General features: G+C 53.5%; 52 protein-coding genes and 1 tRNA gene (1 of these 53 only partly in view). 21 read left to right on the top strand and 32 right to left on the bottom strand.

The features are described from left to right. Together COHPA_RS0100340 and COHPA_RS0100335 are read right to left on the bottom strand one after the other, a co-directional pair. On the bottom strand, positions 1-710 hold the 5' portion of the coding sequence (locus tag COHPA_RS0100340) for a hypothetical protein (protein WP_027084195.1). Its footprint begins 16 nt before the window's first position; only the first 710 of its 726 coding nucleotides appear in the window; its start codon is at positions 708-710; the stop codon falls past the left edge of the window. A gap of 184 nt (positions 711-894) precedes the next feature. Beyond that, complete coding sequence (locus COHPA_RS0100335) at positions 895-2,871, bottom strand: sensor domain-containing diguanylate cyclase (protein ID WP_027084194.1); 1,977 nt, start codon at positions 2,869-2,871, stop codon at positions 895-897. Between the two features lie 335 nt (positions 2,872-3,206). Between COHPA_RS0100335 and rpsD the strand changes: the two genes are divergently transcribed. Together rpsD and COHPA_RS0100325 are read left to right on the top strand one after the other, a co-directional pair. Then, on the top strand, positions 3,207-3,806 hold the full coding sequence (gene rpsD, locus COHPA_RS0100330) for a 30S ribosomal protein S4 (RefSeq protein WP_027084193.1): 600 nt from the start codon (positions 3,207-3,209) through the stop codon (positions 3,804-3,806). A 215-nt stretch (positions 3,807-4,021) separates the two neighbouring features. Then, a complete protein-coding gene (locus tag COHPA_RS0100325) occupies positions 4,022-7,138 on the top strand; it encodes a transglycosylase domain-containing protein (protein ID WP_027084192.1) in 3,117 nt (1,038 codons plus the stop codon). Positions 7,139-7,302: 164 nt separating this feature from the next. On the opposite strand, the gene acsA is transcribed toward COHPA_RS0100325, so the two are convergent. Further along, positions 7,303-9,027, bottom strand: a complete 1,725-nt coding sequence (gene acsA, locus COHPA_RS0100320; protein ID WP_027084191.1) for an acetate--CoA ligase — start codon at positions 9,025-9,027, stop codon at positions 7,303-7,305. A gap of 203 nt (positions 9,028-9,230) precedes the next feature. Between acsA and COHPA_RS0100315 the strand changes: the two genes are divergently transcribed. Together COHPA_RS0100315 and COHPA_RS0100310 are read left to right on the top strand one after the other, a co-directional pair. Next, a complete protein-coding gene (locus COHPA_RS0100315) occupies positions 9,231-9,863 on the top strand; it encodes a GNAT family N-acetyltransferase (RefSeq protein ID WP_027084190.1) in 633 nt (210 codons plus the stop codon). A 20-nt stretch (positions 9,864-9,883) separates the two neighbouring features. Next, positions 9,884-11,071 carry an acetoin utilization protein AcuC gene (locus COHPA_RS0100310; protein WP_027084189.1) on the top strand — a complete coding sequence of 396 codons (1,188 nt, stop codon included), beginning with the start codon at positions 9,884-9,886 and terminating at the stop codon, positions 11,069-11,071. Between the two features lie 145 nt (positions 11,072-11,216). Here the strand turns inward: COHPA_RS0100310 and COHPA_RS0100305 are convergent, their stop codons facing one another. The 5 genes from COHPA_RS0100305 to COHPA_RS0100285 form a co-directional block, all read right to left on the bottom strand. Then, positions 11,217-11,921 carry a 5'-methylthioadenosine/adenosylhomocysteine nucleosidase gene (locus tag COHPA_RS0100305; protein WP_027084188.1) on the bottom strand — a complete coding sequence of 235 codons (705 nt, stop codon included), beginning with the start codon at positions 11,919-11,921 and terminating at the stop codon, positions 11,217-11,219. A gap of 109 nt (positions 11,922-12,030) precedes the next feature. Beyond that, positions 12,031-13,044 carry a catabolite control protein A gene (ccpA, locus tag COHPA_RS0100300; protein WP_027084187.1) on the bottom strand — a complete coding sequence of 338 codons (1,014 nt, stop codon included), beginning with the start codon at positions 13,042-13,044 and terminating at the stop codon, positions 12,031-12,033. A gap of 126 nt (positions 13,045-13,170) precedes the next feature. Then, a complete protein-coding gene (gene ytxJ, locus COHPA_RS0100295; RefSeq protein WP_027084186.1) occupies positions 13,171-13,527 on the bottom strand; it encodes a bacillithiol system redox-active protein YtxJ in 357 nt (118 codons plus the stop codon). Between the two features lie 105 nt (positions 13,528-13,632). Beyond that, positions 13,633-14,013: a hypothetical protein gene (locus tag COHPA_RS0100290; RefSeq protein ID WP_035119790.1), complete on the bottom strand. Its 381-nt coding sequence runs from the start codon at positions 14,011-14,013 to the stop codon at positions 13,633-13,635. A gap of 103 nt (positions 14,014-14,116) precedes the next feature. Further along, positions 14,117-14,542 carry a VanZ family protein gene (locus COHPA_RS0100285; protein ID WP_027084184.1) on the bottom strand — a complete coding sequence of 142 codons (426 nt, stop codon included), beginning with the start codon at positions 14,540-14,542 and terminating at the stop codon, positions 14,117-14,119. An 87-nt stretch (positions 14,543-14,629) separates the two neighbouring features. Here COHPA_RS0100285 and COHPA_RS0100280 point away from each other — a divergent pair, with 87 nt between their 5' ends. Beyond that, positions 14,630-15,154 carry a type 1 glutamine amidotransferase domain-containing protein gene (locus tag COHPA_RS0100280; RefSeq protein ID WP_035119787.1) on the top strand — a complete coding sequence of 175 codons (525 nt, stop codon included), beginning with the start codon at positions 14,630-14,632 and terminating at the stop codon, positions 15,152-15,154. A 51-nt stretch (positions 15,155-15,205) separates the two neighbouring features. On the opposite strand, the gene ptsP is transcribed toward COHPA_RS0100280, so the two are convergent. The 6 genes from ptsP to COHPA_RS0100250 form a co-directional block, all read right to left on the bottom strand. Continuing rightward, positions 15,206-16,960 (bottom strand): phosphoenolpyruvate--protein phosphotransferase, encoded by a 1,755-nt coding sequence (gene ptsP, locus COHPA_RS0100275; protein ID WP_027084182.1) that lies wholly within the window; start codon positions 16,958-16,960, stop codon positions 15,206-15,208. Continuing rightward, positions 16,957-18,846: a glucose PTS transporter subunit IIA gene (locus tag COHPA_RS0100270; protein ID WP_027084181.1), complete on the bottom strand. Its 1,890-nt coding sequence runs from the start codon at positions 18,844-18,846 to the stop codon at positions 16,957-16,959. Before COHPA_RS0100270 ends, ptsP begins: the two co-directional genes overlap by 4 nt. Before the next feature lie 129 nt (positions 18,847-18,975). Then, entirely contained in the window at positions 18,976-19,404 is a 429-nt protein-coding gene (locus COHPA_RS0100265) for a CoA-binding protein (RefSeq protein ID WP_027084180.1), read from the bottom strand. A gap of 28 nt (positions 19,405-19,432) precedes the next feature. After that, the gene (aroA, locus tag COHPA_RS0100260) at positions 19,433-20,725 is read right to left on the bottom strand and encodes a 3-phosphoshikimate 1-carboxyvinyltransferase (protein WP_027084179.1); all 1,293 of its coding nucleotides are present in this window, start codon (positions 20,723-20,725) and stop codon (positions 19,433-19,435) included. A gap of 22 nt (positions 20,726-20,747) precedes the next feature. Next, a complete protein-coding gene (locus COHPA_RS0100255; protein ID WP_027084178.1) occupies positions 20,748-21,140 on the bottom strand; it encodes a fluoride efflux transporter FluC in 393 nt (130 codons plus the stop codon). Beyond that, complete coding sequence (locus COHPA_RS0100250) at positions 21,137-21,517, bottom strand: fluoride efflux transporter FluC (protein WP_027084177.1); 381 nt, start codon at positions 21,515-21,517, stop codon at positions 21,137-21,139. Before COHPA_RS0100250 ends, COHPA_RS0100255 begins: the two co-directional genes overlap by 4 nt. A 96-nt stretch (positions 21,518-21,613) precedes the next feature. Here COHPA_RS0100250 and COHPA_RS0100245 point away from each other — a divergent pair, with 96 nt between their 5' ends. Continuing rightward, a complete protein-coding gene (locus COHPA_RS0100245) occupies positions 21,614-21,919 on the top strand; it encodes a rhodanese-like domain-containing protein (RefSeq protein WP_027084176.1) in 306 nt (101 codons plus the stop codon). 13 nt (positions 21,920-21,932) lie between these two features. Here the strand turns inward: COHPA_RS0100245 and COHPA_RS0100240 are convergent, their stop codons facing one another. Then, a complete protein-coding gene (locus tag COHPA_RS0100240; protein WP_027084175.1) occupies positions 21,933-22,457 on the bottom strand; it encodes a shikimate kinase in 525 nt (174 codons plus the stop codon). A gap of 127 nt (positions 22,458-22,584) precedes the next feature. On the opposite strand from COHPA_RS0100240, the gene COHPA_RS0100235 reads away from it, so the two are divergent. Continuing rightward, positions 22,585-22,878 (top strand): hypothetical protein, encoded by a 294-nt coding sequence (locus COHPA_RS0100235; protein WP_027084174.1) that lies wholly within the window; start codon positions 22,585-22,587, stop codon positions 22,876-22,878. Between the two features lie 9 nt (positions 22,879-22,887). On the opposite strand, the gene gndA is transcribed toward COHPA_RS0100235, so the two are convergent. After that, positions 22,888-24,303, bottom strand: coding sequence for an NADP-dependent phosphogluconate dehydrogenase (gndA, locus tag COHPA_RS0100230; protein ID WP_027084173.1), 1,416 nt, complete (start codon positions 24,301-24,303; stop codon positions 22,888-22,890). Between the two features lie 173 nt (positions 24,304-24,476). Here gndA and COHPA_RS0100225 point away from each other — a divergent pair, with 173 nt between their 5' ends. Then, positions 24,477-25,007, top strand: coding sequence for a YceI family protein (locus COHPA_RS0100225; RefSeq protein ID WP_027084172.1), 531 nt, complete (start codon positions 24,477-24,479; stop codon positions 25,005-25,007). A gap of 956 nt (positions 25,008-25,963) precedes the next feature. After that, positions 25,964-26,371 carry a hypothetical protein gene (locus tag COHPA_RS26005; RefSeq protein WP_169733232.1) on the top strand — a complete coding sequence of 136 codons (408 nt, stop codon included), beginning with the start codon at positions 25,964-25,966 and terminating at the stop codon, positions 26,369-26,371. 440 nt (positions 26,372-26,811) lie between these two features. Here COHPA_RS26005 and COHPA_RS0100215 read toward each other — a convergent pair whose 3' ends face one another. Next, positions 26,812-27,411: a hypothetical protein gene (locus COHPA_RS0100215; RefSeq protein WP_035119776.1), complete on the bottom strand. Its 600-nt coding sequence runs from the start codon at positions 27,409-27,411 to the stop codon at positions 26,812-26,814. A 258-nt stretch (positions 27,412-27,669) separates the two neighbouring features. Here COHPA_RS0100215 and COHPA_RS0100210 point away from each other — a divergent pair, with 258 nt between their 5' ends. Next, entirely contained in the window at positions 27,670-28,320 is a 651-nt protein-coding gene (locus COHPA_RS0100210) for a YktB family protein (protein ID WP_027084169.1), read from the top strand. A gap of 116 nt (positions 28,321-28,436) precedes the next feature. Here COHPA_RS0100210 and COHPA_RS0100205 read toward each other — a convergent pair whose 3' ends face one another. Beyond that, positions 28,437-31,448, bottom strand: a complete 3,012-nt coding sequence (locus COHPA_RS0100205; RefSeq protein ID WP_035119772.1) for an efflux RND transporter permease subunit — start codon at positions 31,446-31,448, stop codon at positions 28,437-28,439. A gap of 328 nt (positions 31,449-31,776) precedes the next feature. Between COHPA_RS0100205 and COHPA_RS0100200 the strand changes: the two genes are divergently transcribed. From COHPA_RS0100200 to COHPA_RS0100190, 3 genes are read left to right on the top strand one after another with little or no spacing between them, the layout of a single operon-like run. Next, positions 31,777-32,532 carry an ABC transporter ATP-binding protein gene (locus COHPA_RS0100200; RefSeq protein ID WP_027084167.1) on the top strand — a complete coding sequence of 252 codons (756 nt, stop codon included), beginning with the start codon at positions 31,777-31,779 and terminating at the stop codon, positions 32,530-32,532. Next, complete coding sequence (locus COHPA_RS0100195) at positions 32,529-33,551, top strand: ABC transporter permease (RefSeq protein ID WP_027084166.1); 1,023 nt, start codon at positions 32,529-32,531, stop codon at positions 33,549-33,551. The genes COHPA_RS0100200 and COHPA_RS0100195 overlap by 4 nt, the downstream gene beginning before the upstream one ends. A gap of 25 nt (positions 33,552-33,576) precedes the next feature. Next, entirely contained in the window at positions 33,577-34,248 is a 672-nt protein-coding gene (locus COHPA_RS0100190) for a TetR/AcrR family transcriptional regulator (protein ID WP_027084165.1), read from the top strand. A gap of 422 nt (positions 34,249-34,670) precedes the next feature. Here the strand turns inward: COHPA_RS0100190 and COHPA_RS0100185 are convergent, their stop codons facing one another. Then, positions 34,671-35,849, bottom strand: coding sequence for a tetracycline resistance MFS efflux pump (locus tag COHPA_RS0100185; RefSeq protein ID WP_027084164.1), 1,179 nt, complete (start codon positions 35,847-35,849; stop codon positions 34,671-34,673). Positions 35,850-36,080: 231 nt separating this feature from the next. Here COHPA_RS0100185 and COHPA_RS0100180 point away from each other — a divergent pair, with 231 nt between their 5' ends. Beyond that, positions 36,081-37,553, top strand: a complete 1,473-nt coding sequence (locus COHPA_RS0100180; protein WP_027084163.1) for an aminotransferase class I/II-fold pyridoxal phosphate-dependent enzyme — start codon at positions 36,081-36,083, stop codon at positions 37,551-37,553. 69 nt (positions 37,554-37,622) lie between these two features. Here COHPA_RS0100180 and COHPA_RS0100175 read toward each other — a convergent pair whose 3' ends face one another. Then, positions 37,623-37,913, bottom strand: a complete 291-nt coding sequence (locus COHPA_RS0100175; RefSeq protein ID WP_027084162.1) for a DUF3055 domain-containing protein — start codon at positions 37,911-37,913, stop codon at positions 37,623-37,625. A gap of 129 nt (positions 37,914-38,042) precedes the next feature. Here COHPA_RS0100175 and COHPA_RS0100170 point away from each other — a divergent pair, with 129 nt between their 5' ends. After that, positions 38,043-38,462 carry a DUF1885 family protein gene (locus COHPA_RS0100170; protein WP_027084161.1) on the top strand — a complete coding sequence of 140 codons (420 nt, stop codon included), beginning with the start codon at positions 38,043-38,045 and terminating at the stop codon, positions 38,460-38,462. A gap of 84 nt (positions 38,463-38,546) precedes the next feature. Here the strand turns inward: COHPA_RS0100170 and COHPA_RS0100165 are convergent, their stop codons facing one another. From COHPA_RS0100165 to COHPA_RS24905, 3 genes are all read right to left on the bottom strand, one after another. After that, entirely contained in the window at positions 38,547-38,843 is a 297-nt protein-coding gene (locus COHPA_RS0100165) for a DUF1292 domain-containing protein (protein ID WP_027084160.1), read from the bottom strand. 117 nt (positions 38,844-38,960) lie between these two features. Further along, positions 38,961-39,548, bottom strand: coding sequence for a hypothetical protein (locus COHPA_RS0100160; RefSeq protein WP_027084159.1), 588 nt, complete (start codon positions 39,546-39,548; stop codon positions 38,961-38,963). A gap of 220 nt (positions 39,549-39,768) precedes the next feature. Further along, positions 39,769-39,963 (bottom strand): hypothetical protein, encoded by a 195-nt coding sequence (locus tag COHPA_RS24905; RefSeq protein ID WP_084760191.1) that lies wholly within the window; start codon positions 39,961-39,963, stop codon positions 39,769-39,771. Positions 39,964-40,149: 186 nt separating this feature from the next. Between COHPA_RS24905 and COHPA_RS0100150 the strand changes: the two genes are divergently transcribed. Both COHPA_RS0100150 and COHPA_RS0100140 read left to right on the top strand, forming a co-directional pair. Then, positions 40,150-40,908 (top strand): MBL fold metallo-hydrolase, encoded by a 759-nt coding sequence (locus tag COHPA_RS0100150; protein ID WP_027084157.1) that lies wholly within the window; start codon positions 40,150-40,152, stop codon positions 40,906-40,908. Between the two features lie 232 nt (positions 40,909-41,140). Further along, positions 41,141-41,216 (top strand) — tRNA-Val (locus tag COHPA_RS0100140). 67 nt (positions 41,217-41,283) lie between these two features. On the opposite strand, the gene COHPA_RS24105 is transcribed toward COHPA_RS0100140, so the two are convergent. Next, positions 41,284-42,306, bottom strand: coding sequence for a YbjQ family protein (locus tag COHPA_RS24105; protein ID WP_027084156.1), 1,023 nt, complete (start codon positions 42,304-42,306; stop codon positions 41,284-41,286). A 154-nt stretch (positions 42,307-42,460) separates the two neighbouring features. On the opposite strand from COHPA_RS24105, the gene COHPA_RS0100130 reads away from it, so the two are divergent. Further along, complete coding sequence (locus COHPA_RS0100130) at positions 42,461-42,697, top strand: PLD nuclease N-terminal domain-containing protein (RefSeq protein WP_027084155.1); 237 nt, start codon at positions 42,461-42,463, stop codon at positions 42,695-42,697. A gap of 139 nt (positions 42,698-42,836) precedes the next feature. Then, positions 42,837-43,709: an S-layer homology domain-containing protein gene (locus COHPA_RS0100125; RefSeq protein ID WP_156926571.1), complete on the top strand. Its 873-nt coding sequence runs from the start codon at positions 42,837-42,839 to the stop codon at positions 43,707-43,709. Here the strand turns inward: COHPA_RS0100125 and COHPA_RS0100120 are convergent, their stop codons facing one another. Together COHPA_RS0100120 and COHPA_RS0100115 are read right to left on the bottom strand one after the other, a co-directional pair. Then, positions 43,710-44,522: an SPL family radical SAM protein gene (locus COHPA_RS0100120; RefSeq protein ID WP_027084153.1), complete on the bottom strand. Its 813-nt coding sequence runs from the start codon at positions 44,520-44,522 to the stop codon at positions 43,710-43,712. Beyond that, a complete protein-coding gene (locus COHPA_RS0100115) occupies positions 44,519-45,235 on the bottom strand; it encodes a uracil-DNA glycosylase (protein WP_027084152.1) in 717 nt (238 codons plus the stop codon). Before COHPA_RS0100115 ends, COHPA_RS0100120 begins: the two co-directional genes overlap by 4 nt. Before the next feature lie 192 nt (positions 45,236-45,427). Here COHPA_RS0100115 and COHPA_RS26375 point away from each other — a divergent pair, with 192 nt between their 5' ends. Further along, complete coding sequence (locus COHPA_RS26375) at positions 45,428-45,514, top strand: putative holin-like toxin (RefSeq protein WP_425393698.1); 87 nt, start codon at positions 45,428-45,430, stop codon at positions 45,512-45,514. Between the two features lie 147 nt (positions 45,515-45,661). On the opposite strand, the gene COHPA_RS0100105 is transcribed toward COHPA_RS26375, so the two are convergent. From COHPA_RS0100105 to COHPA_RS24095, 6 genes are all read right to left on the bottom strand, one after another. After that, positions 45,662-45,862 carry a hypothetical protein gene (locus COHPA_RS0100105; protein WP_027084151.1) on the bottom strand — a complete coding sequence of 67 codons (201 nt, stop codon included), beginning with the start codon at positions 45,860-45,862 and terminating at the stop codon, positions 45,662-45,664. A gap of 742 nt (positions 45,863-46,604) precedes the next feature. Continuing rightward, complete coding sequence (locus COHPA_RS0100100; RefSeq protein WP_035119760.1) at positions 46,605-46,868, bottom strand: hypothetical protein; 264 nt, start codon at positions 46,866-46,868, stop codon at positions 46,605-46,607. Between the two features lie 4 nt (positions 46,869-46,872). After that, a complete protein-coding gene (locus COHPA_RS0100095) occupies positions 46,873-48,222 on the bottom strand; it encodes a pre-toxin TG domain-containing protein (protein WP_027084149.1) in 1,350 nt (449 codons plus the stop codon). Positions 48,223-48,286: 64 nt separating this feature from the next. Further along, positions 48,287-49,393: an S-layer homology domain-containing protein gene (locus COHPA_RS0100090; RefSeq protein WP_027084148.1), complete on the bottom strand. Its 1,107-nt coding sequence runs from the start codon at positions 49,391-49,393 to the stop codon at positions 48,287-48,289. Between the two features lie 51 nt (positions 49,394-49,444). Then, positions 49,445-54,196, bottom strand: coding sequence for a glycine-rich protein (locus COHPA_RS24100; protein ID WP_027084147.1), 4,752 nt, complete (start codon positions 54,194-54,196; stop codon positions 49,445-49,447). A 1,197-nt stretch (positions 54,197-55,393) separates the two neighbouring features. Continuing rightward, positions 55,394-56,542: a stalk domain-containing protein gene (locus tag COHPA_RS24095; RefSeq protein WP_027084146.1), complete on the bottom strand. Its 1,149-nt coding sequence runs from the start codon at positions 56,540-56,542 to the stop codon at positions 55,394-55,396. A gap of 332 nt (positions 56,543-56,874) precedes the next feature. Between COHPA_RS24095 and COHPA_RS0100075 the strand changes: the two genes are divergently transcribed. Further along, positions 56,875-57,291, top strand: coding sequence for a VOC family protein (locus COHPA_RS0100075; RefSeq protein WP_027084145.1), 417 nt, complete (start codon positions 56,875-56,877; stop codon positions 57,289-57,291). Positions 57,292-57,671: the final 380 nt, after the last annotated feature.

Here is a 57,671-nt window from a genome sequence, read left to right as displayed (position 1 = left end):
CTTCGGGATGCCGCGCGAAAATTCGTGACGGATACGCGCTTCTCCCGATACGCCTTGCCTTTCCATTCATATTGAAGCACCGTTTCCTCCTGCAGTTTCTTCGGGAACCATGTCCGTTTATTCGCGTACCACTCGCAGTTGGTCGTCACCTTCAAGCCGCTCAGCACGTCTTCTAAGGTCGTCTTCGCGTTGCTGATCACTTTCGCGGATTGCCGGGGATTGCGCTCAAGCAGAACTTTATCTTGCTCCAGCGCGCTTAGCTCCTTGCGCAATTGATCGGCGATCCGGCGTTTGGCGACCGCGTCGTCAAGCTTGATCGTGAATCGGACTTGATCGGGGACGGTCCCTCCGGCATATTTAATCACCGCGGTTTTGTCCTGAATCGACTTCAGCAGATCGAGCGGCTCGTAATTCGATTCGACGGGGCGCTCGGCCGCAGCTTTCGCGCTCAAGCTCGTCCACTGGACGTTAAGATTGCCGTGGCCGGTCACTTCGCCCTCGTAAGCCAGCTTGTTCGCGACGAACCCGCCGCTGTCGATCACCGATACTTCGCCCGATAGGCCGTAACTTTCGCTTCCGGACAATGCCGAAGCCGACAACGCGAATGCATCTTCCGCGGACAGGTTGCTCGTGCCTGCGTTCATGCATCCTTGCAAGCAAGTCATCGCGAACCCGGCGCAAGCGAGCCTGGACCATGTAGTAAAGCGCATGAGGCGCTCACCTCCTGTCCGTATCGTGTCCTCGCGCGTAACGGTTATTCGGAGGTTTGTTGATGAGTATCGATTGTAGGTAATGTCAAGGGTATATGTCCTTACGGTGTCTGTTCTCGTCTTGAAATCCGAATGGTTTTATTTCCATCGATACAAAAAACCGAACTGCGTTGGCAGCTCGGTTCTACATGCTTATGACGATTCGATTGCGGCCGAGGCGCTTGGCGTCGTACAAAGCCATGTCCGCTTTGTAGAATAGCGACTCGACGCTGACTTTTTCATCCGTGGAGCGCCATTCGGCGATGCCGCAAGAGACGGTGACCTGCGGATCCGTCTCGCTCTCGACGCGATGCCGTATTCGTTCGGCCACGCGTTCGGTCTGCTCTAAGCTAAGCAGCGGCAAATAGATAGCGAGCTCCTCGCCGCCCCAGCGGGCCGCGATATCCGTGTCGCGTATAGAGGAGCGTATGATGTCGCTGACCTGCGTTAGAATATCGTCTCCGACTTGATGGCCGTACGTATCGTTCACGCGCTTAAAGTGATCGATGTCGACGACGATTAGCGATCCGGAATGGTCGCGAAGCTGCTTGCGTCCGATTCGCTCGTTCAAATAATGGCGGGCGAACAACCCGGTCAAATTATCGGTAATCACCATTCTTCGCACTTCGGCATGCAGCGACGCATTGGACATCGCCAGGCCAAGATGAGCGGATAACACTTGAAGAAGTTTGTAATTATCGTATGAGAAATGGTTCGGTTCGCGCTTCGTAATCATGACCGCGCCGATGACGTCGCCGTTAAGCACGAGCGGGGACGCCAGCAACGAGCGTGAATCGGTGATGTCCATCAGCCGGGAACTGACCGGGGTCGCCGAGCGATAATCGGACAGAATAATCGGCTCCTTCGTAGACCACAGCACGCTGCAGAAACCGTATTCCGTCGAGTATTGTTCGCCGATCAGCTCCGGCACGTTGGCCGACATTACGATGAATCGGTTGCTCGAAGCGTCGTATTGCAAAATGCAACAGAAGTCCGATTGGAAAATATGGAGCAGCTCCGTAGAAGCGAACTGCATCGTATCCGTTAGCCTCAAGCTGCGGTTAAGTCGCTGCGTAAGCTCGTTGATGAGCCTAAGCTCTCCCACGAGCACGTTCGCTTGCTCATGAAGCTTGGCTTTCTCGAAAGCCGCGCCGGCCGCGGCCGCGAGCATGGATAGAAACCGGATGTCCGCATCGTCGAATTCATTCACCGGCAAATCCAAACGAAGCACGCCGTAGACGCCTTGCTTGCCCGACAATGGAATCGCAAGCTGCTGGCGACCGTCCGCTCTCGTCTCGCAAATTTTGCCTTCAAGGAACGCCTTCTTGCACAAATCCATGTTCGAAAGATGAAAAGCTAGCGGTTTCACTTTCTCGTTCTGGCTATTGTAGTCTTGGGAGAGGAACAGGTCCGCCCTGCAGATCGGATAAAGCTCCTCCAAGCTGTCGAGCACTTCCGTCAGCACGCTCTCGACTTCGATATGGTCGTTCAGACGGCGCATGACGTCGAACAGGATGTCGCGTCTGCGCTCTTCCTTCTGCGAAAGCTTCTGTTCGCGCAGCATTCCGCCGACGAATATATTCTCGAATCTGCGATATAGACAATTCCGGTAATGCAGCGCCGCCGCTTGCAGCAGCTTCAGATCGCTCGCGTGAGCTTCTCCTGCGGGCAGCAGGCAAGCCAGCAATGCGCAAGGGATGCCGGTGGAACGGGTAAATACCGGGACGGCGATCGAATCGTACGACCTGAGAGCGTTAGCACCATGCTCATCGCCTCTCATCAGTGTCGGTCTGCACGTCTCCAGCGCGATGGCAGCCGCAGTCGTTCCCAGCCTGTCTACGCGATGAGCCCAAGGATGTGCGCTGCCTTCTCCTTCGCCGTTAATAGACAACGTCGTGCCGTCGGGATGAATCAAGGCAATCCGGCCGCCTAGCCAAGGAAAGCCGTCCGACTCGTCGATCCAGTCCGCGAAGCTGCCGGCGAGCAAACTATGCGCATACGGCAAGTCCGCTTCCGTTAAGTCTTGTTTTTGCAACCAGCTCGGTAGCTGCTGCCGGGTGCGGGAAGGACTTTCGTCTTGTTCAGGCTCCGAAAGTTGTGCTGATTTGCGATTGATGGCCATTCCCGACACCTCCACCCGATCTTTTGATATTATCACTATACAATGAAAACGTGATTTTTGCACTAAATAGATCGTAAGTCCAACGCCAAAAGGCTTATTTTTCCTGTTCATTTATTCAAATGATTTCTCTTGACTTCAGCCTACAATTTCTTATAATATTACTTGTTGATTATTGCGGGTCTTGACTTTGTGGCACCCTCTCGAATTTCCCACCTGCGGGCTGCGGCTGAACATCCCTGCCAGGAACCGGATGCGATCCGGTTACGGAGAACTTCGCGCAACGGAACCCCATTTTCAAAAAACAAATTCCCTTTTGAAAAAGGAGCTTTCTAAACATGTCAAGATATACAGGTCCTAAGTTTAAACTGAGCCGCCGCCTTGGTATTTCCCTAAGCGGATCCGGCAAAGAGCTGAAGCGCGCGTTCCCTCCGGGACAACACGGCGCTAACCAACGTCGCAAAATCAGCGGCTACGGCATGCAGCTTCAAGAAAAACAAAAACTTCGCCACATGTACGGCTTGAACGAGAAGCAATTCCGCAACCTGTTCGACCGCGCTTCCAAACTCGAAGGCAAAGCGGGCGAAAACTTCATGTTCTTGCTCGAAAGCCGCTTGGACAACCTCGTGTTCCGTCTTGGCTGGGCTAACTCCCGCGCGGGTTCCCGCCAGCTCGTATCCCACGGCCACGTTACGGTCAACGGCAAGAAAGTCGACATCGCTTCCTACACGGTTCAAATCGGCGACAAAATCGGTCTCCGCGAGCGTAGCCGCTCCCTGAAGACGATTAAAGAAGCTCAAGAAGGCCGTCATCACCTGCCAGGCTACCTGAACTACGACGCTAACGCTTCTGAAGGCACATACACTCGCCTGCCAGACCGCGGCGAGCTGTCCCAAGACATCAACGAGAACCAAATCGTCGAATTCTACAGCCGTTAATCCTATGCTAACGCAAACCATCCCGATTCGTCGGGGTGGTTTTTTTCATGATTTCGGGCCTTGCGAAGGTCGTTTCCGGTATGACTCGCGGAGCCCTTGCCGCAATCGGCGACAAGCGCCGCAACCAATCTCCGAGCAGTCTCTACCCTACTCGACAATTCACACCATGGGTAAATGTGCTATAATAATTCTGTTTGTTGAAGGAGGCTGCTTGAATGGCAAATACGAAACAAAACGCTCCACCCGAGAAACGAACTTATCATGGCTTTGCGACAGCAGGCAAAATCGCCGGCCTTACCGTAGCGTGGCTTATCTTCTTCGGCTTGCTGGGCGGTCTCGTCGCCGCCGGCGCGGTTACCGGATATATCGCGTCGCTCGTCAAGGACGATCCCGTTCGGCCTCGGAATTTGATCGAACAGAAAATCGCGGAGAACGCGATTACCGGTTACGTGTTCTTCAACGACGGAACGATGGTCGGCCAATTGCGCACCGAGGAAGACCGCACGCCGATTACTTACGACGAAATCCCGAATAAGATCATCGACGCCGTCATCGCGATCGAGGATAAGAACTTCTTCAACCATCCCGGCATCGATTCCAACGGCCTTATTCGCGCCGTTAAGCAACAGTTGCTCAACGAAAGCGTTCAAACCGGCGGGAGCACGATCACCCAGCAGGTCGCGCGGCGCGTGTTCCTAAGCCTGGATCAGACGTCCAGCCGGAAAGCGAAAGAAATTTTCCTATCGATGCGACTTGAAAGATTCCTAAGCAAAGAAGAAATCCTTACGGCCTACTTAAATAAAATCCCTTACGGCAACGGCTCGTCCGGCTATCAATTATATGGCATTAAAGCGGCGGCCAAAGGCATCTTCGGCGTCGATAAGCTAGAGCAACTGAACATCGCGCAAGCGGCTTATCTAGCCGGCGTCCCGCAGCTCCCTTCCGTGTACTCCGCGTTCACGGGCAAGGGCGAATTTAACGAGAGAAACTTCAAGCGCGCCGTCGAACGCCAGAAGCTCGTGCTTAGACGGATGCTGGAAGAGAACAAAATCACCCAAGCGGAATACGAGCAGGCGCTGAGCTTCGATCTGTACAGTTCGCTCGCCAAACCGACGGAGAAAGCCTATAACACGTATCCTTACTTGATGCTCGAGGCGGAGAGACAAGCCGCGGAACAGCTCGTTCTGTTGCAGAACCCCGAGCTCTCCAAAGAGGATTTGACGAAGAAAGAAAACGCGGTACTCATCGAAGACGCGCGCGGTCAACTGCTTCGCGGCGGTTATAAAGTGACGACGACGATCGATAAGACGATTTACGATCTGATGCACGATATCGCGGAAGATCCGGAGAACTTCGCCCCGGATCATAAGACTAAAGGAGTCGAGCAAGTCGCAAGCGTCATGATCGACCAGAAGACGGGCGCGATTCTCGGCATGATCGAAGGCCGCGACTTCCACATCGAGCAGATGAACTATGCGACGCAGATGACGCGCCAACCCGGCTCAGCCATGAAGCCGATCGCGGCCTATTGGCCGGCGCTCGACAGAGGACTTATTCAACCGGCCAGCGTCATCGACGATTCGCCGATCATTCTCGCGAACGGCACGGGCAGCTTCCATATCCCGAAAAACTTCGACGACAAGTATCACGGACTCGTCACCGCAAGGGAGGCGCTTAACGACTCGTACAACATCCCTGCGCTGAAAGTATTCTTGAATAAAATGACGATCAAAGAGTCGTGGGAATTCGTTCGCTCGCTCGGCATTACGACGCTCGACAAATCCGACGACGTTGCGCAAACCGGCGTTATCGGCGGCTTGAAGTACGGCGTTACGGTTGAAGAATTGACGAACGCGTATGCCGCGATCGCCAACCAAGGCGTATACAACGACTCGTACTTGATCGAGGAGATTCGCGATTCGAACGACCAAGTCGTCTTCAAGCACGAGTTGAGCCCGAAGCGGGTTACGTCGGAGCAGGCCGCCTACCAGATGACGGATATGATGCGTACCGTCGTCACGAACGGCTCGGGCAGCTCGCTGAAGTCGACGTTCAAAAAGTACGGCAAAATTCCGATCGTCGGCAAAACCGGTACGACGCAAATCGCGGGCGACGTGTGGTTCGAGGGTTATACGCCGGACGTTACGCTCGGCGTCTGGATCGGTTACGAGAAGGCGGCCAACGCCCTCTCGAAGGAGAGCCGAAGCCGCGCGAGACTCATTTGGGGTAAAGTCATGAACGCCGTCACCGAAGCAAAGCCGGAGATGTTCCAGACGAAGGCGTTCCCTAAACCGGACGGTCTCGTTAACATGACGGTGTCAAGCGTGAGCGGCAAGCTTCCGACCGAACTGACCAAAGAAGCCGGCAAGCTCGTTTCCGACATTTTCAACCGTAAGTTCATTCCGACCGAAGAAGACGACGCTCTCGTCAAGTTGAAGTACATCTCTTACAACGGCGTCAACTACGTGCCGCTTCCGACCACGCCGGAAGATCTGCTCAGAGAAGCGGTTATGGTGAAACGCGAGGTGCCTCTCGACGCATTGATGGAGGAGCTGCAAGTCAAACTCTTGAAGACGGATAAGAAGTCGCGCAGGTCGTTGTCCTACTACTTGCCGAAAGACGCCGCGCAGAGCGCGCCATCGAAGACGGATCCGCGAGTCGAGGACGGCAACGCGCCGAGTCCGGTGCCGCAAATCGAAGTCGATACGGTAGATGCCAGCACGGTGAACATTACCTTCGCGCCTGGCGCCGAGAAGGACGTCGCCGGCTACCGCCTATACCGTTCGGTGAACGGCGGGCCGTTCGAGAAAGTCGAAGCTTCCATTCCGACAGGCGAAGATCCGAAGTTCGTCACCCTGATCACTCCGGGACTATCCTACAGCTATTATGTAACGGCCGTAGACGTCGGAGGCAACGAGTCCGCGCCGAGCGAAAGATTAACCGCGGACGGTACGATCTCGGACGTCGATCCGAACCTGCCGCCTCCTATTGTCGATCCGGGGCTTCCGGGCGGCAACGACGGAGGAACGACGAATCCGGATCCGACCGTCGCAGCGCCAAGCGCGCCGACCGGATTATCTGCGAGCGGCAATGAACTATCCGTTACGCTGTCCTGGAGCGCGAACGCGGCAGGCGATAACGTCGTGCAATACCAAGTGTGGAACAGCCCGACCGCGGACGGCAAATACAAGCTGCTCGGGACGACGGATCAGACGAGCCTCGAGTTCGTATCGCCAATGGCGAATGGCTGGTATTACGTGACGGCGGTTAATGGGAACGGGGCCAGTTCGGTGCCTTCGAAGGCTGTGCAGGCAACAGCTTCTGGGCAGTAATGTCGATCGATGGAAGATTGGTCGTATCATATATCTCCTTACGGTGGCTGTTCCCTTCGTGAAATTTCCTCCAGGAGATATATGACACTCTCTTTCACTCATCGATTCGAGCATAGAAAAAGGATGTGCAGTTGACTGCACATCCTTTTATATTTGTTGTAAAATTAGTCCTCGATTGTCGAGAGGTCGCCGGTTGGGAGGTTAAGCTCCCATGCTTTGAGGACGCGGCGCATGATCTTGCCGCTGCGGGTCTTCGGAAGCTTGTCTTTGAACTCGATCTCGCGAGGAGACGCGTGCGCGGATAAGCCTTCCTTGACGAATTTGGCGATGTCCGCCTTCAGTTCGTCCGAAGGAACGTAGCCTTCGCGCAGCGAGATGAACGCTTTAATGATTTCGCCGCGGAGCGGATCCGGCTTGCCGATGACGCCCGCTTCGGCAACCGCCGGATGCTCGACGAGCTTGCTCTCGACTTCGAACGGCCCGACGCGCTCGCCGGACGTGTTGATGACGTCGTCGATGCGGCCTTGGAACCAGAAGTAGCCGTCTTCGTCCATATAGGCCGAATCCCCGGATACGTACCAGCCAGGAATACGGAAGTACTCTTCGTATTTAGCCGGGTTGTTCCAAATTTTGCGCATCATCGACGGCCATGGCGTACGAATCGCCAGATTGCCCATACGCAATGGCGGCAGCACGTTGCCTTGATCGTCGATGATCGCCGCTTGCGTGCCAGGGATCGGCTTGCCCATCGACCCCGGCTTAATGACCATGCTCGGGTAGTTGCAGATGAGCTGGCCGCCGGTCTCGGTCATCCACCAAGTGTCGTGAATGCGGTGGCCGTATACTTTGTACCCCCAACGGACGACTTCGGGATTAAGCGGCTCCCCTACGCTAAGGACGTGGCGCAAGCTCGACAGATCGAACGACTTCACGACGTCGTCTCCGGCGCCCATCAACATGCGGAACGCGGTAGGCGCGCTGTACCATACCGTTACTTTGTATTTCTGAAGCGTAGCGTACCAGTCCTGCGGGCTGAAGCGTCCGCCGCGAACGACGTTCGTTACGCCGTTCAGCCATGGCGCGAAAATCCCGTAGGACGTTCCCGTTACCCAGCCCGGGTCGGCCGTACACCAGTAGACGTCGTCCTCGCGCAGGTCGAGCACGATGCGTCCCGTGTGATAATGCTGGACCATCGCGTTCTGAACGTGGAATACGCCTTTAGGCTTGCCTGTCGATCCGGATGTATAGTGCAGGATGAGTCCGTCTTCGCGATCAAGGAACGTGAGCTCCGCTTCCTCGGAAGCGCCCGCCATCTCTCGGCGGTAGTTCACGATGCCTTCTCCTGCGGGAACGTCTTCTCCGTATACGATGACATTCTTCAATTCCGGCAACTCCGCGCGCGGAACACGGGATAAGAGCGACGGCGTCGTCACGATCGCCACGGCGCCGCTGTCTTGCAGCCGGTCGCGCACCGCTGTCTCCATGAACGCTTCGAACAGCGGGCCGACGACGGCGCCGACTTTAAGCGCTCCGAGCAAGCTGAAGTACAGCTCAGGCGTGCGCGGCATAAAGATGAACACCCGATCGCCTTTCGTTACGCCCAGCTTGCGCAGCACGTTCGCGAATTTGTTCGATTGCTTCGCCATATCCGCATACGTGTAGCTCTCGTCTCTCTGGTTGTCGCTGTAATAGAGCGCGACTTTGTCCCCCTTGCCGTTAGCCACATGCCGATCGATTGCCTCGTACGCCATATTCACTCGGCCGGTAGTCGCCCAGGAGAATTGCGCTTCGATGTCTGCCCAAGAAAATGTCTTGACTGCTTCCTCATAAGATTCCATGTTGGATCCTGTTGCCGTCACGGGCAACTTTTCGTCGTGTTGCAGTGTCACCGTCCATCACCTTCCCGTTGGGATACAGACATTCGCTAGCGAATGCGCTTTCATTTTTGAGAGATTCATCATCCCTTTGCCACAGCCATTATATCATAGAGTATCAATCATGGGCATCCCGGCAAGTTGACATTATCTACGAATCCGGGGGTAATATGCTACAATAAGGAAGCACGCAAGGGCAAGTTGGAAAGGAGATCGGCATGGAGCATATCAAACGATACGTACGACATCCGATCGAACGCGGCGATCGAACGCTTGTCGTGGAAGGGCCCGTCCCTCCGGAGACGATCGCCGGCTGGAGGATGCATCCCGACTTGGACGCTTTCCGGCGTCCGCAAGAGCAGCAAGAAGCTCTCGTCGAGATCGCGGGTTTACCAGAGGGCAGGATCATCGTCGCGAGAGAAGACGATCTGATCGTCGGATACGTCACTTTCCATTATCCGGACGAGATGGAGCTTTGGTCGCAAGGCGGCATGGAAGACCTCGTCGAGTTAGGCGCGATCGAAGTCGCGGACGAATACCGGGACCTTGGCCTTGGCAAAAAGATGATTATCGCCGCGTTCGAGCACGGGCAGCTCGATAATATGATCGTGTTCACGACCGAATATTATTGGCACTGGGACTTAGAAGGCAGCGGATTGAACGTATGGCAATACCGCGAAATGATGGAGAACCTGATGAAGTGCGTAGGCATGGTCTGGTTCGCGACGGACGACCCCGAAATATGCGCGCATCCCGCGAATTGCCTCATGGTGAGAATCGGCAAAGACGTACCTCTCTCATCGGCGGAGAAATTCGACCGCGTCCGATTCCGGCAGCGCTTCATGTATTAACCGAAAGGCAGGCGACCCGCTTGAATTCCCGAGCACTATGGATCGATAATTCAGCATCCAAGCAGTACCTTTTCAACGAGCAGCACCCGTTTCATCCGATCAGGCTGGCGCTCACGGAAGAGCTGCTGCGCCGGTGCGACGCTCTCGACGACAAAGCCGAAATCCCCCCTGCCTCATTGGACGAGGCTCGCGAAGAAGTCGCCCTTATCCATCGTCCCGATTACATAACTGCCGTATCGGCATTAAGCGAACCATCCCCTGCGTTGACGGCTATCGACAATGCGCCCCAGTACGGGCTTGACCAAGGCGGCGACACGCCTTACTTTCCGGGCATGGAGACGGCTTCGCTTGCCGTCGTGGCCGGCTCGCTCGCGGCTGCGGAAGCCGTCATGTCCGGCCGAGCAGATCGCGCGCTGCATCTGGCAGGAGGGCTGCACCATGCATTCCCGGATCGAGCCTCCGGCTTTTGCGTCTATAACGATGCGGCAGCGGCGATTTCCAGTATTCGTCGCAAATACGGAGCCCGCGTCTTGTATATCGATACCGACGTTCACCACGGGGACGGGGTTCAATGGTTTTTTTACGATGATCCGGAAGTCTTCACGCTCTCGATTCACGAGACGGGCAAATTTCTGTTCCCCGGAACCGGCTTCCATCACGAACGGGGCCACTCTTCCGGCTACGGCTCCTGCTTGAACTTACCGATGGAACCGTACACCGAAGACGACTCGTGGCTCGACGTGTTCAAGCTAGGCATAGTACGGGCGGTCGAAGCCTTCAAGCCGGACGTGATCGTCAGCCAGCACGGCTGCGACGCGCACGCCTTCGATCCGCTGGCGCATATCCATTGCAGCATGCGCATCTATCGGGAGATGCCCCGCCTCATCCACGAGCTGGCGGACCAGTATACGAACGGCCGTTGGATCGCTCTTGGAGGAGGCGGCTATGACCATTGGCGAGTCGTCCCTCGCGCTTGGGGCCTGCTATGGTTAGAGATGTCCGCCCATCCCCTTCTGGACAGCATAGACCGATTGTCGCATGGAGGGATGCTTCCGGAGGGATGGCCGACGCTGCAAAGCCCGCACCGCCCCGATCAGCTCCCTTCTACTTGGCTCGACGATACGTCGACATGGACGCCGATGCCCCGGAGACAAGAGATCACGGACAAGAACAAGGCGATGATTGAAATCGCTCTCCAGCATTTATAATCTTGGAATACGCGAAGATGGCTGCCCTTAGGCAGCCATCTTTGCGTTGCAGCGGTCTCGCGGACCGTTACAGCGACGGTTTTGCGATTGTTCGTGCTGCAGCGGTCTCGCGGACCGTTACAGAGGAGGATTCGCTCGCATACGATTACAACTCTTGCACCATACCGCTTACGATCGCGAACGAGCGGTCTGCCGCTTCCACCGTGAACTCGGCGAAATTCACGTGCGCGGAGCCGTCCGCTTTGTCGGACATCGAGCGGATAATAACGTGCGGAACTCCGTTCATATGGCACACTTGCGCGACCGCGGCTCCTTCCATCTCCGTGCATGCGCCTCCCAGCTCTTCATGCAGCATTCTGACCACCGCGCGATCGGCGATGAATTGGTCGCCCGACAACACTCGTCCCGTACGGCAGCGTCCAGGGAATACGTTCTCCCCCGCGGCTTGCGCAAGCTTGACGAGCGCTTCATCGGAAGGGTACTCGGACACCGCTTGGTACGGAACCTCGCCTCGTTTAAAGCCGAGCGCCGTTACGTCCACGTCGTGCTGCAGACTGCTGGTCGAGATGACGATATCGCCGATGTTCAGCGCCGGATCTACGGCGCCGGCAACGCCGGTGAACAGCACCGCGTCCGCGCTGAACCGGTCGATCAGCACTTGCGTGCATACGGCCGCGTTCACTTTGCCTACCCCGGATTGCGTCACCACGACTTTGCGTCCATGGAGCGTTCCCCGATGGTAAGTAAGCCCCGCGTGCTGCTCCGCCTGCGGATTGTCCATATGTTCTAACAACAGCTTGATTTCCTCTTCCATGGCACCGATAATGCCGATCGTCCCGTAACTAGCCATTCTTGGGTTCATCCTTCCTCTAACTATACTCTCGTTCTAAGGACGGCCTAGCCGCCCATACAAAAGCCCTGCGTCGGCAACATTCCCGGCGCAGGGCATCTTTATACGTTTACTTGCCTTTCGGGCCAGCGACGGAGCGGCGCACGATCAGCTCGTGCGGCAGCGTGACCTTGGCGGTCTCGACCGTCTCTTTCTTCATCAGCTTCGTCAAGAGACGCATCGATACGGCGCCGATATCGTACATCGGTTGGGCGACCGTCGTAAGCAACGGACGCACCATGGAAGAGATGCGGCTATTGTCAACGCTGATAACGGATACATCATTGGGCACGCTTAACCCCGAATCCTGAATGCAGTGGATGGCGCCGATGGCCATTTCGTCCGTTGCGGCGAAGATCGCCGTAGGGCAATCGGACAAGCCGAGGAAGTACGTCGTCGCATCGATGCCGGATTCGTACCGATAATTGCCGACGCGCACGTAGTCTTCGCGATAGGCGATGCCCGCTTGTTCCAGCGCTCGCTTGTATCCCTGGAATCTCGCGTAACCGTTCGCAGGATCCTGCAGCGTGCCGCTGATCATGGCGATCGAACGATGTCCGTCCGCGATCAGGCGGTTAACCGCATCGAATGCAGCCGCCTCATGGTCGATATCGACGGAAGGGATGACGCCCTTCTCGTCCGTCGTCGCGCAAAGCACGATCGGCACGTTCGACGTCTGGAACGCCTGAACGTGATCGTCCGTGACCGCCCCGCCCATGAACAGCAGGCCGTCTACTTGCTTCTCCAGCAGCGTGTTGATGACGCGGATCTCTTTGTCTTTACGCTTGTCCGAGTTGCAAAGAATAATATTGTAGTGATACATGTTCGCGATATCTTCAATCCCGCGTGCGACTTCGGCGAACAATGCGTTCGCGATGTCGGGAATGACGACGCCGACGGTCGTCGTCTTCTTGCTGGCCAATCCCCGCGCTACGGCGTTCGGACGATAGCCGAGACGTTCGATGGCCTCGTATACTTTCTTGCGGGTTTGAGGCTTGACATTCGGATTGTTGTTGACGACCCGAGATACCGTCGCCATCGATACGCCGGCTTCGCGCGCTACGTCATAAATGGTTACCGTCACAATGATTCGCTCCAATGTTAGAGATCGGAGGATTTACGTGTCCGATCGTGGATTATTAAGGTAATCATACGACAAAACCTCATGTTTAGCAATCTGACACGAGGTTTGATAGGATGATTCGATAGATTAGCTTTGCGCGGGATTGCCAAGCTTCTCGGCCAGAAACGCATACGTAATGTGCCAGTGCGAAGTGTCCCACACCGTTTGGCCGTCCTTCACGAGTATCGCTTGCGGGGAAGCGTGCTTGACGTCGAGCTGCTCCGCGATCGCGTTGCTGATCGGTCGCTCCTCGATTACCCGGACAAGCATGTAATCGACCGGCAAGCCGGTATCGTCCTGGATAAAATGCAGTAGCTCTTCGTGAGCGCCTGCGCTGATCGGACACGAAGTGCTATGCTTGAACACCAGCAGAGGTTTGTTCGACGTTCCTTGCAACGCCTGCTCCCACTGCTCCATACTCGTCAATTGCTGCAGTTTTGCCATCGTTATGCCCTCCTCGGGATCGAATCCGTAGCTTTATCGTAGCAGATTAACCATCCCGAAGCAAAAAAGAAAAGGACGGCAAAGCCGTCCCGGGCGTATCCGATCCTATCGTATGTACTGCGCGCTTAGCTGAGCAAGACGAGCTTGAATCTCTTTCTTCCATTCTTCGTCTCCGAGCGCCGTTGCAAGATTAAGAAGATCCAGCAATTGGTTCGTTCGCTCCTCGGTCGCTTTAGCGACGTCCGAAGGCTGCAGCGTTCTCATCTGCGTTCGCATATCCGACAGCAAGCCGGCCCATTCGTGCATTTGATCGAACGGGATGCTGCGGGAATCGGACACGGTTCCTAGCTGACTGATCAACCGTCCGACGTCGTCTTTGACGCCGTGGAACACGTCGTTGCGTCCGCATATGGCGCAGCTATATACGGGAACGTTCGTGATATTTACTTTTTTGGCGAAAATAACGGTACGTAACGATAATTCCATCTGTTGGCCGCATGTGCACGATTTAAGCAACGGGGTCTCTCTCCTTACACAAAAAGAGCTTGCCCTACTCCATTCGTCCTTTATGGCCTCGATTCCTGCTTCGTTAAGACGTGTAATTTTTGGCACGCCTAATTCTGTAACCGTTACCGACCAAATAGACGAGCACGGCTGCTGCCGCGGCCCCGATGAAATCGTGCAGCAGATCGCTTGCGTCCGGCGAACGCATCGGCACGTAGGATTGATGCCATTCGTCCGTAATGCCGTATATGACGCATATCGCGACGTTGATTATGCAGCCTGACATCGTTAAGGCAGCCTTCCCTTGCCCGAAGGCGATCGTCAGCGCCAGGCCGAAATAAGCGACGTAATGCATCGGGTTAAAGTCCGTCAAGAAAGGCACCCACCGCTGCGCCCACGGCAGCCAGGTGTTCATCTCGTCGCCGGTGCGGGAAGAAAGCACGAAGATCGCGATCATGACCGCGGCGGCTGGCGCGTACCGCAAATAGCGGGCTGAATTCGTAAACCTCAATATGCCACAATCCTTTCGTGTTCGCATAACGTGAAGGATAGTCCAACATTTGCTACAATGTACGGGAACCCATAGATGGAGGAGAGAATCCGCATGACGACTAAACGCGTCATCTGCTTGGTTGACGACGAATTCGAAGATTTAGAGTTATGGTATCCCGTCTATCGCGCTCGCGAAGAAGGCGCCGAGGTGATCTACGCCGGTCCCGAAAAGGGACGCAAGCATATCGGCAAATACGGCGTCCCCGCCGTCGCCGACATCGGGTACGAAGAGCTGGACGCGGACCGTTGCGACGGCGTTCTCGTTCCCGGCGGTTGGGCGCCGGATAAGATCCGCCGCGACGCGCGCGTGCTCGACTTCATCCGCAAGATGAACGATCAAGGCAAGCCGATCGGCCAAATTTGCCATGCTGGCTGGGTATTGATCTCCGCTAAAATCCTGCAGGACAGAACCGTGACATCGACGCCCGGCATTCGGGACGACATGGAGAACGCGGGAGCGAAGTGGCTCGACGAAGCGGTCGTCGTCGACCGCAACATCGTCTCGGCCCGCAGGCCGCCGGATTTGCCGCCTTACGCGAAGGCGTTCTGCGATTTGCTCTTCGGACGCTGATGGACCGCCTGCATGAAGGATACTCCCGTAATCGGGCGTATCCTTCTTCGTTTATGGCGCAATTCGGTCTGTCGCGGAGGTCAGCAGCTTCTCGGCGTAAAACCGTTCCGCGCTTGAGCGGATATCTCCCGCCGTCCGATACTTGAACAGCTCGCCCAGAAGGCTGCGACTATCCGCCGCTTTCGTCCGGAGCATGCACTCTTTAACCGGCAGGATCGCTTGCGCCGACAAGCTTAGCTCGTCGATGCCAAGCCCCAGCCAGATCGGCAACGCGCGAACGTCGCCCGCGAGCTCGCCGCAGACGTTGACCGGAATGCCGTGTTGGCGGGCGGCGTTAACGACGGCCCGCAGCATCCGCAACACCGCCGGATGGAACGGCTCATACAGATGGTTGATATGTTCGTTCATCCGATCGACCGCCAGCGTGAACTGAATAAGATCGTTCGTGCCGATGCTGAAGAACGCGACTTCCTCCGCGAGCAAGTCCGCGATGGCCACCGCGGCCGGAACCTCGATCATGATGCCGACTTTAATCTTGCGGCCGAACTCGTGGCCTTCCGCTTCAAGCTCCCGCCTTGCGGCATCGAGCACTTCGTTCGCTTCCCGGAACTCTTCCACGGAAGTGATCAACGGATACATGATATGGACGTCTCCGTAGATCGAAGCGCGAAGGATCGCTCTCAACTGGATTTTGAACAGATCCTTGCGATCGAGACTGAATCGAATGGCTCTGTAGCCGAGGAACGGGTTTTCTTCCATTGGAAGTTCGTAGTAATCCAATTGCTTATCCCCGCCGATATCGAGCGTTCGAATAATAAGCGAATGGCCCCCCAGCTTCTCCGCGACCGCCTTGTAAACCGAGAACTGTTCTTCTTCCGTAGGGAAACGGTCGCGATCCATGTACAGAAACTCGGTACGGAACAACCCTACGCCCTTCGCGCCGTTGTTCAGAGCGGCTTGCAGCTCTTTGAACGAACTGATGTTGGCGGCAAGGGTCAAAGTGACCCCGTCCGGCGTAATCGCGGGCACTTCGGCAAGCGTGAGCAGCCGTTCCTTCTCTTCCATCTGGCGCTTGCGCATTTCCGTATACCGCGACACCGTCTCCGGCTTCGGATCGACGTGCAGCACTCCGGTTCCGCCGTCGACGATGACGAGTTCTCCCGTCGAGATCGGAGCCGCAAGCTTGCCTTCGACGCCCATCACCATCGGAATGCCGAAAGCGCGCGCCATAATAGCCGCATGGGACGTCGGACTTCCGATCATCGTCACGACGCCGAGCACGAGCTCCGGCTTGAGATGAACGAGCTGCGAAGGGGAAAGCTCCCTTACGACGAGAATGAAAGGCTGGGAGTCCTCCGGCAGCTCGATCTCCGGCGCTCCGAGCAAATGTTTAAGCAGCCTGTTGCCCACGTCCTTGATGTCGAGCGCCCGTTCCTTCATGTACTCGTCGTCCAGCAAATCGAACATCGTCACGAAATGGTCGATCGCTTCTTTAACCGCCACTTCGGCCACCTTGTATTGCCGCTGGATGATCCCTTGAATTTCGTTCATGAACACCGGATCTTCCAGAATCGCCAGATGGGCGTCGAAGATGCTGGATTCTTGCGAGCCTACCGCTTCGTCCAGCTCGGTCTTCATCTGGTTGATTTCCGTTTTGGAGCGGCGAATGCCCTCGTAAAGCCTATCGAATTCTTTGGCTAAATCGCCTACGTCCAGCCTTTGTTCGGGAAGCTCCCACTCCCAATGCGGCAGAACGAACGCTTTGCCGATCGCGATGCCATCCGATGCTCCCAAAGCTTGAATCATTTCCCCGCCCCCTTCTTTTCTCTCTCGTTCACGACGACCGACATGACGGCCGCCTGCCCTTTTTTCACCGTCTTGAACGGCGCGAAGCGCCACGACTTGACGATCTCGGAATTCGTAATGACCATTGGCGTCGCAAGCGATTTGGCATGCTGCTTCAGCGTTGGAAGATGGAACCTGAGCAACGGCTGTCCCGGCAACACTTCGTCTCCGATGTTCACGAGCGCGGCGAAGCCTTTGCCTCCCAACTGGGAAGTGTTTATGCCGACGTGCAGCAGCACTTCCAGTCCGTCCGCCGTCTGTAGGCCGATCGCGTGCAAGGAAGGATGGATGTGAATGACCTGGCCTTTAACCGGCGCTACGAGCTCGCCTTTATCCGGGATGAAAGCGACGCCCCGCCCGACAAGCCGCCCGGCGAATATCGGATCTTCGACTTCATCCAGCGGAATCATGCGTCCTTGAACCGGCGCGTGGAATTGTACCTGCCGAACGTCCTGCTGAAGCAGCTTCTCGATTTCTTCGCGAATAAGCTCCGAGTATGTACCGAATACGACTTGCACGTGCCCGCTGCCGAGTCTGATGACGCCGGCCGCGCCGAGATGCCTGAGCGCTTGAACGTCCACTTTGCGATCGTCGTCCTCGAGCGTAAGCCGGAGTCTGGTAATGCAGGCTTCAAGCCGAACGATGTTCTCTTTGCCGCCGAGCGATTGCAGAATGAGCGGAGCCCGATAAGGAATATCGCCTGCCCAATCGTCCAGCCTCGTCGCATCCTCGCGACCCGGCGTCGTGAGCTGGAAGCGCCTGATGCTCCATCTGAACACGACATAGTAGATGACGCCTACTGCCGCGCCGACCGGCAACAGCAGCCAGCCTTTGGTCGCGAGCGGCATATTAACGACGTATTCGAATACTCCGGCGGAGAACGTGAATCCGTGCCGAATGCCCAGCTCGTAGACGACCCACATAATGCCGCCCGAGATGACGGCATGAATAAGGAATAAATAAGGAGCGACGAACAGAAACGCGAACTCGATCGGCTCCGTTATGCCGGTCAGAAAAGAACTTAATGCCGCCACCCGGAATTGCTTGCGGGTCTTGGGCTTCAAATCCTCGCGCGCCTCGTGAATAATGGCGAAAGCGATCGCGGGAAGCGCGAACATCATGGTCGGATAGAGGCCCGCCATGAAATAGCCCGCCGTCTCATCCCCCGCGAAAAACCTCGGCAAATCCCCGAAGTATACCGTCCCGCCTTCGTCTTGATATTGTCCGATCTGAAACCAGAACAGGTGATTAAGCAGATGATGAAGTCCGAACGCGACAAGAATGCGATGCAGAAATCCGTATAAGAAAATGCCGAATCCGCCGGCGGAAACGACGATCGTCCCCGACGACTCCGCGAAGCTTCTGATGGATTCGCCCGCGTAAATCATCATGATCGCGAATAACAGGGAGAAGAAGCTCATGAATAGCGGCACGAACCGCGACCCGCCGAAAAATTGCAGAAACTCCGGCAGTTGGAACGTTTTGAACCGATCGTGCGCCCAGCTTGACGCGATCCCGATGACCGCTCCCGCGAACATCGACGACTGCACGCCGTTCGGATCGTATGCCTGCGTCACCGCCTGGAATACGAACATGCCCGTCAGCGCCGCCATGCCGGCGGATGCATTCTGCCCGGACATGGCAAGCGCGATTCCGATCGCGAACACGAACGGAACGAGCTGGAAAATCTCGATGCCCGCCGCGTATAGCAAATCCTCCGCTTTCGCCCATCCGAGCGCATCCCAAGGCAATCTCGATAATAGCATGAATATCGCGGCCGCGGGCAGCACCGTCATCGGCAGCATCATAGCCCGTCCAAGCCGTTGGAGATAGCCCATACCGAACATACGTCCGTTACCCCTCCTCTCTCTCGATGGTAAGCCCGGAAGCTTTGTTTTGCAAGCGTAGCCGACCCGTCTTAAAAACGTTATGCCGCCTTCGAGGAAGACGGCACAACGTAATGGCAGTTCATAAAGCTATTGCTTCCCGTCCGGCAGAAGAATAGAGTCTTCGACCTTGATGCATCGGTCCATGATGACCGTTAAGCCGCCTTCCTCGGCGATCGCGGCCGCCTCGTCGCTTACGATGCCCAGTTGCAGCCAGAGCACCTTCGCGCCGGCGGCGACGGCGTCCTTGGCGACCTGCGGCGTATGCTCGGGACGACGGAACACGTTCACGATATCGATCGGATCGGGTACGTCCGCGAGCGTAGGATAGCATTTCTCGCCCAATATCGTCGTTGCGTTCGGATTGACCGGTATGATCCGATAGCCTTTGCGCTGCATCGCTTCGGATACCATATGCGACGTCTTGGACGGATCGTCGGACAAACCGACGACCGCGATATGGTTCGCTTCTTGCAGAATCTGCTTGATCTGCTCTCGCGAAGGATTGTCGAATGCCATTCAGGTCACTCTCCTAGGTTCGGATCTTTTAGCTTACCCACTCGACCTGCGCGCCAAGCGCCTTCAAGTGATCGAAGTAATGCGGATACGATTTCGCCACATGGTGAGCGTCTTTAATCCGAATCGGCCGCTTCGCCCGCAGGCCGACGATCGTGAGCGCCATAATCACCCGGTGATCGAAATGCGCGTCGATCTCGACTCCGCCTTCGACTCCCTCGGGACGGCCGTGCACGATGATCTCGTCGCGCTTCTCCTCCACTCTCGCGCCGGCCTTGCGAAGCTCAGCCAAGTAGTCGGTGATCCGGTCGCACTCCTTGAAACGCAAGTTCTCCACGTTGTAGAAACGCGAAGTGCCTTCCGCGAAGACGCTGGCGGCGACCATGGCCAGAACGCCGTCGGTGAACTCGTCTCCGTCGAACTCTCCCGCGACCAGCTTGCCGTTGCCTTTCACGTGAACGATGCCGTTCTCATGAGTAAGCGGCACTTGCATCGCCTTGAGCACGTCGACGACGGCGCGTTCGCCTTGTTTGCTCGTCTCGAGGAGACGGTGGACGATAACGTCCGATTGCGTAACCGATGCAGCAGCGAGAATCGCGGCCGAGCCCGGATAATCTCCTTGCACGGAATACGTCTGCGCTTTATAGCGCTGCTTGCCCGGAATTCTGTAGTGCATCAAGTCCTCGGAAGCTTCGATGACGATGCCTGCTTGCGCGAGCACTTCGAGCGTCTGGCCGACGACGACCTTCGATTTCAGATCGTGCAGCACTTCGATTTCGCTGTCCTCGTCCAGCAGCGGCGTCAGGAACAGCAGAGAGCTCAAGAACTGGGAGCTTACGCTGCCGGACACTTGAATCTTGCCGCCGCGCGGTTGCCCTCCGCGAATCGTCAGCGGGAGCTTGCCTTCCCGATGCTCGATCTTCACGCCCATGCTCTCGAGAGCGGTGATCAGATCGTCGTGCGGTCGTTTGCCCAGCGATTGCGGGTACGAATTGACGAAATGAACTTCCGGCAGCAGCGCCGCGATCGACATGACGAATCGGAGAACGGCGCCCGCATTGCCTACGTCCAATTCCTTCGAGGGACGAGGATTGCGGCCGAAGCCCGTAATGACGATCTTCTCGTCGTCTTCTTCGACGATTGCGCCGAGGTCGCGAATGCATCTGCGCATCGCTTCTCCGTCCTCGCTGTGCGCCGGATGCAAGATTGTGCTGGTGCCTTCCGCGAGCGCGGCGACGAGCAAGTAGCGCGTCGTGTAGTTTTTGGAAGACAGGGCTTGGATTTCGCCTTGAAGCCGCCCCGTCGGCGTAACGATCATATCCATCTGTTAAGCACGCTCCTAGAATCTATGTAGTAATCAAATAACCGATAACGAAATGACTGACCATGGCGCCTGCCGCGGTAAGCAAAGCACCTCCTGCGTACGTCGCGAGCAAGTACAACCCCAGCGTCTTGCGGGAAGACGTTCGCCGCATCGTCGCTTTCTGCACGTTCAGCGTGGAGTACGTCGTCAGCCCTCCGAGAACGCCTGTGGCCGCGAAAGCGTATAACGCCTCGTGCTTGTCCTGCCAACCGAGTCCGAGTAGCAATCCGATGAAGAAACACCCGGATAAGTTAACGGTGAGCGTAGCGAGATAGGAGGGTTTGTTCTTCCGGGTTGCAAGCCATCCCACTCCGTATCGAATAAGCGTTCCGATCGCCCCGCCGAGGCCGACTAGCCCGATCGTTAACAGACTCATGCGCTTCGCTCCTTACCGCCCCATGCTAAGCCTGCCGCGGCTAACGCCCATCCGACGGCGCCGCTGGCCAGCGCATAGGCTAACGCAAAGCCGTAGGCATGATTTTCCCACAATAACCACAACTGTCCGTTAAAGGCGCTGAACGTCGTGAATGCGCCCAGAAATCCCGTTCCGGCAGCTTCCTTGAACCATTGGGGCAGCTTGCCGCGAGAGGCAAGCCCGAATAATAAGCCCAGCAGCAGGCTTCCCGCTAAATTAATGAACAAGGTAGCCCAAGGGAACCCCGCTCCTCCGTTATCCGGAAAAGCAAGACCGATGCCATAGCGGGACACCGCCCCTGCGAATCCCGCGATCGCGACTGCGACGGCGATGACCATATGCTCCTCCTTGCGCCTGATAACCGTTCATTTGACAGCGGCGTATGCAGTTTCTTATGATGAACCTATCATGATCCATGGAAGGAAGTTACGACGATGAGCGCATTCGCGACCATTACGCCAGAACAATTACGAGAACGGCTGGACGCCGGACAATCCATACGCATGATCGATGTCCGCGAGCATGAAGAAGTCGCGCACGGCATGATCCAGGGCGCCGTTCATATCCCGCTCGGCCAAATTCCGCAACGCCTGGACGAAATCCCTCGCGACGAGGAAGTCGTCATCATCTGCCGCAGCGGTTACCGCAGCGACCAAGCATGCCAATACCTTGAGCAACTCGGTTACAAAGGCGCGACCAACCTCGTCGGCGGCATGCTCGCTTGGGTTAACCAGCCTTAACCGCCCGGCTGCCTCATCGCATCCAATTCAGCATCATATTCGCGACGTCCGCAGGCGATAATCGGCTCGTGTCGATCGTCGCCTGAGCGAAGTCGTACGCCCGTTGTCTCGACTCCAGCAGCGCCGTAACGCGTGCCTCCGCGTCGCCGGCGAGCAAGGGCCTCGATCCTGCCGCGGCAGAGCTCGATACGCGCTTGATCAGACTATCCTTGTCCGCCGTAAGCGCGACGACCCATCCTCCCGCAAGCATGACGCGGCGATTGCTCTCCCTTAAGACGGCTCCTCCTCCGGTGGCGACCACCTTGCCGCTTCCCGAAAGCACGTCCTCCAGCACTCGACTTTCCCAATTCCGGAAGCTTTGTTCGCCCTCTTCCGCGAACAGCTGCGGAATCGTCTTGCCCGCGCGTCGTTCGATCTCTTCGTCCGTATCGATCCGTTCCCATCCGAGACGCTCCGACAGGATCCGGCTCACCGTCGACTTCCCCGTCCCCATGAACCCGACGAGCACGATATTGCGGCACTTGCCCAGTCCGTCCACTCCTATTTCCCACTCCTTGGCAATACGCTGGTTCTACTATATCACAAAAGCCCCGAAGGTATAAATCGACGCGATTTACCGTAAGTTTGATAGTGTATGCCATATCAGATCAAAGGTGATGGTCTCCGTGAATCCCGAAACAGTCGCAGCACAAGCCGACGATCCGCTTAGAAGACTGCTCGATCCCGCCTACCCGCTCTGTCGCGACGACGTAAAAGCCGCGCTCGGCTTCATCAAGACAAAAGTGGCCGAAGGAGCGCCCGAATGGTCGGGGCTCGATCGGCCGCAGCTGCTTGCGCATTTCGTATGTTTCGCGGAGATGGCCTTGCTGCTTGTCCATCGGCGGAACCCGAGCGATAAGGAGACCGCTTGCTTCCGTCTAATGCTCAGCGAGCTTATGCCGAAGAAGCCGCTCCGATAAAAAATCTAATTAACCATTAAGCCAGTTGTGGTGGAACGTGCCTTCTTTGTCCACGCGTTTGAACGTGTGAGCGCCGAAGTAGTCGCGTTGCGCTTGCAGCAGGTTCGCCGGCAGACGTGCCGAACGGTAGCTGTCGTAGTAGGCGATCGCGCTGGCGAACGACGGTACCGGAATGCCGTACGCGACGGCCGCCGATACGACTTCGCGCCATGCGTCTTGATACGATTCCACGACGCCTTTGAAGTATTCGTCCAGCAGCAGGTTGCGAAGCTGCGGGTCGCGGTCATAGGCGTCTTTGATGTTCTGAAGGAAGCGGGCGCGGATAATGCAGCCGCCGCGGAAGATCATGGCGATATCGCCGTAACGCAAGTTCCAGCCGTACTCTTCGGAAGCTGCGCGCATTTGCGCGAAGCCTTGCGCGTAAGAGCAAATTTTGCTCGCGAACAGCGCTTTGCGCACGCTCTCGATGAACGCTTTCTTGTCGCCTTGGAAAGGCTTCGTCTTAGGACCGCTCAGCAGCTTGCTGGCCGCTACGCGCTCTTCTTTCATCGCGGACAGGAAGCGAGCGAACACGGATTCCGTAATGATGGATAACGGAACGCCCAGGTCGAGCGCGCTTTGGCTCGTCCATTTGCCCGTGCCCTTCTGTCCGGCAGCGTCGAGAATGACGTCGACCATCGGTTTGCCGGTCTCCGGATCCTTCTCCGCGAAAATATCGGTCGTGATCTCAATCAGGTAGCTGTCGAGCTCGCCTTTGTTCCATTCTTTGAAAATTTCATGAAGCTCGTCCGTGGACACGCCAAGAACGTCCTTCAGCAATTGGTAGGCTTCACAGATCAGTTGCATATCGCCGTACTCGATGCCGTTGTGGACCATCTTCACGTAGTGGCCTGCGCCGTCCGGTCCGATGTACGTGCAGCATGGGTCGCCGCCGACTTTCGCGGAGATGCCCGTCAAAATCGGCTCGACGAGACGATAAGCCTCTTCAGGTCCGCCCGGCATGATGGACGGGCCTTTCAGCGCGCCTTCTTCGCCGCCGGATACGCCGGTGCCGATGAAGTTAAAGCCTTTGGCCGTCAGTTCGCGGCTGCGGCGTTGCGTGTCAGGGAAATACGCGTTGCCGCCGTCGATGATGATGTCGCCTTTGTCGAGATAAGGCAAGAGCGACTCGATCGTCGCGTCCGTGCCTGCGCCGGCTTGTACCATGATCAGGATTTTGCGCGGCTTCTCCAAGGAATTGACGAACTCTTCTACGGAGTACGTGCCGACCAAGTTTTTGCCTTTGCCGTCCGTATTCAGCAAGTCGTGCGTTTTGTCCGCGGAACGGTTGTAGACCGCTACAGCGTAACCGCGGCTTTCAATGTTAAGTGCGAGGTTGCGTCCCATTACGGCCATACCGACGACGCCGATGTTTGCAGTGGTCATGGTTTCTCTTCATCCTTTTAACACGTTTTTTTTACACAATAACCCTATTGTACTCTTTTTAAGCCGATATGAAAACCATCTTTTACTTTATAATGTTGCAACTTAGTGCTTGCATTTTTAATTAACTTACTGTTTAATAGTAACTATAAAACGTATAGGGAGATGGATGACAGATGGCAGCAAATAATTGGAACTTGGATAAATCGCACAGCGGCATTACGTTCAGCGTTAGACACATGATGATTACGAACGTACGTGGAAGCTTCACCGAATTCGACGCGAGCGTAACGGCGGACGCAGCCGACCTGGCAAGCTTGGACGCGACGCTGACGATCGACGTAAACAGCATCGACACGAAGGACGCCGGACGCGACGGACACCTGAAATCCCCCGATTTCTTCAACGCCGAGCAGTTCCCGCAAATCACGTTCAAGAAAACTTCCCTTGTCTCCAAGGGCGGCGACGATTACGCGTTGACCGGCGATCTGACGATTCTTGGCGTAACGAAGTCCGTGACGCTGAACACGGAAATTTCCGGACCGGCGAAGGATCCATGGGGCAACGTGAAATTCGGCGTCGTCGCGGACGGCGTCATTAACCGCTCCGAGTTCGGCCTGACTTGGAACGCGGCGCTTGAGACCGGCGGTTTCCTCGTCGGCGACGCGATCAAAGTTCACATCGAGCTCGAATTCGCGCAGGCTTAATCGTAAGGTTCTTCAAGCAAAAACGGCCCTCGACCTCCCTAACCGGGAGACATCGGGGGCCGTTTTTGTCGTTCGGCCGAAAGATTCCGCTCTTGCCCTTTTCCACGATAAATAGATGTTCATCTACTAGACTGCTAGGTATAGGTACATCCTCCTTACCCTAGCCCGGCGTAATATATAGTCAATCTATAGGGAGGTGTCTATGCTTGATCGATCAACGGGCCATGAAGAAGTTAGGCAGCGTCGCTAAACGGAAATCGACAGTCTTCTTTGCGAACAAAAAGACGCTATTCATCGCGAAACCGACGATTCACGCGACGAATCAAACGACGGTAGTAAAGACGATCTGTGTGACGCCTTCGGTTCAACCGCGTAAACCTCGGCCGATTCATTGCGTCAAGAAAGGCATCACCGTCTGCAAGAAAAAACGGAAAACCCGCCGCGCGGCGGCTGTATGCCCTAAAATGCCCATCGTAAGAAAAAGAAGAACAAAAGTCGTGAGACGGGTAAAATCGAGGATCATCCAAACGACAGGCACTCCCGGACAGGCGGGACCCTCCGGATCGCAAGGAGCTCGCGGGCCGAGAGGATTCCAAGGACCCGAAGGACCTCAAGGACCTCAAGGACCTCAAGGACCTCAAGGACCTCAAGGACCTCAAGGACCTCAAGGACCTCAAGGACCTCAAGGACCTCAAGGGCCTCAAGGGCCTCAAGGACCCCAAGGACATCAAGGACCTCAAGGGGCCCAAGGGCCTCAAGGACCTCGGGGGCCTGAAGGAAAGAGAGGCAAGCGCGGACCTAAAGGCAAAGATTGCAAACGCGATATCGCTTTCTTCTGCAGCACGAACCATCAATGCATTAAAGGCGCCACGAAACCCGGACATCCCGGCGGAGCCGTTGCTTTCACGCATGAGCTCGTACATGGCAAAGCGGTGGAGTTAGAATCGCCGTCATGCATGAAAATCAACAAGAAAGGCACGTACGAGATCAGCTGGGAGGTGTTCCCGGACAAAGACAAAACCGCGTTCGGATTGTTCTTCACGCCCCGTAAGGACCACGAGCATGCCGATCATAAGCATCAAGACCGTCACGAAGATCACTGCCGCCACGGCAAGCACCATTCCCGCTGCCCTCAATGCGCCCGCGAGAAACACGAGCCGTGCGGCACGATGTTCATTCTATGCAGCAATTACGGCTCGGAAGAAGGCAAAGCGCCTTACCAAGGACAGGTCGTTACCGATCTTGAAGAAGGAATCCTATCGCTGAATCGCATCGACGACAACAAGGACGCCGAGTTGAAAAACGAAGTCGACGGATGCACGCCCGTCGTCAGCGCTTCGATCGTTATCAAGCGAATTTGTTAACTTAAAAGAAAATCGATCATTTTATAAAAATGGTGGCTACAGGGGGACTATCCCTGTGCCACCATTTCGCAGATTTCCGCCTCAACTGCACGGAGTACAGTTCGTTATCATAAAATCGACCTTTTTCTACTGAATAACTGCATCGAATGCATCTCATTATCTCCGAAACCGTCAGAACTCTCATCTTCTACAAAATAACTACACTTCGTACCGTTCACAGGTCAAGGAGTATCCCAGCGATTGGAATACCTGCCATTCATACAGTTAGTGTCGGGCGATGATGCCGCGTTGGCGCCTAGTTGATATCGATCAGTCATCGCGCTATTTCGTGCATCGCCGCCACTTGCGTTCCAGTAACTCGATCTCACCGATAAAAACGAAAGAGGCGTCCCTCGGTCGGATCGACCATTGGGACAACCTCTTTGATATCGGCAAACTCGTCACAGCTCCAACAATAGCATCTCGACGCGCATCGCTCTCAGCTTTTCCTTGGATGTCTCCGCATCTTCCGCGCGCCCTTCCGCTAACGCTTCATGAAGCACGGCCAGCTCATAGTCGATTTCTAAACGTAAGACGCCCGCACGATGCTCGGCCCGCTTCGATCTGAACGCCTGGACCATGTCTTCGATCGTGATTTGAGGCCTTTTCTGATAAATAATCCGATGTTCCATGCCGGACACCTCCACGAGACGGATAATTTCGCCGAACATAATGTTCTCAATGCTAAGCACTTGACGGTCGCGGAATCTCTTCACAATGGCGTGACCGCGGGTTTCGCCAATGAGCTTTTCGATCCACTGCGCCAGCTTCTCGTCTTTGACCAAGTAATCGCCGATCATCTTATAGCGATTAAGCACCCGCTGGAACTTCAGCTTCAGCAGCTTACGTCCGGTTCGCACGGACACGATGAACAGATGATCGTTCTCGTTCCAATACAGCGAGTACCCTTCCTGGATGAGTTCGCGGATGAGATTCTGGATCTGGCGGCGATCGAATCGAAGCTCGAGGTTGCAATATTCCACTTCGTGACTGCGGTTCACGGCCATCCCCCCTCCTGCGTTCATCGCGCGGTTTGAGTTGTTGACCGAATTGTCTGAATATTCTTTCTTAGTTATATCTTATACTCCATCTTATGTTATGGCAACTTGGTTTCTTGACTATTTTCGAGCGGCAGGGCGACCAATTTTAACCGGTATGGAGAACGGCTGGAACGGTTACCATGGCGTTGGATGGAGTGATATAATATATTCCATGTTATTGCCCAACTATTCGAGATAAGGTAAGGAGAAGCCGGTCAGATGAGCCAACCGACAACCGCAACGTCCCCTTTTACGGGATTTACGAATGAAGATTTCGCCGTGTTCGAGATCGAGGGTCTGGAACCGCGCATGAACGCGTTAATCGAGACCGTGCGGCCTAAGCTGCACCAGCTTGGCGATCGACTTTCCGATTATTTAAGCAAGTTGTGCGGGGAGACGATGTTCCCGCATGTAGCCAAACATGCAAGGCGAACCATCAACCCGCCGAGCGACACCTGGGTCGCGTACGCCAATAACAAACGCGGCTACAAGGCTTATCCTCATTTTCAAATCGGCCTTTGGTCGACGCATGCATTCATTCAATTCGCCATCATCTACGAGTGCCCGCGCAAGGCCGAATTCTCGGATCGCGCGCTTGCCGAGCTCGCTTCCGTTCGCCGGTCCGTGCCGAGCGGCTTCGTATGGTCGAAGGACCATATGGTTCCCGAAGGACTGCCGCACGAGAGCCTAAGCGACGAGGAACTCTCCGAATTGTTCGTGCGCCTTAAGACGTTCAAAGCCGCGGAGCTGACTTGCGGCATCCATATTCAGCGCGACGAAGCCATGCGCATGGACGGAGAAGCGTTCGTGAAACTGGCGGAGCAGACGTTCGCGAAGCTTATGCCGCTGTATCGAATGGCCATGGCCTAACTAAACGGAAAAAAATTACATGTTCTGTAAACCTCGCACCGATTAAAGATTAAGGGGGTGTCTCCAAAGTCATTTCTAATGACTTTGGGGACACCCCCTTCTCATACTCGGTGTGCTTATGCTGCCGCAGTAGCTTGGTTAGCCGCCGTTTTGCGTTGTTTCGCGGATTTGCGGAAGAACAGCAATTCATAGATACAAGGTACGATGACGAGCGTAAGCAGCGTAGCGACCGCCAAGCCGCCGATGACGACGATGGCAAGGCTTTGGGATACGATGCTGCCGCTATCCGACGTGCCGAACACGAGCGGAAGCATGGCGCAGATCGTCGCGATTGCGGTCATGAGGATCGGACGCATCCGGGTTCCGGCCGCTTCGATAAGGGATTCGCGAATCGTCATGCCGCTCGTTTCGTTCTGTCTTACGCGGTCAAGCAACACGATTGCGTTCGTGACTACGACGCCAATCAGCATGACAACACCGAAGATCGCGGTAAAGTCCGGCGTAATATCGGCGATCAATAGACCAAGCACCGCGCCGATCGGAACGAACAAGATCGTGGACAGCGCCGCGAGCGGAGCGCGGAGCGTCTTGAACGTAACGACCATGATCAAGTAAGCGACTGCGATACCGACTAGACCCATGATGAACAGATCGATGAAATCTGCCGCCTGATCGGCTTGCGCGCCGCCAACGTTAAGCTTAATGCCCTCCGGCGGCGTAATTTTATTCATTTCCGTGCTAATTTTCGCGCCGACGATCGACAACTGGGACGGTTCGACCGTTGCGGTTACGCGGACATAGCTTTTGCCGTCTTTATGGAAGAACTGCGTAGACTTCTCTTCTTTGACCCATTCTGCGATGCTGGAAACCGGTTTAGGACCTTCGTCCGTCATAACGGTCAGATTGGCAAGGTCGGTCTCGGATTGCGGTTTAAGCACTGGATCCAATACGACCGACAAGATTTGACCGCCGCTGTTGATCGTACCGATCGGCACCGGATTCAACATGCCTTGCAATTGCGCGGATATATCTCCCGCTTTCGCTTGGGACGGATCGACTCTGAGCGTGTAACTCGTCTTCTTCTCATCTTGATTGCTTTCGACTTTCAGTACGTCTTTGATCGGTTTGATGGCCGCGATGACTTCTTCGGACGTCTTCGAGATTTGCTCGAGATCGTTGCCGGTGACGTCGACGAACACTTGCGTGCTGCTGCCGCCCATGAAGTTTCCGGCTCCCGCGGTCAGATCGGCGCCTGGGTAGTTAGCGCGTTCTGCATTAACCGCGTTGATAATATTCTCCGCATCCTCGCCGTCTTTGATCTGGACCATATAGGATACGAGCGTCGGCGATTGAACGCCGCCGTATTTGGCGGCATCGGCACTGTTGCCCATCGACATGTTAACCCATTCTTGCTCTTCTTGGCTCATCAGGAACGCTTCAAGCTTCTTGCCGTTCTCGAATACTTGGTCAAGCGGCGTATCCGGCTTGTATTCGAGCGAGATCGTCAACGTATCCGCGCTGGATTGGTCTAGCGCGCCCTTCGGCATGGAGAAGTACGTTCCGACCGAACCGATAAGCAGCACGAACGCAACGAGAATCGGCACCCATTTGAAGCGAAGATTCCAACGAAGGAAGTTCATGAACCGTTTGCTCGGATTGTGCTCTTTGATCGTCGAATTTTTCAACACGCTGGCGCTGAGCATCGGAACGACGGTCAATGCGACAAGCAACGAGGATAACAGCGAGTAAGTGACCGTCAACGCGAAAGGCAGCAAGAAGTCTTGCAGGCTGCCGCGCAGCAAGCCCATCGGCAAGAACACCGCGACGGTCGTCAACGTGGAAGCGGTAATCGCCCTGGCTACCTCGCGAGTAGCGTCGATGACGATATCGACGGAAAACTTTTCTTTCTGCAATCTACGGAAAATGTTCTCGATAACGACGATGCTGTCATCGACCAGACGTCCGACCGCAACCGCGACGCCGCCCAGCGTAAGAATATTCAGCGTAATGCCGGACATGTCGAGCATGTAAAGAGTCATTCCTAGAGATAACGGAATCGAGATGATCGTGACGAGCGTCGCGCGAACATTCCGCATGAACAACAGAATGACGATCGTCGCGAACAGCGCGCCCATAAGAACTTCGCGCATCATGCTATTGACGGAATGAACGACTTGCTCGGAAGTGCTGATCATGACGCGCAGGTCGATCTCTTTATTTTCCTCGTTCAACTTCTCGATGGCTTTATCCACGCCCTCGCCGACTTTTACGGCGTTTGCGCTGGCGCTCTTAGAGACGATCAGCATTAGCGCGTCTTTACCATCGATGCGATTCACGCTTTCTTTATTGTCGACCAACCGAACTTCCGCCACGTCGCTAAGTAAGACGCCTTGGCTTACCGGCAGTTTCTTCAACGATTCAACGTCGTCGAGGGTTCCTTGAACGTTCAGGTTAACGATCTGGCCGTCGATCGTGCTCTCGCCGATCGAAGCGGAGGCGCTGCGCCCTTGCAGCACGCCGTACAACGCTTGAAGCGGTACGCCTGTGTCCGCGAGCTTGGCAAGATCCGGAGTAACCGTCACCTTAGGAAGCGTCTTGCCGGAAAGCTGCACTTCGCCTGCGCCGTCGATGTCGCGGAACGTATCGCCGACAAGCTGTTCGAGCTTTTCCTTCTGCGCTTCCGTTACGTCGTCGTTGAACGTCAGGGAGACGAACGAGATCGGAATCATCGAAGTGTTGAACTGCACGACGTATGGAGGCGATACGCGCTCCGGAAGCTGAACGGCGTTCACGGCGCGCTCGACTTCCAGCTTCGCTTCCTTCATGTTCGTGCTGGAATCGAAATTTAAATTGACTTGGGAAAAACCGTCTCCCGACGTGGAGAACGTATTCGTCTTCCCTTTAATTCCGGCAAGAGCCTGCTCCAGCGGATTCGTCACCGATTGCTCCATCGAGGCGGCATCATATCCCGGTCCGATGACCGATACGGTAACCTGCGGGTTATCGGCTTCCGGAACGAGCTCCATCGGCAGCTTAAAGTAACTGAAAATGCCAAGACCAAGCACCATAACAATCAAGATGGCAATGGCCGACTTGTTGCGAAACGCTCCTTGAATAAAAGACCTCACTTTAGAATAGTCCCCTTCCAACTCCATAATTTTCTACTCGTCGATCACATAACAAGCATAACGGGTCTGCTTCCCGCGCAAAAACGGCTCAAGACCGGATTTATACCTGGACTCAAGTCGGAGTCGGTTTGCGGCTGAAGTCTCCTTCCCGCTATTTTCCGCCTCAGTATATCGCTTGATTATGAACGGGATATGAACGCACAGCCCATCCTATCACGATTTTGTTAATAATGCGTTAGCGCGCATTCCTTTTTTATGTACTTTTTAACATTCCGGATTATAATGGAAGTGAGTAATCACTCACTATTCGAAAAAGGGGAAATGACGCATGTCCGATTCGGCATCCGAAGCCGGCATAATCGCTGGCCCATGCATTGTCGTAGACCGGGTTTCCAAACTTTACGGTAAGTGTACCGTGCTCGATCAAGTGTGCCTCGAAGTCCGCAAAGGCGAAATATTCGGCTTGCTCGGACCTTCGGGTTCGGGGAAAACGACGCTTGTGCGGCTCATTACCGGACTCGACGTTCCGAATGCCGGTAATGTGGAGCTGCTTGGGGAACCCATGCCGCAGCTAAGCATGCTGGCCCGCATCGGATACATGGCTCAATCGGACGCGCTATATGGCGAGCTCACCGCCCGGGAGAATCTCGCTTTCTTCGCATCGTTGTATGGAATGAAGGGTGCCGGGCTCGCCAAGAGAATCAATGAAGCTGCCGAGCTCGTTAACCTGTCGGGGGAGCTCGGAAAGCAAGTCGCGTTATTCTCCGGAGGGATGAAACGGCGCCTATCGCTGGCGGTCGCTCTGATGCACGAGCCCGAGGTGCTGGTGCTGGATGAGCCGACCGTCGGCATCGATCCCGTGCTCCGCAAGTCGATCTGGCAGGAGCTGGACGGACTGCGCAAGCAAGGCGTCACCGTCCTCGTAACGACGCACGTGATGGACGAGGCGGACAAATGCGACAGGCTGGCGATGATCAGGGACGGCCGAGTCATCGCGGCAGGCAGCCCCGACGAGTTGAAGCTCGCAACCGGTTCGGCCTCGATGGAGGAAGCGTTCGTCGCTTACGGAGGTGGCGTACAATGAGAATTCGCTCGCTAGCCCTTCGAATCGTCCGCCAGATCGTCAAAGACAAACGTACGCTTGCGCTCATGTTGATCGCGCCTCTGCTCGTGCTGACGCTCATGAAATTCGTGTTCGACGGCCAATCGGTCAATCCGCGCGTCGGCATCGTCGATTATCCGCATCAGATCGTTGCCGCGCTGGCTTCCACTGGAGCGGATATCTCGGAGTTTAGCGATGAAGACTCGGCCATGCGGGCGCTTGAACATGACGATCTTGACGCGCTCGTATCCATACGCGACGGTCAGCCGCACGTCTTGCTCGAAGGGAGCAGTCCGACGAAGAACCGCAACGTGATGTCGGCCCTGCAGGAAGCGTTGGAGCCGTTCAGACCCGAGGAGTTCAAGCTTTCCGTGGCGTTTGCGCACGGGTCCGGCGATCTGAACATTTTCGATTATTACGGCTCCGTGCTCGTCGGCTTCTTCTCGTTCTTCTTCGTTTTCCTGATCGCCGGGGTTTCCTTCCTCCGCGAGCGCACGACGGGGACGCTTGCCAGACTGCTGGCCACGCCGCTTCGTCGCTGGGAGATCGTCGCGGGCTACTTGCTCGGCTTCGGGATTTTCACGTTGCTTCAGGCTACGTTAATCGCTTGGTATTCGACGGGCGTGCTGGGCATCGCGTTGGAAGGCTCTATGTTCATGGTCCTTATAATGAATTTGTTGCTCGCGATCGCCGCGCTTACGTTAGGAACGCTATTGTCGGCCTACGCGCAGAACGAGTTTCAAATATTCCAATTCATACCTCTAGTAATCATACCGCAAATTTTCTTCGCCGGACTGATCGAGCTGGATTCGATGCCGGAATGGCTGCAGGCGCTCGGGCACGCTTTGCCGCTCTACTATGGTTCCGCTGCTTTGCGCGATATTATGCTCCGCGGCGCGGGTTGGAGCGAGGTGTGGTCCGACGCGCTGGCGCTCTGCTGCTTCTCCCTCGCTTTCGCGGCGCTCAACGTCGCAGCATTGCGCAAGCACCGCCGCATATGATGATATTCGGATTGGGGGTTCTACGATGAATGATTCGATGGAACATTGGATGGAGGAGTTGCTTCGCAAAGACGACGGGGAGCGAATGACCGACAAGCAAACCCGGATCGTCAGAGCCGCGATCGAAGTGTTCGCGGAGAAAGGATATTCCGGCGCGGCAACGAGCGAGATCGCGCAGCGAGCCGAAGTGGCCGAAGGGACGATCTTCAGACACTACAAGACGAAGAAAGAATTGCTCTATGCCATCGTCTCTCCCATCGCGGCGAGATTGATCGAACCTTTCGTCCTGCGCGATCTGTACCCGCTGTTCGATACGCCGCATCCGACGTTCGAAGGCTTCGTCCGGGCGATCCTCGACAATCGAATCGCCTTCATCGAAAGCAACATTAAAGTCATCCGTATCATGCTTCAGGAAGTTCCTTTCCATGCCGAGCTACGCGACCGGTTCCTTGGCGTAGTCGGTCAACGGATGCTCCCGCGCATCGCCCGCGCGCTTGAGCATTACCGCGCGAAAGGACAGATCGAGGCGATGCCGGCGCTCACGACGATTCGGCTCGCGGGCTCCTCCCTCTTCGGTTACTTGATCACGCGATTCCTGATCGCGCCGGACGATTGGAACGACGGCGAAGAGAGAGAAGCGACGCTCCAATACATGCTGCGGGGGTTGGGTTACCGGGCGTCGGAGACCACCTCGTGAACGGCGACGATAACCGTGACTACCGGAGCGAGCACGACCGTAGTGACCACGACGATGACGGTGCAACCGCGACGATGACGGTGCAACCGCGACGATGACGGTGCAACCGCGACGATGACGGTGCAACCGCGACGATGCGAAGTAACAACCATTTGCAGTTATTTCGTTTGTTTCATGTCCTAGTGAATCGAATAATAACCATTTGCAGTTATTTATTCGCCGCTAGACCGAGTAAGCCCAAACTCGAGAAAGTAACTATTGATTTGTTGTTATTTCGCGTTAACCGGCCAATCTGCTGAAAATATCTGTCGAATTGTCGTTATTTTCCCGCTGACACAGCAAAAAACCTCCGATAACGGCCTCCTGAGCGAAGGGGATATCGGAGGTTTTAGTTTTGGTTATGGTTTTGGTTGCGAATACGATTACGCCCGCGAGCTAGCTGCCCGCTTATCCATGCTCCGGAACTGCGCGAGCAAACCGAGTGCCGCTAGCGACAGCGCGCCAGAGACGACGAACGGAAGCCAGCCGGTAATGGCGAGCAGCCCTGCGCCGAGGAGTGGACCGACGATCCGGCCGAGGCTGTCCATCGACGAGCTAAGACCGGAAGCGATTCCTTGACCGACCGTCGTCTTCTGGGTAATAAGCGACGTGACGCAAGGCTTAATGAGCGAGTTGCCGATGCCGAAAATGCACAGGTACACCGTCGCGAGCCCCCAACTGTTGGCGGTCAGCAACAAGAAGAATCCGGCTGCCGAGATGACCAGCCCGAGCGCGATGTACGCGCCCTCCTGCCCTTTCTTCACGCGCCGCCGAACGACGCCGCCTTGAATGAGCGCGCCAGCGAGTCCGCAGAAGAAGAACATAAGCCCGATCTGCTTCGGCGTTACATCGTACTTATCCATCCCGTATAGCTGGAGCGTGGATTCCAGAATCGCAAGCGAGAACGTCACGAAGAAAGCAAGCACGTACAGCGCTTTAAGCGGTCCTTGGAACGCAATCCAACGGGACGGTTTCGCGGCGCGCGAGCGCGATGCGCGACGTTCCGGCGGGAGCGACTCTTCCAATTTAAGCAGCGCGGCGATGAAGACGGCGAACGAGAGTCCCGCTGCCGCGAAGAACGGCGTATGATGCGAGATATCGCTAAGAAAGCCGCCGAAACCAGGACCGAACGTAAATCCGAGCCCGATGCTCATTCCGACGACCGCCATCCCCTTCGTACGATCCTCCTCGGTCGTAATATCCGCTACGTACGCGACGATGCAAGATACGACGGCGCCGGAGAATAACCCTCCGAGCACGCGCGAAGCATACATGAGGACGAGGTTGTCGCCCGACAATCCGAACAGCAAGAAGCTTATGCTGAAGCCCAGCACGCCGATCATGATAACCGGGCGCCTTCCGATCGATTCGGATAACCTTCCCCATACCGGGCTTAGAATGAACGACATGAGCGAGTAAACCGCGAGCATCGCTCCGGTGTGCCAGTTCGCCGAATCAGCGCTTACGTCGCTGACGAGCTGAGGCAGAACGGGAATAATGATGCCGAAGCCGATGAAGATCGTGAAGAGCATGAGCCCAACGATTGCCAATTTGCTTTTCAAAGCTGTTCTCTCCTCTATTTAGGCAGTAACAGGCACTCATCGGCGCCTCAATATATACTAGATGGTAGCATACGTGAATCGATGTTCCAAATGGGATTCTGATGACGTTTTGGTGACAAGTTGCGCGAATATCGGACAAACATTGATTTCCCCCCCATTTTTGTTATACTCATGCTTGTTTGCAATACGTTGTTTCCTTATGGAAGGTTAAAAGAAAGGCAGGGGCATCCCATGGATCATCAACGCACCCCTTTATTCGACGCGCTTCGCAAGCATGCGGAGCAGAATCCCGTGCAATTCCACATTCCCGGTCACAAGAAGGGCTCCGGAATGGACCCGGAATTCCGCGATTATATCGGCCCTAACGTACTGAACATCGACTTGATCAATATCGCCCCGTTGGACGATTTGCACCAACCCGTCGGCGTGATCCAAGAAGCGCAGCGGCTTGCGGCCGACGCGTTCGGAGCGGATGTGACTTACTTCTCCGTCCAAGGGACAAGCTCGGCGATCATGACGATGATCCTGTCCGTCTGCGGCACGGGAGATAAAATCATCGTTCCCCGGAACGTTCATAAATCGGTATTGTCCGCCATCATATTCGCCGGCGCGCGCCCGGTCTTCTTGTCTCCGGTCCGCGATCGCAACCTCGGCATCGACCACGGCGTTACGACGAGGTCCGTCCGGCGCGCCCTCGAGCGCCATCCGGACGCCGCGGCCGTTCTGATCATTAATCCGACGTACTTCGGCGTGTGTACCCATTTGAAGGAAATCGTCGATCTCGTTCATGAATACGACATTCCGGTTCTGGTGGACGAGGCACACGGCGCATTGATCCATTTCTCCGAGAAATTGCCGTTATCCGCCATGCAAGCTGGCGCAGACATCGCCGCGACGAGCGTGCACAAGCTTGGCGGCTCGATGACGCAAAGCTCGATCTTGAACTTGCAGGGCAACCTCGTCAATCCGCAGCGCGTGCAGACGATAATGAGCTTGCTCACGACGACGTCCACCTCCTATCCGCTGCTCGCGTCGCTCGACACGGCGCGGAGACAGCTGGCGCTTCGCGGCCAAGAGTTGGCGGACCGTACGGTAGCATTGGCATGCTCCGCCCGCGAGGCGGTCAACGGGATCCCGGGCTTGTATTCGTTCGGCGAAGAGCTTCTCGGAGAAGAAGCGACGTTCGACTTCGATCCTACGAAACTGACCGTTCATGTCCGCAAGCTCGGCATTACCGGCTACGATGCGGAGAACTGGCTGCGCGAGCACTTCAACCTCGAAGTCGAAATGAGCGATATGTACAACGTGCTCTGCCTCATTACGCCAGGGGACGACGAAAGCTCGATCGCGATCCTGCTTCAGGCTCTTCAAGCTTTATCCGACGCGCATATCGGCCAAGCGACTTCGATTCAAGAAGTCGTCATCGAGATCCCGGAAATCCCGCACCTCTCCTTAACGCCGCGCGACGCGTTCTACGGAGAGACGGAGCTCGTACCGTTCCGCGAATCGGCAGGCCGCATCATCGCCGAGTTCATCTACGTATATCCGCCGGGAATTCCGATCTTGCTGCCGGGCGAAGTCATCTCGCAAGAAAATATCGATTACATCGTCGATCACATCGAAGTCGGTTTGCCGGTCAAAGGACCCGAGGATCGTACGATCGAGTTCGTGAAAGTGATCGTGGAAGAAACCGCGATATCTTAAAACGAATATAACCCTGTCTCCCGAGCGTCGGGAGACAGGGTTATTTCATTGTCACACCGGCGATGCGCCTTAAAATTGCTCGCTGCTCGATAATACCGGCAGCCTGTTCCTTAGCAGAGCCCGCAGCTCTTCCGCTGCCTGCGCGTTCGGAAGCTGAAATTTAGAACGCATAAGGTCCATGTCCTGGAGATCGTCCGCGCACAGCGGAGAGGAGCGGCCGGTTTGCATGCATACGACGAGCGGTTTGCCGTAGAAAAGGCTCGTATAGACGATTGCGAAATCGAATCTGCTCGCTTCGGATACGCAGCCTACGAAGTTGACGTTCGACGACTCGATTACGTCGTACAGTTGATCCAGCATGTCGCTTCCTCCCTCGCATAATTATCTGAATATTACGATTATTTTACCACCAACGGCTTGACCTCGGCAATAAGGCAAACGTTGCCAACGATTACGCTGGATGCTATGATGGGCGTGGGGGTGGATCCGATGAGTCAAAGCGCTTACATACGTCTTGTTCAAGGCTCTGCGCTGGCCGAAATCGATCTGAACGGCGTCAAAGAGCAGCTAACCCATTATAGGCAGCAGGTTACGTTAACCGGCAAGCAGCTTGGCTGGGAGTACGAGGAAGCTGCATTCCCTTACAGCGTAGAGACGAAGCCCGACGCGGGCGACGGATGGTTCTACTTGAAGGGCAACAATCCGATGTACAAGTACATCGTGTTCGGTACCGACAAGAAGGAAGAAGACGGCACGGTCATTCCCTACATTCATGTCGTGCTTCCCGACGGCGCTACGCATGGCGACAAGGCGAAGGCGAACGAGCTATGCAAGTGGATCGGTCGCAAGCTTCAAGCCGAAGTCAAGATGTTCAACGGAAGAACGATCTATTATAATCCTCGCAAATAAACCGACGAAGGGGCTAGCCCGGCAGGTCGATCAGACCTCCTGGACTAGCCCCTTATGGTATGAAATGGCGGGCAAGACGACTCTTTAGCCGTTATTGTTCTCTTGGGCCGCGAGCTCTTCATACACCTTCATGACTTTCTCCCACTCTTGATCGTCTTCGATGTTCACGAGAACTTCATCGCCGTCCTCTTCCTCGATGCGGAATATAACGCCGTCATCTTCAGGATCGTTGCGATCAAGCAACACCGCGTACGCTTGGTCGCCCGTCTCGAATGTATAGACAAGCACCATCTCGTGCTCGTTACCGTCCTCGTCCGTTACGACGAATACCATCTCGTCGTGTTCGTGGTCGCAATTCTCGTCGTGGATATGGTCGCTCATGGAGAACCTCCGTTTAATCGGTTGATTTTACCTACTCAAGTATCGTATCACTTCCCCTATCACCGGTCAAACGAAAGCGCCTCCTATCCCTAAGGAAGGAAGCGCGGCGTGACGCGGTTATTTGGAATTGGTGACATTGATGACTTTCTCGGAAACGACTTGGTAGTTGCTCTCCCCTTCGGGCTTCATCCAGAATCGGACCACATATTTGCCAAAGCTGTCGAACGAATACGTCATTTCCGTCTTGAAGTAGAAATTTTCTTTGCCGACTTCGGGGAAATCCTTGTCGCTGCTGGAACGTCCGTCGATCCATGTGCTCTCTCCGTACGGATCGTCGATCGTTACTTTGAACGCGCTGATATCGACCTTCAAGCTGTCGATCTGGGAGTATACGATGAAATTGAACTTAGCTTTCGGCGCGTCCGTGAACATGATGCCGTCTCTTATCATCATCATATGCACGTTAGGCTTGTAAATCGTTACATTCTTCGAGCTGTCGTCCAAAAGGAAAATGCCGTCGAGCTTTTCGCTTATCGTCTTAGCCGACAAATAGGATTTGCCGTCCACGATTATACCCGCGTCGTCGACCTCTTTCTTATTCACTAGGACACGCAGCTTTTGAACGACCGTGTCAGCCGCATATACGGCAGTCCCGCTGAACAAGGCAATCGCTAACGTGGAGATCAACAGCTTACGAAATTGCATGCTACTATCGCCGTCCTTCCGACTCGCTTTCCTGTCTGTATTTGGTTATACCGACAATGGGACAGAAAGTTGCGCGGGCGAACCATTTTTTCTTCAAATTAATCGATTGCCCGCGTACTAACGGCTACAAGCCGCTGTCGGAACGTAGCGAAGCCTGCGCTTGCCCGGGAAATGCATGCAAACAAGCGGTACCGAATACGATCGTAACCTTTACAACAATCTATTTACGCCGAGGTAACGTTAGAACGCACGGCACGCCGCTGCCCATCTCGCCCGGCGTGCTCATTCGCGCTAAATACTTCAACCCTCGCGCGCACGGGGTTTTGCATACGGCACACACGTCGGACGTCACGATTCTCATTTGCGCTTTTCTGGAATCCGCCGACTGAGATTTCTTCTTCTTCCCTTTCGCCAATCGGAATCTACCTCCCGTTACGCTGAACAGCAATGAACCTGCCTTCGATCAGCCTATGCGGGGACGTTCCGCGGCGCTACATTTTGCCTATGCGGTTGCTTACGATTTTGTCTTTTTTAACGAGGTAAAATATGGTACAGTAAATCAATGAAACGTAACGCGGACAGGCGCTAGGGAGGCAGTCGATTGAACGTACAAATGTTGGGGACAGGAAGCGCTTTCGCTAAAGCATTCCATAACAATAATGCTCTATTTACGTTGAACGGCCAAACCTTGCTGGTCGATTGCGGAATTACGGCTCCAAAGTCGCTATACGAGCTCGGAATCACGTTCGACCAGATCGATGCCGTACTGTTAACGCACATTCACGCGGACCATATCGGGGGACTTGAAGAATTCGGGTTCCAGATGAAATTCATTTATAAAAGAATGCCGAAGCTATATATCGCGGATACGCTCGTCGAGACATTATGGGAGTCTTCCTTGAAGGGCGGCATGTATCAAGACGAGATGCCTTGCCTCGAGTCGTACTTCGATGTCCATCCGATGTCGGAGGGGACTGACTGCGAAGTGCTGCCGGGTCTTCGGATTAAGCTTATCCATACGTCCCACATTCCCAATAAACCGAATTACTCGCTCATCGTTAACGACCACTTCTTCTACTCCGGGGACATGGTGTTTAATTACGACCTGTTGCGATCGCTGGTCGAAGAACAGGATATCCGTCTTATTTTCCACGATTGCCAGCTCCATCCGCCAGGCGTCGTCCACGCATGCCTGTCCCAGCTATTGACGCTGCCGCCCGACATACAGAAGATTACTCATCTGATGCATTACGGCGATAATCAGCCCGAATTCATCGGCCGTACCGGCTTGATGACTTTCATCGACCAACACGCGAAGTACGGGATCGATCCTTTAACTTTCGCCCTGAATCGGCTATAATAAAGCAGGATTCACGAACGGGAGGATGTTGAACGTTGGTTACGACTTACATCATCGCAGGCGTCATTACGGTACTCATCATATGGCTCGTTCTTGCCGTCACGAAGAAAGCCTATTCCCGCAAGTGGGAAGACGACGAGAATTAATCGGAACAAATTTCAAGAAATGTGTTGACTTACGTCGCCCAAGTTGATACTATATTAAATGTCGCTGTTGACGTAAGTCACTGTTTGATCTGATAGCTCAGCTGGGAGAGCACCATCTTGACAGGGTGGGGGTCACAGGTTCGATCCCTGTTCAGATCACCATAATCAAACGCGACGAACCCTTGAGGAATCAAGGGTTCTTTTGTTTTTATTCTTTCCTCGCTCTTGGTCAAACCTTGAATATCAGTTTTAACACGTATCTTGTTTCTCTTGCGGCTGCTTTGGCATATTCACTACTTACTTCATTTTGAAGGAACCCCATGATATCGTGATCGCAACTTTTACAATAGGTTGCCGATGTTTTGTTTACCTTCCCGCATCTGCACTCCCATTTATCCGAGTCAATATTTTTGCCTTGCTGCTTAAAGTTATTGCTTATTAACTGATCTATCGCTTCCAACGTATCTATATCGGATGGACTGTAACGTTTTTTCTTCCCTGACAACAATCGTAAACCGCACTTCTGTAACGGCATTGATTCGCTATTTAAAAGCGAAATAACCCTCTCATAATCTACGAGATTCGCATCAACTATTAGTTTAGCGACTCTTTGAGTCCCTTTAACGTTTGCTAAATTCTCATAGAGATAGGATTTGGAATGTTCTTCGATTTCCGAAAAGTATTGCGGCGAGTTTTTCATAACGTCATCTTCCACGTAACCGTCATAGCTCAAATAATGCTTAAACACTACTTCCATGACCTCGTGAACTCGTTCCTGAACAATATAATCCCACTTGCTATGCAACTCGTCCGGATTTCTTGTAACCGAATGAATCAACCTCTGTCGGTTCAACTCGTATGTAAATTTTTCAAGCACGACTTCGTTCTCCGTCGTTTCTTCAACCAATGTAATACTGTTAGAATTAGCGGCTGTTCCCGTAGCCGTAACCATAAACATTTGCTTGCCTTTACCCGAAATTTCATCATGGTCGATTTTAAAGCCAAGGATTAAATTCGCTCCAACCTTTTTGGCTTCCGCTTCAAGCTGTGAGATTACTTCATCGTAGATACTTTTCAATTGCGAGTTGTATGAATTCGACCTCCCTCCAAACATATCGCTAAAGCTCGCTGCCCAATCGGAGAACAATCCTGTACCTGTAACCACTCTCGCAGAGATTACTCCTTTATATTGGTCGATCTTATGACCGTCAATGCTTGAAGTCGTTGTAATAAGCACATTTTTAGATGCCATATGAACCTCCGAGTCATTTGTCGTATCATAAACTATTTTGGATATTTTTGTATGATTTAGTATACTTCATCAATCTGAATACAGCAATCCCCCGCAACCTCTACCCCGATCTCGCGTATGTTAATCATCAAACCTTAAAGAGGTGTCGCCTCGCATGCAGTTCAATGATGCAGCCGGCTTCGGCGGTATTATCGCATTTTTCTTGTTCCTGTCGCTCATCTTCTTCATCATCCATGTTGCGATCTGCGTATGGGCCTACCGGGACGCGATCCGCAAAGGCAGAAGCCAAGAGTTCGCCCTGCTCGTGATCGTGGCGTTGTTCTTCTTCCCGATCCTTGGATTCATCGTCTACTTGCTCATCCGGAACGACAACTATTCGCGGTATCGATAACCGCGTAATGGTCAGCGGCCCCCCGAGCTTAAACTCGGGGGCTTCTTTTTTATCCATCATGTTGCAACATTATCCGCGACTCTCGCGTTTAGGGTGTACGAATGAAGAAAATAAGGAACAAACCTGGGAGGAATTCATCGTGATTAGAACTTTAAGGAGACCCGTACTACTATTGTTGCTCGTCGCCATGTTCAGCGTAGTTGCGAGCGGAGCCGCTTACGCGGACTCTAAATCGACTGGCGCGAAAGCGAAACCGAACTCGATTACCGTGTCGTCGGCCGTCTCGATGATCGTTAACGGATTGCACCTGAACATCGACAATATCCGTTTCATTAAGGAACCGAAAGCCAGCGATTACTATACGAAAGTCAAAGACTCCGCGCCTTACGCGTACGATTTCATCATCGCGCAATTCACCGGTCTGGAGCTGCCGAAGGACATCGACCCTAACGCTTACGTAACCCGCGAACAATTCGCCAAGTGGTTGTACGGCGGACTGAGCTCGACAGGCGAATATGCATGGATCGAAATTTTCGTAGACCTTAAAGACGCGAACAAAGTATCGAAGGGGTACATGGACAGCATTCAGAAGCTGCTGATCGCGGGGATCGCATCGACGGACAGCCATAACCGGTACTGGCCGAAGATGGACGTGACGAAACCGCAAGCGGAAAGAATGGTGAAAAAGGCGGCGGCATTCGCGGAGCAACATCATCCCGCTCCGAATCCGGAAATCGGCATCTTATCCGACGTGAAGCTTAACGTGGAGAAGTATGCGGACGGCGTGGATCGCGTTACCGTGAGCGCGCAAGTTCCGCATCCCGGCTACGGACTGGACATCGCCAGCGTGGATTTCGTTCAAGGCACGGCGGTCATCTCGTATCGCGTCGTACAGCCGGATCCTACGGCGCTGTACCCGCAAGTCATCTCGGAAGCGAAAGCATTTGCCTTTATTCCTACGGGAACTAAAGCAAGCCTCGGCGAGCAGGTTCCATCGGAGCCGAGAGCCTAATCAACCCCGCAAAGGCGTGGGCGCGAATCCTTCGGCGCTCACGCCTATTTCATGCGCCGGAGCGAGCTTGCGGAGCTGCAGGACTAACCGTTCAACGACGGATGGATCGTACCACTCCGCCAAGCCGTGCTCGGCATGCATCCCCCTCATGCCGAGCGCCTCGCTTCGCCGTCCCCCGCTGCCGTCCCCTTGAAAATAATCGTCGACGACAATGCGAGGCGCGAGTTCTACGAGTCTGACGGCGAATTCCTGCGTATGCGGCAAAATCGGAGAAACCGCCGCTTGAGTCGCGACACCGGCTTCCCGCAATTCGCGCAGCGCGCGGAACCTTGCGGCGAGGGGCGGCGCGGACGGCGTAAACAGGCGCCGCACGTCCTCGCGATCCGTCTCGATCGTCATGCTTACGCGTACTGCATCCCCTAACGTGCGCAGCAGCTCCAGATCCCGCGTTACAAGCGGACTACGCGTCTGCACGAGCACGAAATTCGGCGGTTCTTCCGCCATCGCTTTCAGCAACGACCGCGTTATCCCTAGCTTCCCCTCGAGCGGCTGATAAGGGTCCGTAGCCGACGAGAAGAACACGGTTACGGGCCCTTTGCGTTTGACCGCTGAGATTTCTTTGGCCAGCTTGCTTGGATCGGCCTTTTTGGGCTCGGCCCAGCTCCCCCATGGTTCGCCTCGAAATAAGCCGACAGGCAGCCGCCTAACGTAGCAATAAGAGCATCCGAAAGCGCAGCCGACGTATGGATTGAGCGAATGCGTATAACCCGATAGAAACCCCGACGTAGGCGTAAGCCACCGCGCGCTGCTCATCGCTCTTCTTCCTCTAGTTCCGGAATGATCCAATCGATCTCGGGAATGCCATGTTGCCGTAGGAACGCGTTGCACTTGGTAAAAGGGCGGCTGCCGAAAAATCCGGCATAAGCGGACAACGGGCTCGGATGAACCTCTTCGATGACGAGATGCCGCGAACGGTCGATATATCGTCCCTTATCCTGCGCCTGTTTCCCCCACAACACGAACGCGATCGGCCGCTCGCGCTCGTTCAACGCCCCGATCAGCTTGTCCGTGAACGTCTCCCATCCCAGCTTGCGATGCGCGTTCGCCTGCCCCTCTTCCACGGTCAGCACGCTATTGAGCAACAGCACGCCTTGTCTGGCCCAATGCGCAAGACAGCCGTGCGCGGGAGGCGGGCAGCCGATGTCGTCCTGCAGTTCCTTATAGATGTTGCGCAGCGACGGAGGAAGCTTCACGCCCGGCAACACGGAGAAGCTCAGCCCATGGGCTTGTCCTGCCCCGTGGTAAGGGTCCTGGCCTAGAATAACGACCTTTACGTCCGCATAGGGGGTCAGCTCCAGCGCCCGGAACACGCGATGCGCCGGCGGATATACCGTTCGCTCGGCATATACAGCCTCGAGCTTGCTCATCAGAGTCTTATAGTAGCGCTGCTGCATCTCTTCGATCAGGATCTCCTCCCAATCGTTGTGTACCTTTGTCATCGATAGATTCGTTGTAATCGTGTCCATCTCCATTCACCGCCATCGTCTAAACCGCTTACTCTCAGCATATCACGAAATGACATCGATCGATAAAAGGTTAGTGTCGAATAAACAAGCAAAAATAGGGCCGTTACAACTTACAGAATAACCCATACGATTATATAGTTAAGGTGCAGCTTGCGGCAGGCGGACAGCTCTCCCTGAAAGGAGGAGTCTGTAATGGACGTTTTTCAAGCTCTGTCCGTCATCTTCGCTTTTGGTTTATTCCTCATTTCCTTATTGACTTATATCGAAAAGAGGAAATGACCGTTAAGCCGATCGCCGCCGGGCGCTGAGGACCCATACTGACATAGAGCCGCCGCCGTAAGCCGCTGAGTTAGATCGCCGGGCGATCTAACTCATTTTCGCGATCGCGAAGAACCTCATCGGAGGTCGATGAGGTTTCGCTGACCGCTATTGTTCCTTGCTCTCTTCGTGACCCTTCCGACTCCGCCCCGCGAATTCCTCCCAATACGGATAGGTCTGCCAAGTAAACCGCTTATCGTATTCCGCGGTGTCCTTCCGCACCATTCTTGTAAGCGCCGCCATCACAATGAAGATGATCCCAAAAAGACCGACAAGCCATACCCATAAGTAGATAGCCGAATCCCTCAACGGAAATCCCCTCGCTCTCGTAGCTTTGCTACATTTGTACGTCGGACGAGGGGAAAAGATCACTGTATTTTGTTTTACCGTGTTGGCGCAGAACTCTACTCGTCTTATATTGGACGATGACACACTCTAGAGCTTGAATAACAACCAACGTTTCGTTGTATTTCTCCTGAACAAGTGCAATTAAATCGCCTAAAAGTCTTTTAACTGTTTGTCCATTTTCATCTACTCCTTAGAATGCCTTCAAGAATTTCTATTTGCTCCATCTGTTACCCCTCATCTCATTGGATTAGAGAAACTAGGGGAGCACGCTGTTACCGCGTTACTTCTTAGTGCGTACCCAATATCGATAAGTCGTCGCTTGAAGATTTACTAGCGACGGCATCTGTATGCCATTAACGACATGAACATGGATACGGCACAAGGCTAAGGCTAACGGAGAGCATGCACATACTAGGGTTAAAAAAGAAAGGCGCCGGGCATCTTCCCGGGCGTCCTCTTCGTTTGAAATTGTCCATGAACGCTTGCCAGCCTGTTTTTCGATCGATCTGTCACTTAATAAGGTATTACATGGGTTATATATGTTATTGGTTGAATGATTGGTTCATTAGGCACTAGGTAGCCCCACCGAAGAAAAAACCTTGAGAGTCAAATGAAGTGCACCCCCTATGGTAGACAGTTGAAATAATAAAACTGTTTATCATTGGGGGAGCACTTCAAGCACTCGATCAAGGTTTTCTTAATGTTAATCCCCTTTCTGAAACCGTTCAATCCATTCTTTGATATCTTCCTCAATGTGTAAATACTCAGTTGGAGAATCCTTTAAGTCTATGCCTGAGACAACATCGAGATACTTCCAGATGGTCAAGTCCGATTCTTTTAATCCATCCGCATCCATAAATAATCGAGTACAAGTTTCAGCCCAAGTGGATACCTCTTCTCTTGTTAAGGTTCCATCGAGTACCATATTGAGACGTTTTACAATTTCTTTTATAGTTGGCTTCTCCATGATCTCACCATTTTCCAATATAGTTTCCACTTTCATCAAATTGATAATGCGTTTTATCAGGACCAAGTTGTGGCCTCACTTGTCTTATGTTGCCTGATGAATCTAATGTCTCATGCCAAGTTCTAACATTCCCCGTTTTGGGATCTAACTCTTGTACCACGCGTCTTCCAACCATTTCTCCCGGTTTTTTTGCTGCTTCCACCTCACCATAATATCTAATTCTACCATCAGACAGTTCAACTCGGGAATCAGGCCCATAACGTTCAGTATATTTCAAGTCTTTTTTCAGTAAGTCAGCCTTAAATGCACTGTTTGCACCATTACCCGCACCCTCAATCACTCGCCCAACATCAACCGCTTCATCTACAGCCGTTAACGATTTATAGCCTTTGTACAATCCCCTGCCGCCCTTGATGGCAGGAGCGATGGCTCCCGCGATGCCGAATCCGTAGTCCCATCCGTTAAGCTCATCGCCTGTTACGAGATTCTCGCCTGTCCAAAGCTCGATCGCCGACTTGACTTGGCCGATAACGGGAAGCAGATCAAGCGTCAGCGATCCTATCACCTTTTGTTCCTGACGGTACATTTCATACGTTTGCACTCGACCGTTGATATAGTTCTGAATGTTCTCCGCTTCCGCTGCGTCGATCGGTTGGAACGTTCGCGGATCGTAGCCCTGTTTGATTGCGTAGATGAAGAAATCCGTATAATCGGACTCTCTCTCATCAAGAACAAATCCAGGAATGAGCATAAGATTCGAGACATAGTAATACTCGCCGACCAACTGCTCCAGCTTACTGAAATCCACTTGCATTCGGTTTCCGTCAGCGTCGACGAAGTAAAGCGCGTCTACGCCCGGAGTTTCTCTGTCATATTCGCCGAGATACGCCCGATAGTCAATCGGCTCCTCCGGCGCGGGGCAGGAATTGGCCGGAGGAACGGCATTCGCTTTCGCTTGCTCCGCAAACCGCTGTCCGTCCTCGCTTGCCAACCATTCGGTTAACGCGTTATAGGCATCTCCTACGCCGTCGAACAAATTTTCCAACCACGATCTGCGATGCCTTCCCGTTATTTCGCCGACTTTGCTCTTGATTTGCCCTTCCGCGCTGTCGTATTGTTCGATGGCTCTCCGCATGAAGTCGCTTATATTGTACATTCGATCTTCGAGCCCGCGCAATCTTTGCGTCGCGTACGAGATTCGATATTGAAGCTGCCTTCGGGCCTTGATCGCCGGATCCACGCCATATGCCGCGGAAGATAGTCGAGCGGCCGCGTTAGATAAACTAGACGATAACTGCGAATGTCTGCTTCTAAGTTGCTCTACCGTCTTCAAATCGATTTTGAAAGATGACATGCCCACCCCTCCTTCCTTTAGGTTAGGTATGCATTGAAGGACTCCCCAAAGAGAAGCCCCATAGTTACCACGTTACTTTCAAGATGAAGCCTTCGTCCGCCTTCTTAGATGCTCCCGTATTCAATGTGTAGGTTTGGATGCGAACAGAACCGGTGCCGGACTTCAGGGAATTGACGACCTCCGGCGTAAAAGATAGAACGCCCGTATCTTCGTGGTGATGGCCTTCGTGTCCTGACAGGTCCATTACAAGCCTATCTAAGAGTCGGCTCGAATCCGGCGTCATCTCGGTCCATGTAAATCTGACGTTCGAAGCTCCCGCCACTACTGAAACCGGACGGGCTTTATTCGATTTAGCGTCTTCTTCCGTTCCTAGGGCGTCTAGGCTCACGAGTACTTTTCCTCTAAGTGATACTTCGCCGGCAGAGCCATGGAACTGCAGCAAGCGCCGCATCACGGCGATGGCTTGCTCCCGGGTGTAGTTGTCTTGGGGTTTGAACCCTTGAGTCGTACCTTGGAATAACTTCAGATTGCTTGTCATATCGACCGCGTCAAGCGCCCATTGAGCAATGGATTTGCGATCTGAATAGGGGTAATCTTCCGTCGATAGATTCGCTGTCTGGATGCTCTGGAGCAGGTTGGACATCATCATGGCAGCCTCTTGTCGGCTGATGTTGTTCTTAGGTTTAAATTTCGTCGGACTAACTCCGTTGACGATGCCGAAGCTATACGCTTTGGTTACGTCGATACTGTCGGTATCCTCGAAGTGATGATCCAGAGCGGTTTGAATAAGTCTCGTTCTCCCTTTGCTCATAAAATCCAATACCGATACGGTTAACGACGCGAATTCTTCCCGATCGATATAACTTTTGTAATTGAACTGAAGCCGCTCGGGGACAATTCCGTTGATGACCATCCAATCGACATCCTCTTTCGCCCAAGCAGAAACCGCCTTGTTGGAAGTATCCACCGCTGCAGGAACAGGAATATATTCCACATCCGGATACCGATCGTTAGATTGCTTCTCCTCTTCCTGCTTCGCCAGCTCTTCCGCATTATTGGAGCTGTTCTGGGGGATGTGAACGGCTTTCGTTGCCGCACCCGCGAATGGAGCCGACGAAGCGAGGAGCAATGCCAGGAGCGCAAGCATCGTAATGAATTGGATTATTTTCATACGACTACACTTCCTTCTGTGAATGAAGGGGGCCGGAACCCCCTCTCTTCTCTAGTGGGTACCTGAAACTTTAAGATCGTCGGCAGACGATTTGGATGCAGAGTATACGGCGATCACGGGATGCGGAATACCGGTCAAAGGCCATGAGACTCCTGCTACGTTCAGACTCCCGTTACCCGATCCCTTGTATTGCAGCGTGTAAGTATCGCCGACTGCCTTGATATCCGCCGCCAGGACGATTACTCCGGTGTTATTCCGAAGAGCCTTAATATTGGCTTGAGTCGGCATCTGGTTTTTCCTTACGACTACTGCCGACGACGGCAGGACGTATGAGAAGTGCCATCTTTGAGCTTGCATTCCGTATTCGAGCATAGCTAGCCGATTGCCAGGATTCTTATTGAGTCCGTTTGTCGCGTCTCGACCGATGTACGTGCGATTGCGGCCTGTGAGCTCTAATAACTGAGAAGTTCCGTACATATAGCTGCCGGAAGGCTCGGCGGCTTTTCCTACTGCGGAATCGCCTCCGGTCTGTGCGAATAACGCCGCGATCGTCGAAGTCATATCGCTTTCGTTAGTCGTAACATTCCGGCGTTTATCTTGCGCCTCCCAATCCAATCGAACCGGATTTGCATAGTCCGGCGCGGATTGGCCACCGTCATTCTTGTTGATCAGCTTGTACATCCCGTCAACGTTCATGTATACATCTACAGGAGTAATACCGCCGTTCTGCAAATTCACATGATAGAAGTAAGGCGTAATCTGCATGTTGCTGTAATAGTTGCCGATCGTCTGAATGTCGGAGAGAACTTCGTACCCGAATCTTAGAGGCTGGTTCCTGAGCGCCGGGATGCTATTCTTCTCCGGAGACAACGGGAACGCGATCGGATTCTGCTCTAAGTGGCCTAGCATTCCCCAAGTATTCAGGAACCTCGTGCCTGCCGATACCGGCTCCCCTCTAATGTTCACCGTATCTCCGATGATCCATCGCTGTACATTCGGATTGACTTGAGGCACGACTTTCGGAACCAGCCACTGTGTCGAATCAATCGGCTGCTTGAACAGGTTCGAGAATCTAAAGTCCCCGGTGTCTTCAATGACCATGTTCCCGATCCTGCCTACTACATCGACTTGGTACTTCTTGTTCGTGCTATGCTTGGCCGCATAAGGTCTCTGAGCGTTATACCTTACCTTGTTCGTAGGCGTATCCCCGTCTTCGATCTGTGAATTGATGGCTATGCTCTTCCATTCGACCATAGCGCTAATCTTCTCTCGGTTAGCCAGCGGCACATAGAAATCGTACAGATATCCAGGGCTCGTAACAGGGAGTTGGATCCATTCATTCGCTTTGTACATCGTGTTGTTATAGATCACGTTAAAGTCGAACTTGACATACTTCGCTTTGGTCCATTCCGTAGTGTCCATTCCGTCCGTGAAGCCTTTGCCTCTGATCTCGGTCGTTTGCGCCCAACCCCATTGACCGTTACCGAAGAAGTCTCCCGTATTCGGAAAATAAAGCTGGAACCCGTAATCGAGAAGTACGAAGTTGCCCGGTGTGTACCCGCCCGCCGGAGTATTCGGATTGACGGTTACAGCCTTCAGAATGTAAGCGTCGGAAGGAGGCGAAGTGTCGGAGCCGCCGGCCGTAGTCGTAATGACTTTCGTAGGAATACCTACTTCTTCTACCGGCGGCAAAGTAATGACAGCCATTCCGTTGCCCGATCGAATCCCCGCTTGCATAATTCCCCCAACTACTCCGCCTATGTAACCTGAACCGCCTTGGCTAGAAGCACTGGACCCGTCCGTACTCGAGTATCCGCCGTAGTACCCTCCACCGCCAGGACCTACGTTGTTCGAGCATCCGTGCGAATAAGACTGCCCGGACCCGAGAGAATAGCTAGCGGCGCTGTTATTGCCGGATCCGCCTGAAGCGTCACCGCCTCCGCCTCCGCCGCCAGCTACGATGATCCTTTCGGACAAAGAATAACTGCCAGTCCTAATATCGGTCGCTCCACCGCCGGTAATGGTTCCCGAACCGTTACCGCTCGAAACACCGCCGCCGTTATAGGAGTTTGTGCCGCCTACTTCGACCGCGATCTTTTGTCCGGCGACAAGATTTATGCTGCCTTTCGAATAGCCGCCTTTACCTCCATTGGAATATCCGCCTTGAGCTCCCCACACTTCCAATGTATACGTCCCGTCTCTTGGGGCTGTGAAGTACTGGGTCGAACCCGTGAAATTGAACGTCTCCGTAGAACCGGACTGCGGAGCCACATAGTCGGGGTTAGGCACGACTTGCGTTACTTCGACGGAATCGACGGCCACGAATTCCTGCAAGCTCATGTTCTTCAAGGATAAGTTATCCGCGAATAGATGGTCTCTACCGTGAGACGTATCCTTATTGTCGCCTTTGACCATATGGATCCGAAGGTACGCGGCATTGGACGGAGAGGTCATCGTGAACGACTTGCGAGTTACCGTTCCCGTGTTCACGACTTTGTCGGTCGAACCTGCGCTGACACCTGCATATTGATGACCAGCATCATAGAAGTCGAGCGCGAAATATCCTTCGCATCTGTGACAGCTTATATCGCCTTCGAACTTGTACACCGTGTTCGGCTTAACCGGAATGTCCTTCCAATAACCGCCATTCGTTCCAGAGACGGCTACGGAGTTGATCTCGAAAGTATGGACCCCAGGACCGATCACCCATGTATCCCCGGTTCTGCTCGTGAAAGCGATATTCGAAGCGCTGCCCTTCGCAACCCACTTGTTCCACCCGGCGACGGTACCATCGACGTTAATGATCTCCGCGTCCGGGTTAGGGATGATGTTCTGCCTATAGTTAGGATCGAGCACTCTCTCGTACTCCGCCATACCTTCCTGCTTATTGCCTCCTCCCGGCGTCGTACGTTGATCCAGACTGCTCGGCAACGATATGACCGTCGCGTGTTGGACGGATACAGGGTCATGGATGACAACATCGTTCACCTTCGAGTGAATGGGCGAATAAGGCGACGTGAAGGTCAGACCGGTTCCTCCGTACGTTGCGTCGCTTTGAACAGGATACGCCGTAGGTTTGTTTTTCGGATTGTCGTTAAGGACGTTCCTATAGAACACGGTAGATGTTCCGGTCATGTACAGACCGTTCGACAACGTATCCGGAACATCAAGGTTCGTAGCCATAAGTCTCATATAAGGCGAAGGTCGTGGCGTTCTGTTCTTGCCTGCAGGCTTCGAGTCGAATATCGTGGCAACCGTACCCGTCGATCCTCCGGAATACTTGGCGGTCGGGGTCGAGAAGCTACCGTTGTACGAACCGATCTTGATCGTGGCAGCCTTGTCCCACTTCGCTGCCGATAAGGGATTGTTCGTCCACATCGTATCGAAGTCTGTTATCGGTACGTCCAACTGCTCCGTCACCTTAGCCGTATTCGACGGCTTCTCGAAGTACATGACTGACTGGTCTCCTGAGGAGGTCTGCAGGATCAAAAAGTCGGAGATGGCCGTAACGTTGCCGGTAATATTACGGCGTTCCGTGAACTTGGCCTGTTCTTTCTTAGGTCCGCTGTCCTTAGAGTTAGTCAGGCAATTATCGGACTCTCCTTCGCTCCAATAGACGCTGTCATGTTGATCCGTCTCTACGGAGTAGCGGAGCCGTCCGGCGGCACTCGTATCGGAGGCTGCTCTGTTATAGAAGAAAGTAGGATCTCCTTGAGTGATCGATGCGGTTATATCGTTAGTCCCGACGAGAGTAGCCATTCCATCGACTTTGGATCTTTCGATCTTCCAAACAACGGCTTTGTTGATCTTCATATAATCGAACGTTACCGTTTGCGTCCAAGTGTCGGTGTACCCTCCGACTTTGGTAGAAGGGTAGCCCTGCTGTATCCAACGATATTTCTGGCCCTCGATGGGGTTGCCTTCACTATCAGTGCCTTTGATATAAGATCCCGGTTCGAGCGTGACGTTCTCCGTATAAGGCGCGCCGCAAGCATCAATCTTCACTCTGGCCTCAGGCTTTGACGGCGGGGAGTCATTCTGCCATCCTCCCGGCTTTTGCTCCATTGCCCATCCGTTCGGCACGGAAATAAATTCCGATTTATACGACCGGGTTTGAGTTACTTTAGGAACATACTCCACCTGAACGTCCACGATGAACTCCGAGCCGCCGGACGCGAAATACAGACTTCTCGTCGTCGGCGTGCCGGACATCGCATCGAACGTTTCGTTCGAGCCGGTTCCCGAAGGCTGAGGCGAACCTTCTTTGATCTCCGAATAAACTTTAGGTACGCTGGAGAAGTCTCCAAATTCCCCCGGTTCAGGTCTGAACCATGTCAGAATAGTCGATTCCTTCGGACGACTGCACAGTTTACTCACTGTCGTTCCGGACTGATCCGTCGCCCAGATTCTTACATCCGCATTATAACGGAAGCTTACCCTTCCTCCTTCAGGGATCGGATAGTTCGTCAAGTCGTCATAGTAAAGAACTTTGCTTCCTGAATTTCCTTTGAGCAGGGATAGTAAATCATTCTTCGTTACGGATATTGCTTTCGCTTGATTCCAGGGAGTCGTCGTATCAAGATCAGGAGTGAAATTGCTGTTCGTCGACCAGATCGCGGCAGCTCCCGTATTGTTCAATCCGGATAATTCATAGTTGTCGTTCCGATAAGTTCTTATCTGAATCTTGAAGTTCGATTTGCCGACCACCCACTTCTCCCAATTCTCTATACTCATCTGATCGGTCTGTTGAAGATCGACTTGCATCGTTATTTTCTGACCGATCTTCGTATTGTCTGCCGGCACTTCGCCTTCTAACTTATCCTTATTAGGTATTGTTGCTGTGGTGAAGCAATCGCAGGTCGGATCAAGCGTGTAGACGCCAATTACGTACACACCCTTAATAGGTACGGGAGGTTTCCGTATCGTAGTAGAGGAATTTCTGACCCAGTCGGGCTCATCCGTCTCTTTCGAACAATTACTTTCCTCAGGGTCTTCCGATATTCGTGTTACATACGAACACTTGAGGAAATACGTTAAACCGTCTTTTCCCTTAATCGTCGGTTCGAACTCAATTGGTTTCCCAGTTAAGGTCATTGACTCATCATATTTCCAAGCCGGCCACAAATACTGACCATAACCGTCATCATCCTCCGGTCCGTACTTGCTTTTAATTTGGACGTCTGTTTTAATCGTCTCATTTTGATTTGACTCTTTAACGAACTTCTGAATGATCGGGAATGATCCCTTGTATTCAAGATTTACATCGTAATAAGCCCGGAAATACGTTTTATTGGCCCAAGACCTCGCATTCCGAATCTCGCTCAGCGTTTTTTTCTCAGGGTCATATAAAGTATTGTTCCCTTCCTTGATAAGGAAAATCGTGTTCAAGAAAACCGTTGCTCCATCTCTGATGTTCTCAAACTTCTCACGCTTCACCAACTCATTTGTGAAAGCTTCCTTGTTTGTTTCAAATTTCGCCACAAGAACCGATTCGGACGCGCTCGATCCGTATTCGACCTGCTCACATTCATTCATAGACCATAATTCTTTCGCAGTCAGGTTTATCCCCTTTTCTGCTAGGTAGTCATGTAAATAATCACAATCCCCTGTATCTTCAGGCTCTTCCCACATAGATTTATCAAAATCATTGTTCTTGTACAGATCTATACGGATATAGTCTTTATCTTTATCTCCAGAGAGCGGAGTACACTCCGCTCCTAGAGTATCCTTTTTGATAGACTTTTTATCTGTACACGTTTCATCTAGCCGTATAACAAAGGCTTTCGTCCCGTATCTTATTGAAGAAGATGCTTTCTTATTCTTAGTGACGAAGATTAATTTCCCGTCCTCGAACCATGCCCCGGTGGGATAGGAGTATTTTTTAGCAATCGTATCAGATTCAGCAGCTTCTACTTTTCCAGATGGGAATAACGGAAGGCTGCTGATTAACACTAATAATGCCATCAAGATTATTCTTAGTCTGCTCACCCTAATCCCCCCTTACTTTGCGGAGTCGATAGACTTATAATCTCGCGAGAAGGAATCCCCTGTAAAAGATATGTTTGTCAGGCGGCGTAGTCCTTGGTCAGGACCCCATATTACATTTATGATGTTCGTGTCCATGTGTACCATAGAATACCCGTCATACCATACACCTTTCTGAATTTTGATCGCTTCTGGATTCTGCCATCCATCCATAAAAGCTTTAGAAGTATCGTCAGCGGAGATAACCATGAACTTAAAATGAGTAGGGATATGAGAAATATTACCGAGAGTGAACGTAGTAAACGATTCAGGATCAGCATAACCCTTAGCAATCACTTTGTTCTGTTTGACCCATGCCACATATTCCTTAATGTACTCTTCATATTCATACCTATTGTGGCGATTCTTAGCGATTATTGTAGAAGCACTATTCATGAACGCATTAGTCAGCTTCTCTGCACTGATCGTGCGATAGTCGATATTCAGCGCTACTTCGTAATAACTGCGAATCTTTGCGCTAAGTATATCCGAAATTTCTTCGTATCTAATGCGATCCAAATGACTCTTAAGAAACTCCGAATTATGGCCAGGGTTGAATTCATAGAACCCATCAGCCTCAAGGTCAGTCACTACATATTTATAATCTTCTCCTTTATACTCCCGTCCCCATGGATCCAGCTTAACCTCGCCGGAGTCAACTTTTGCTTGATACTCCGCATCCGTAACGCGAACGGAATGAGCAGGTTCATCCCACTCGACATTGGAGCCGAGCACTTCGCTCACGAAACGGAGCGGTACCATCGTGCGCCCATCTTGGAACTCTGCAGCCGTATCCAGTTCTTGGGTTTGACCATCTACTGTAACTAAATTGGAACCGACAGGCATGCGAATGATTTTACCCTTGAAGTCGATGACGGCTGTTTGCGTGTCAACCTCCCATTTCACCTCGGCCCCCAACTTCTCGCTGACGAATCGAACGGGAACCATTGTACGCCCGTCCGTATTGATATACGGCTCGGTGTCAGGGAACTTTACTTTCAGGCCGTTGACGATCACGGGAATCATTTGCAGATCTTTACCTGGTTCTGCGGATACGGAATTCGATAAAATACTTCCCAATACGACGATTGCTAGAGCTGTTGATAAAGTTGATTTTTTAAACATTGGATTAAACTCTCCTTCGACAATGTACTCTTATACTAGTATATGGAAAGTTGCCCACTCTTTGAATAGGTAGTCTGCGAAATGTAAGTTAAAAGCCGCGAAATGGATATCTAAACTCGAAACAAGCATTTTCATGCCGCGAAATGTCGTTTATTGGCCTCGAAAAGTTCTTGACAAGATGTGATATTTATGGATATTGTCAAACGGTAATTTGTTGGTTGAGTGAATGGCTTCCGAACCCAGGAGACCGATGAATTCCAGGAGCGGCTGTCGTCTATATAATCGAGGACATCATTGAACACAAACTAATTTGACGAAGAGGGGTTATGATAATGGCATTAACGTCCGCATTCACGAGCTTCAACCTGCCTGTAAAAAACGTAGCACAATCGAAAGCGTTCTTCACCGGACTCGGATTCGGGCTCAACCCGCAATTCCCCGAAAACGAGGATTCGGCAGCCATCGTGATCGGCGACAACCTTCAAGTCATGCTGATCCATCAAGCATTCTTCAATACGCTCACGGAGAAGGAAACGGTCGATACGAGCAAGTATGCGCAGATGACGATCGCATTGGCCCTCGAGAGCCGGGAAAAGGTCGATGAAATCGTGAATACCGCGATCTCCTTGGGCGGGAAATTGCACGCTGAACCTGAGTATCATGGGTTCATGTATCATTGGGGCTTCGTGGACTTGGACGGCCATCTATGGGCCATTAACTGCATGAACATGGATACGGCACAAGGTTAGGGCTAACGGAGAGCACGCTCGTATTCGGGTTCAACAAGAAAGACGCCGAGATCTTCTCCGGCGTCTTCTTCGTTTGAAATTGTTCATGATCGCTTGCCAGCCTGCTTATCGGACAAACGATGACTGATTTAACAAAAAAACGATAGTTAATCAAATTTTTAAGTGCTTACTAACAAAGAGCACCGACCGCATAAATTCGGTAAGTGCCGAGATATTAGTATATCCACTGTCTACTTGGCGGGGTGCACTTCACTTATAGCAATCAAGGTTCATTTATTCAATGTAATGAAATCCAAACCCTTACTTAGCGTTTGGATTTATTCCTAGTTCTTGAATAATCTCATCAAAATTTCGCTTTGCATTATTAGTCCTTGTAATTA

It is taken from the genome of Cohnella panacarvi Gsoil 349, from assembly GCF_000515335.1.
Classification (GTDB): Bacteria; Bacillota; Bacilli; order Paenibacillales; family Paenibacillaceae; genus Cohnella; species Cohnella panacarvi.
This window is presented reverse-complemented; position numbering and strand designations above follow the sequence as displayed.

What these genes read in the sequence shown, in the direction of transcription:
- COHPA_RS0100210 (WP_027084169.1), top strand. Translation starts at nt 27,670, where the DNA reads ATGAGCCAACCGACAACCGCAACGTCCCCTTTTACGGGATTTACGAAT.
- gndA (WP_027084173.1), bottom strand. Translation starts at nt 24,303, where the DNA reads ATGACCACTGCAAACATCGGCGTCGTCGGTATGGCCGTAATGGGACGC.
- COHPA_RS24105 (WP_027084156.1), bottom strand. Translation starts at nt 42,306, where the DNA reads ATGGCATCTAAAAATGTGCTTATTACAACGACTTCAAGCATTGACGGT.
- ptsP (WP_027084182.1), bottom strand. Translation starts at nt 16,960, where the DNA reads ATGATTCAAGCTTTGGGAGCATCGGATGGCATCGCGATCGGCAAAGCG.
- COHPA_RS0100075 (WP_027084145.1), top strand. Translation starts at nt 56,875, where the DNA reads ATGGCATTAACGTCCGCATTCACGAGCTTCAACCTGCCTGTAAAAAAC.
- COHPA_RS0100290 (WP_035119790.1), bottom strand. Translation starts at nt 14,013, where the DNA reads ATGGAATTATCGTTACGTACCGTTATTTTCGCCAAAAAAGTAAATATC.
- COHPA_RS0100265 (WP_027084180.1), bottom strand. Translation starts at nt 19,404, where the DNA reads ATGGCATTCGACAATCCTTCGCGAGAGCAGATCAAGCAGATTCTGCAA.
- COHPA_RS0100255 (WP_027084178.1), bottom strand. Translation starts at nt 21,140, where the DNA reads ATGAGTCTGTTAACGATCGGGCTAGTCGGCCTCGGCGGGGCGATCGGA.
- COHPA_RS0100180 (WP_027084163.1), top strand. Translation starts at nt 36,081, where the DNA reads ATGGATCATCAACGCACCCCTTTATTCGACGCGCTTCGCAAGCATGCG.
- COHPA_RS26005 (WP_169733232.1), top strand. Translation starts at nt 25,964, where the DNA reads ATGAAAATCAACAAGAAAGGCACGTACGAGATCAGCTGGGAGGTGTTC.
- COHPA_RS0100170 (WP_027084161.1), top strand. Translation starts at nt 38,043, where the DNA reads ATGAGTCAAAGCGCTTACATACGTCTTGTTCAAGGCTCTGCGCTGGCC.
- COHPA_RS0100325 (WP_027084192.1), top strand. Translation starts at nt 4,022, where the DNA reads ATGGCAAATACGAAACAAAACGCTCCACCCGAGAAACGAACTTATCAT.
- COHPA_RS0100095 (WP_027084149.1), bottom strand. Translation starts at nt 48,222, where the DNA reads ATGTCATCTTTCAAAATCGATTTGAAGACGGTAGAGCAACTTAGAAGC.
- COHPA_RS0100160 (WP_027084159.1), bottom strand. Translation starts at nt 39,548, where the DNA reads ATGCAATTTCGTAAGCTGTTGATCTCCACGTTAGCGATTGCCTTGTTC.
- ytxJ (WP_027084186.1), bottom strand. Translation starts at nt 13,527, where the DNA reads ATGGCAAAACTGCAGCAATTGACGAGTATGGAGCAGTGGGAGCAGGCG.
- COHPA_RS26375 (WP_425393698.1), top strand. Translation starts at nt 45,428, where the DNA reads ATGGACGTTTTTCAAGCTCTGTCCGTCATCTTCGCTTTTGGTTTATTC.
- COHPA_RS0100245 (WP_027084176.1), top strand. Translation starts at nt 21,614, where the DNA reads ATGAGCGCATTCGCGACCATTACGCCAGAACAATTACGAGAACGGCTG.
- COHPA_RS24095 (WP_027084146.1), bottom strand. Translation starts at nt 56,542, where the DNA reads ATGTTTAAAAAATCAACTTTATCAACAGCTCTAGCAATCGTCGTATTG.
- COHPA_RS0100165 (WP_027084160.1), bottom strand. Translation starts at nt 38,843, where the DNA reads ATGAGCGACCATATCCACGACGAGAATTGCGACCACGAACACGACGAG.
- COHPA_RS0100130 (WP_027084155.1), top strand. Translation starts at nt 42,461, where the DNA reads ATGCAGTTCAATGATGCAGCCGGCTTCGGCGGTATTATCGCATTTTTC.
- COHPA_RS0100190 (WP_027084165.1), top strand. Translation starts at nt 33,577, where the DNA reads ATGAATGATTCGATGGAACATTGGATGGAGGAGTTGCTTCGCAAAGAC.
- COHPA_RS0100175 (WP_027084162.1), bottom strand. Translation starts at nt 37,913, where the DNA reads ATGCTGGATCAACTGTACGACGTAATCGAGTCGTCGAACGTCAACTTC.
- COHPA_RS0100250 (WP_027084177.1), bottom strand. Translation starts at nt 21,517, where the DNA reads ATGGTCATCGCCGTCGCAGTCGCGATCGCGGGATTCGCAGGGGCGGTG.
- COHPA_RS0100200 (WP_027084167.1), top strand. Translation starts at nt 31,777, where the DNA reads ATGTCCGATTCGGCATCCGAAGCCGGCATAATCGCTGGCCCATGCATT.
- COHPA_RS0100335 (WP_027084194.1), bottom strand. Translation starts at nt 2,871, where the DNA reads ATGGCCATCAATCGCAAATCAGCACAACTTTCGGAGCCTGAACAAGAC.
- COHPA_RS0100090 (WP_027084148.1), bottom strand. Translation starts at nt 49,393, where the DNA reads ATGAAAATAATCCAATTCATTACGATGCTTGCGCTCCTGGCATTGCTC.
- COHPA_RS0100195 (WP_027084166.1), top strand. Translation starts at nt 32,529, where the DNA reads ATGAGAATTCGCTCGCTAGCCCTTCGAATCGTCCGCCAGATCGTCAAA.
- COHPA_RS0100225 (WP_027084172.1), top strand. Translation starts at nt 24,477, where the DNA reads ATGGCAGCAAATAATTGGAACTTGGATAAATCGCACAGCGGCATTACG.
- COHPA_RS0100270 (WP_027084181.1), bottom strand. Translation starts at nt 18,846, where the DNA reads ATGTTCGGTATGGGCTATCTCCAACGGCTTGGACGGGCTATGATGCTG.
- COHPA_RS0100120 (WP_027084153.1), bottom strand. Translation starts at nt 44,522, where the DNA reads ATGAGCAGCGCGCGGTGGCTTACGCCTACGTCGGGGTTTCTATCGGGT.
- aroA (WP_027084179.1), bottom strand. Translation starts at nt 20,725, where the DNA reads ATGGATATGATCGTTACGCCGACGGGGCGGCTTCAAGGCGAAATCCAA.
- COHPA_RS0100100 (WP_035119760.1), bottom strand. Translation starts at nt 46,868, where the DNA reads ATGGAGAAGCCAACTATAAAAGAAATTGTAAAACGTCTCAATATGGTA.
- COHPA_RS0100315 (WP_027084190.1), top strand. Translation starts at nt 9,231, where the DNA reads ATGGAGCATATCAAACGATACGTACGACATCCGATCGAACGCGGCGAT.
- rpsD (WP_027084193.1), top strand. Translation starts at nt 3,207, where the DNA reads ATGTCAAGATATACAGGTCCTAAGTTTAAACTGAGCCGCCGCCTTGGT.
- COHPA_RS0100115 (WP_027084152.1), bottom strand. Translation starts at nt 45,235, where the DNA reads ATGGACACGATTACAACGAATCTATCGATGACAAAGGTACACAACGAT.
- COHPA_RS0100305 (WP_027084188.1), bottom strand. Translation starts at nt 11,921, where the DNA reads ATGGCTAGTTACGGGACGATCGGCATTATCGGTGCCATGGAAGAGGAA.